Raw genomic sequence first — 49,211 nt, forward strand, 5'->3', positions numbered from 1 at the left:
CAGTGTGCGGCGTCGCCGCACTTTCAGGCCGCCTTCGGGCGGCCTTTTTTGTGGGCGGATGGGCGGGGTTCGCAGGGGAGGGCTGTCGATACTCCTGATTCTGCTGGCCTTGGTGCTCTCGATGTTCAGCAAGGAGTCCGGAGTTTTGTTCGTCCTATTGCTGGCCTGGATCGAATACTGCGTCTTCGAGTTCAAATCAGATGGGCGAGTACTGCGTTTAGGAGCTCTCACTCTCCGGTATTTGGTGACAGCTGTAGGGCTGGCAATGGCGCTCGTTGCCCTTGTCTGGGTGATTCCGCCAATGATCTCGCCGGGCGCATTCGCACAGCGCGACTTCACTCTATCCGAACGACTTCTTACCGAGTCGCGGGTGATCTTCTTTTATCTGGCCATGATTGTTTATCCGGTCTTGTCCAGCCTCAGCCTCTATCACGACGATTTCACCATCTCGACCTCGCTGACTCAGCCGGACAGCACGGTATATGCAGTATTTGGAATCGTCTTGCTTTGGGCCATCTGCCTATTTGGCTGGCGCCGCTATCGGATGTTGTCCTTTGCGATTGGGTGGTTTTTCATCAGTCATTTGCTCGAGTCCACGGTGTTTTCGCTGGAGTTGGTCCACGAACACCGCAATTATTTTGCGAGCATCGGCTTGCTATGTTTCTTGGTCGGAGTTGGCACGCAACTGCGCGGGCGGGTACGTGTCACCTTGATGATACTGGGCGCGGCCTTTTTCCTGCTGTTCTCTTTCGTGACCTACAACCGCTCTTTGGTCTGGTCGAGTCTGGTGGACCATGCCGTGTACGAAGCGGAGATGCATCCCAGGTCCGACCGGGCGAATTATCAGATGGGGCGCATCTACCTCAAGTTGCTGGACAATAGCAAGGACATGGCTTTCGCCGCCAAGGCGAGGGAGTACTTCCAGCGTTCGGCCGACGCCTATCTTCCGGCGAATGGCTCCTATTTCGCATTGATCCATCTGGCCTACTATCTGAATGAAAAGGCAGACCCCTTGGTGGTCCAGCGCCTTCAGGAGCGCTTGCGGACCTTGCCTTTCTACAACAGCAACGTAGCGTTCTTGAGGGTGCTGGTTGATTGTCAGTTGGGCGGCTTCTGTCATTTGCCTCCCGAAGAGCTGGTTGCCCTGTTGGCAGCCTCCCTGGAAAATCCCCGGGCAGCGCCGGAAAGTCGGAGCAGTGTCTATCTGCTGCTGGGCCGCTATTTTATCGAGTCGATAGGAGATCTGAGAAAGGGTGAAGAGTTCTTCCGCGATTCGATAAACGTGTTAGATGCTCCAGGAGCGAGGATCATGCTGGTCCAGGCGCTGCGCATGCAGGGGCGGTTTGCCGAGGCGCTCGATGAGCTGAAGCTCGCCGCTGCTCGGGATCGACTGGGTGCCAATGCCCAGTGGATCGTATCAGAGCACCAGCGAATCCTGCAGGCACAAGATAACAAGGTGGAAAATCATAATGCCGTTCACTGAAGTCGGGGCGCCGAGCCTCAGCATCGTTCTTCCGGCGAAGAACGAAGCCGACGGATTGTCCCTAGTCTTGCCGAGACTTAAGTCTCTGTATCCTCTGGCGGAGATCATCGTGGTTGATGATGGTTCGACCGATTACACCGCCAGTGTCTGTGCGGCGCAAGAGGTTATCCGCGTGCCCCACCCCTACAGCCAGGGTAACGGTGCTGCAATCAAGACCGGACTGAGACGAGCCACGGGTGAAATCGTCGTGTGCATGGATGCCGACGGCCAGCATCGCCCGGAAGAAATCGAGTTGCTGTTGGATAAAATGGCCACCGGTTACGACATGGTGGTGGGTTCGCGGAACAAGTCCGGCCAGGCCAGCGCCCACCGAGGGCTGGCCAATGCGCTCTACAACCGCTTGGCCAGCTGGATGGTCGGCCACAAGGTGGCCGATCTCACCTCCGGTTTCCGCGCCATGCGCCGTTCGCGCGCCCTAGAGTTCATTTCGCTGCTGCCCAATGGTTTTTCCTATCCGACCACGACGACCATGTGCTTCTTCCGTGCAGGGTATCCGGTCGCCTATGTCGATATCGACGTGCAATCGCGCCTGGCCGGCACCACCAGCCATGTTCGGCTGTGGAAGGATGGCATGCGCTTCCTGCTGATCATCTTCAAGATCGGCACGCTCTACTCGCCACTGAAGATTTTCCTGCCCATTGCCGCAAGCCTCTTCGCTACGGGCACGGGCTACTATCTGTATACCTTCCTGACCATGTCCCGGTTCACCAACATGAGTGCATTGCTGTTCACCTCGGCGCTGGTGATTTTCCTCATGGGTCTGATCTCCGAACAGATCACCGCGCTGATGTATCAGGATCGGTCCGGCCATTGATGAAGGTTATTCCGCCATCGCGTCCAGTCCTGCTGGTGCTGGCATCTACCTATCCTCGCTGGCGGGATGACCCGGAGCCCGGTTTCGTCCATGAGTTGAGCCGACGGCTGACGGACCGCTTCGATGTGCATGTGATTACCCCGCATTTCGCCGGTGCACTGCGCAAGGAAGACCTCGACGGCGTGCACGTCCACCGTTTCCGCTATGCACCGGCGGCCTGGGAGACCCTCGTCAGTGGAGGTGGCATGCTGGCCAATGTTAGGCGCGATCCCCTGAAGTGGCTGCTGGTTCCCGGATTCCTGCTCGCCATGTTTTTTTCTCTGCTGAGGTTGGTTCGTTCGCTGAGGCCCGCGCTCGTCCACGGTCACTGGATCATCCCGCAGGGAGTGATCATTGCACTGGCTCGATACTTCTGCCGGTTGCCTCCGGTGGTCCTGACCTCACATGGCGGCGATCTCTTCTCACTCAAGAATGGACTCATGGGTCGGCTCAAGAGCTGGGTCATGAGGCGCATCGATCATCTGAGCGTCGTCAGCGAGGCCATGGTGGAGCCGGCCCAGGTGCTGGGAATGCCTCATGGCCAGATGAGCGTGCTGCCGATGGGGGTGGACCTGGATGAGCGCTTCACGCCATCGGAAGTTGCGCGCAGTGACAAGTTGTTGCTTTTCGTCGGGCGCCTAGTGGAGAAAAAGGGTCTTGCGCACCTGCTTAATGCGCTGCCGATCCTGTGCCAGCGTTACCCTGGGCTGCGTCTGCGCATTGTCGGCTTTGGCCCGCTGCAGGAATCATTGCTGCAGCGGGCCGTCGAACTGGGGCTGAGCGAGTCTGTGGAGTTTGTCGGGGCCGTCGCCCAGGAGGGACTGGCTCCGCACTACCGGGAAGCAACCCTGCTGGTCGCCCCGTTCGTTAGGGCGTCCACTGGCGATGTCGAAGGTCTCGGATTGGTCAGTATCGAAGCGATCGGGTGTCAGTGCCCGGTGATCCTTGGGGATGTGCCGGCGGTGTGGGATGTCCTCGCCGAGCAGCCGGAGTGGATCGTTAATCCGCAGGATTTGCAGGCGCTCATTGCTGCTGTTTCATCCGTTCTTGATGATCCGGAGGCGGTCCGCAACCGAGTGGATACGCTGCGTGGTCGCCTGTACCAGAGGTTCTCCTGGAGTGCTGTCGCCCAGCGCTATATCCACCTGTTCGATAACCTCATCCCGGATTCCGGGGCGCGTCAGCGGTGAGCTCACGCGCCCTAACCATCTGGCTTCCCTCCCTTCGAGCCGGTAGTGGCGCCGATGTCTTTACCCTGCGTCTGGCACAGAGCTTAAAAAAGGCAGGGCATTGCCCGGTGGTGCAATGGTTCGATCGCCGTTTTGAACTCTGTCCATCGCTGCTCAAGGGCATCCAGCCTCCGGCCCGCGCGGATTTGGTCCACGCCGGCAGCTGGCAGGGCTTTGCCTTCAAGCGCCAAGGCCTGCCGTTGGTGGTCACGGAGCATCACTGTTCCCTCCATCCGCTGCTGCGTCGCAGCCACTCGACTACCCAGGCTCTCTATCACCGATTCTGCGTGCAACGCTGGAATCGACTGAGTTATCGCATGGCCGACTCGGTCGTTGCCGTGAGCAACTTTGCCGCCCAGCCGTTACGCCCAATGCTGGGCGAGCGCCTGCAGGTCATCCACAATGGCGTCGATACCGCGCACTTCTGCCCCGGCCAGCGCGGGACGTCGAGGCGCTTCCGGTTGCTTTTCGTCGGCAATCCCTCGCGCTGGAAAGGTGCGGATCTGCTTGCTCCGCTGGCGGCAAGGCTGGGCGGCGACTTCGAGGTTTGTTGCCTGAGCGGCCTGCGCTCGAATTGGCCGAAAGGGCTTGATGCGACGGGGCTGACCTTTCTGCCACGCGTTGCGCCGGCAGATATGCCTACTGTCTATCGTTCTGTCGATGCTGTGCTGGCGTTGACTCGCTTCGAGACATTCGGCTATGTGGCACTGGAGTCGATGGCTTGCGGTACGCCGGTGGTCGGGTTCGATTGTGCCGGGACGGCTGAGGTCTGCGCTGGCGCTGATTCAGCCTTGCTCGGTCCCGTCGATGACCTTGACGCGCTGGCAGGCCGAATTCGTGAATTGTCGGCAGATGCCGAGCTTGCTCGGCGCCTGTCGTTTAACGGGCGTCGACGCGCTGAAGAGCTGTTCTCCATCGATCGGTGTGTCGGGTCTTATCTGAAGTTGTATGAGCAGTTGGTGGAGCGATGATGGCCGAGCGTGCCGATCCCTTCTGGAAAGACGCCGAGTTGGAGTTCGTCGCGGCGTGTCCGGTCTGCGGCTCGGACGCCTCGCGCGTCCAGTACTCCTGTTTGAGCGATGGGCTGGAGGGCGTGCCAGGGCAATGGGAAATGCGTCAGTGCCTCGGATGCGCAAGCAGCTATCTGGGCGAGAGACCAGCGTCTCACGCGATAGGCAAGGCATACGGCAGCTATCACACGCACGCCGACCCACGCACCGAGCACGAGGGGGATAACGGGCACGGCGTGCTCTGGCGTCTGATCAATGGGTACCTCGATCACCGTTTTGGTGCCAGCCGGACGCCGTCTTCTGCCATGGGGCGCTGGTTGGTGCCTCTGTTTCTGCCCTTGCGCCTGCAGCTCGACTTTTTCTTTCGTCATCTTCCTCAGGCTCGCGGTCGATTGCTGGATATCGGCTGCGGCAACGGGCGATTCCTGCTGCGCGCGCGCGAGGCGGGCTGGCAGGTCCAGGGGCTCGAGCCGGACGCCAAGGCCGCACAGGCCGCTGGTCTCGCGGACATTCCCGTGCATGTCATGGGGTTTGAAGGGCTGGCGGGAGCCGGAGAGTACGATGTGGTGACATGCTCCCATGTCATCGAGCATGTGCATTCGCCAGATGCGCTGCTGCAGTCCATCAGGTCGCACCTTCGTCCGGGAGGCATGCTGTGGCTGGCGACGCCCAACGTTCGCAGCCTGGGCCATCGAGTCTTCCGCGAGAATTGGCGTGGGCTGGAGCCGCCTCGCCACCTTCAGGTGTTCTGCATCGCATCCTTGCGACAGTTGCTCAATGACGCCGGATTCGAGGACATCTCGTTCAGACGCCGTGGCCGGGGAGCTGCTTACATCCTACAGTCCTCCCAGGCCGCCGTAACGAAGCCCAACATGATTCAAAGGCTCGTGCCGGTATGGGTCATCGACCTGCTGGCGACATTTTCGCCGCACTTTTCGGAGGAGATCGTTGTAGTGGCTCGGAATCCTGAAGCGTGATGCGCCCCGTGACGGCCGTACTGATCAACTTCCGCGATGCGCAGCGGACCTGCAAATGCGTGAAGAGCATTCTTCGTGAGCAGGTCGATCAGGTGTTGGTATGGGATAACTCCGAAGATGCCGGTCGTTCGGCGGCCGCTGTCAGGGAGGCGCTTCAAGGGGAGCCATTGGTGCAGATCGAGGTCTGCAGCAAAAACCTCGGATTTGCGGCGGGTGCCAATCGGGCCATTGAGAGCGCGCGGCGCGATCGGCCGGATAACTGGATCCTGCTCATCAACAATGACGCGACCCTGCGCGAAGGGGCCCTCGGCAAGATGGCGGAGGTACTGGCGGATCACCAGCAGACGCAGCTGGTCAGCCCGCGTATCAACCACGCCGGCATTGATTCCGGGCCGCTGTTCTATCACCGCTGGACGGGCCTGCAATTCCGTCGACCCAGACCAGGCAGCTTTGCCTTTCCAACCGGCTGTTGCCTGCTGGTGGCGCCCGAGCGAATCGCGCTACCGTTGTTTGATGAAGTCTTCTTCATGTACGGCGAGGATGTCGCTCTTGGCGCCAGGCTGCAGTCGGTTGCGCACTTGCCCGAGGTGCTGGTGGATCATGAAGGCTCCGCAAGCAGTGGCTTGGGGAGTCGCTTCTACGAGGAGCGGCTGGTGGCGGCGCACTGCATGCTGGCGAGGGCGCTGGCGCGCAATGCTATTGAGCATTGGGCGATGCTCCTGGTGCGGCTGCCCTTGCTCCTGGCACGAGCCACGCTACGTTCGTTGCGATTCCGCTCGCTGCTTCCGTTGAGAGCCTTGTATGGCGGGATGCTTATCGCCGCCGGCAAGGATCCTCTGCGTTCGCCTGTTTGCGCAGCGTCCGGAACACCAGCCACCAGCCAACGCCTGCCATGAAGGCTTCGGCGCCAGCCAGCGCTATCGCCGTACCGGACAGCCCGTAGCTCGGCACCAGCCAGATGATCAGGCCGAGCAAGACCGGGATGCCGCTCATTTCGAAAACCAGGCGCCGCTCCGGCTGCCCATTGGCCACGAGGATGGTGCCGCTGCTGATGCGCAGCGCAAGTGGAAGCGCTGCGCAGGCCAGCAGTGGCGCCAAGGTCGCTGTTTCGCTGTAGCTGCTGCCCAGAATCCAGGGCAGCGCCAGGCTGCCGATGGCCAGTGCTCCGGCCGCGCAGGCGCCGCCCAGAGCGCTGAACAAGGCAAGAAGGCGAACGAGTCGAGTCTGGGACTGGTTGGCCGAGTGGCTATTGAGCTGGAACAGTCGAGGCTGTGCGGCCAGCAGCAAGGCGCTGACCGGCGTCATCAGTGCTCCTAGCACACGATTGGTGATGGCATAGATTCCCGCATCGTGGGCGCTGGCTACTTTGGCGATGACGATCTTGTCGATCTCGGATGGGTTCATAGCCACCATATGCATCGCGCAGTACGTCAGCCCTTTTCGCCATTGGGCGAAACTCAGGCGACGGGGAGTGGAGCTCAGGTTCAGGCCGCGCAAGGTCAGCCCCAGGACCATGAACAGTGCAAGTCCCGCGGCCAGCACCTGGCCGACGATAAAGGCTTCCAGGTTGGAAAGACTGTCGATCAGGGCGCAAGGCAGCAGTGCCAGCAAGCGCAGCCCCAGCGGTAACCACTGCAGCAATTGGCCGCGCGCCACCAAGTGATGGGCCTGATGCGCCCAGCTGCAAAGCAGGATCAGCGGCATCATGACCAGCTCGATCAACCCCAGGCCCAGGGTCACCGCAAGACTCAGGTGCAAGTCGAGCCCCAGGGCATGGGCGAGCAGCAGGAATCCTCCCAGCAGCACCGTGGCAACCCCCAGGCTTGCCGGCCATGCGCCGCACCAGATGTCCTCCACCGCTTCACGCCCCTGGGCCGACGCAGCGAGCATCAGGTAGCCGCAACCTAGCGTCGGCACCAGGCCGAGCAGCGTCGCCAATGCGGCCAGGGCTGCATACGGGCCGTAGATCGCCGGAGGCATGAGGTGCGTCAGAAGAATCAGCGAGCCTGCTAGGGTGAGCAGGCGCAATCCCAGTATCAGCGAGGTGTCGAAGGTACTGCGTGCCAGAGCACCGATCATGCCGGGATGATATTCGCTGCCCGGCTCGGCGCGTACCGGCCACGCGTATCGACCAGCAACCGGGAATGTCTGGCAAGTGCTTCGTAGTCGAACAGGTCGTGGTCGGTGGCCAGCACTACGCAGTCGAACTCCTGGATGTTGCCACCGCTCAATTGCACGGAGTCCAGGTCGAACGAATAATCCCGTTTACGCGGGAAGGTTGGGACGTGTGGGTCCGAATAGGCGACCAGGGCGCCGCGCTGTTCGAGCAGGGACATGATCTCGACCGCCGGCGATTCGCGGGTGTCATCAATGTTCTTCTTGTAGGCCAGGCCAAGGATCAACACCCGGCTGCCGTTCACGGCCTTCTTCTGGCTGTTGAGCGCGTCGGCGACCTTCTCCACCACCCAGTGCGGCATGTAGTGGTTGATCTCACCCGCCAGCTCGATGAAGCGAGTGTTGACGCCGTACTCCTTGGCTTTCCAGGTCAGGTAAAACGGGTCGATCGGAATGCAGTGGCCGCCAAGGCCAGGACCGGGCGTATAGGGGACGAAGCCGAAGGGCTTGGTCGCCGCTGCGCGGATCACTTCGTGAATATCGATGCCCATCTTGTCGGAGACGATCTTCATCTCATTGACCAGGCCGATGTTCACCGCGCGGTGGATGTTCTCCAGCAGTTTGGTCATCTCGGCTGCGCGGGGGCTGCTGACCGGCACCAGCGTATTGATGGCGTGGCCGTAGATGGCCTGGCCCAGCTCCAGGCAGCGAGGCGTCATGCCGCCGATGACCTTGGGGATGGTGCGCGTATCGTAGTGAGCGTTGCCCGGGTCCTCGCGTTCCGGCGAAAACACCAGGGCACAGTTGCTGCCCGCCTTGAAGCCGCAACGTTCCAGGCGGGGAGCCAGCTCTTCTTCTGTGGTTCCCGGCCAGGTCGTACTCTCCAGGCTCAGCAACTGGCCCTCGCGGAAGTACGGCAAGATGGCTTCCGTGGTGTCGATAACGAAGCTCAGGTCGGGCTCGTGATGGGTATTGAGTGGCGTGGGCACGCAGATGATAAGGGCGTCGGCTTCCGTGCTGCGGGAGAAGTCACCGGTTGCCTCGAAGCCGGCTTTCCGGGCGCTGGCAATCAGTTCGTCGCCCAGGCGCTCGATATAGCTTCGACCGGCGTTGAGCGCTTGCACCTTGCTGTCGTCTATATCGAAGCCGATGACCCGGATTCCCACTTCGGCGAAGCGCAATGCCAGGGGAAGCCCCACGTATCCAAGACCGTAAATGCCAACTACGGCGCTTCCGTCGGAGATCTTGGTATGCAGCTGGTCCAGTGCGCTCATGGAAATGCCCAGATAGAAGAGAATCCGGCCATTCTGGCGAGTTTTTTTGGTCGTGGGAATTCTCAGAATCGCAGGTGAGACAATATGTGACTGATCTCTCGCCCATTACCGGCAAGGGGGGGGCAATTGCCTAGACCGGAACAGGGTGGTAGCTTACGCCCGCCGCCGGTGTAGCTCAGTCGGTAGAGCAGCTCATTCGTAATGAGAAGGTCGGGGGTTCGATTCCTCTTACCGGCACCAGCTTCAACAAAAAGCCCCGCTTTCGAGCGGGGCTTTTTGTTTTCCGATTGGAAGAAAAATCAGGCGTAGCCGCTGGGGTTCCGGCTTTGCCAGTTCCAGGCATCGCGGCACATGTCTTCGATGTCGCGGGTGGCGCTCCAGCGAAGTTCAGTGCCGGCCAATGCCGGGTCGGCGTGGTAGCTGGCGATGTCGCCGTCGCGGCGGGGCAGGAACTGGAAGGGCAGTTCGTGGCCGCAGGCCTTTTCGTAGGCTTGGATGAGCTCCAGCACGCTGTAGCCGCGACCGGTGCCAATGTTGAAGGTCTTTGCGCCGCTGGCTCCGTCCAGCCAGCGCAGAGCGCTGAGGTGGGCGTTGGCCAGGTCAACGACATGCAGGTAATCGCGCACGCCAGTGCCGTCCGGGGTCGGGTAGTCGTTGCCGAAGACACGGATGAAAGGTTGTTTGCCGGTGGCGACCTGGGAGACATAGGGCATCAGGTTATTGGGGATGCCGTTGGGGTCTTCGCCGATGCGTCCGCTGGCGTGGGCGCCCACAGGGTTGAAGTAGCGCAGGATGGCCATGGTCCACTGCGGGTCGGCGTGGGCGATGTCGCGCAAGGCGATTTCCGCCATCAGCTTGGACTGGCCGTAGGGGCTGGCCGGGCCCGTGGGGGCGTCTTCTCGGATCGGGCTTTCCGCCGCCAGGCCGTACACCGTGGCTGAAGAGCTATAGATGAAGCGCTTCACGCCATGGCGTTGCATGACCTGGCAAAGGGTGACGGTGCCCGTGAAGTTGATCTGGTAGTAAGCGATAGGATCGGCCACCGATTCGGCGACGGACTTTACGCCGGCGAGGTGGATGGCGGCGTCGATCTCGTATTCGTTGAACAGCCGATCGAGGATGGCTTCGTCGCGGACGTCGCCCTTGACGAAGGGAATGCTCCGCCCGGTGAGCTGCTCGATGCGTTGCAGTGGGATGGGGGAGCTGTTGCTCAGGTTATCGAGCACGACGGGCTGATAACCCTGCTCGATCAGTTCCAGACAGATATGGGAGCCGATATAGCCGCAGCCCCCGGTCAGCAGAATCGTGCCCGCCATCGCGCCAGTGCCTCCTTTCGCCAGCTGTAGGAAAGCGCCTGAGGGAATTCAGGCGCTTGGCTGGAAGCGTAGGCGAGGGAGGACAGGCGCGCCTGTCAGAGCGATTACAGGCTCAATCGCATCGACAGGTCCAGCGCCTTGACGTCCTTGGTCAGGGTGCCGATGGAGATGTAGTCCACGCCTGTCTCGGCGATGGTGCGCAGGGTGCTCTCGGTGATGCCGCCCGAGGCTTCCAGCTTGGCGCGGCCGGCGGTAAGGGCGACGGCGGTGCGCATGTCGTCCAGGCTCAGTTCGTCGAGCATGACGATATCGGCGCCGGCATCCAGGGCCTGGCGCAGTTCGTTCAGGTCTTCCACTTCGATCTCCACCGGTTTGCCGGGGGCGATCTGGTGAGCGGCCGCGATGGCCTGGGTGATGCCACCGCAAGCGGCGATGTGGTTTTCCTTGATCAGGAAAGCGTCGTACAGGCCGATACGGTGGTTATGGCAGCCGCCGCAGGTGATCGCGTACTTCTGCGCCAGGCGCAGGCCGGGCAGGGTCTTGCGGGTGTCGAGCAGCTTCACGCCGGTGCCTTCCACCAGGTCGGCATAGTGGCGGGCGCGGCTGGCGGTGCCGGAGAGCAGCTGGAGGAAGTTCAGTGCGCTGCGCTCGCCGGTAAGCAGGGCGCGGGCCGGGCCTTCCAGGGTGAACAGGGTCTGGTCAGCGCTGACTTGTTCGCCGTCTCGGGCCTGCCACTTCACCTGCACACGCGGGTCGACCTGGCGGAAGACCTCGTCGACCCAGGCGGTGCCGGCGAGGGTGGCGTTCTCGCGGGTGATGATGCGGGCGCTGGCGTCGCGCTCGGCGGGGATCAGCTGGGCGGTGATGTCGCCGCTGCCGACGTCTTCGGCCAGTGCGGCGCGGACGTTGGCCTGGATTTCCCTGGAAAGCTCGGCGAGGGTGAGGTTCGGCATGGAGGGCTCCTGTTCGCAGTGGCGCGATTATACGGAGGAGGGCGCCTGGCGGGCAGTGACCGCTTCTTTTTGCGTCACCGCACGATTTGTCGGACGGACGGCGACTTTCCTACTGTGAATTTCTTCAAGAATGCGTGAAATGTCTCTTGGTTGTGTAAGAAGCTTCCCTATAATGACGTTGAACCTTTCCGCTTTTTGACGCCACGATATTGACGTTACGGATGACGCTTCGATGACTGTTGGTGCCGCCAGACAGGTCTGACGGCAGGAGACTTGCGATGCAGAACGACGCGAACGTAGTGCCGCTGAACAAGTCGGCCACGGAACCCTCGCAGACTTCGTTCGCTGGACGCGTTCCGGCGGGGCTCGTCGCTGTCCGCGATAAGGTCGCCGTCCAGCTGCGTCATGCCATGCAGGCCCTGTTCGACAACGCCGACGATACCCTGTTCGAGATGGCTGATCGTGCCGCCAATAACGCCGAACAGAGCGCCTACTTCGAAGCCATGCGCGACCTGCGCCTCAAGCGCAAGGGCATCGAGCGCGGCTTCCTGCAGAAGGTCTTCGAGAATTTCGCCAACCTGAACCAGTATGAAATCGGCCGCGCGCCGGTGCTGGATACGGTTTCCTACGAGAATCTCACCCTGGTGCAGAACGACGAGCTGGAAGAGTCCGTCGCCCTGGATGCCATGGTTGCCAAGGTAGTGAGCCGCGACGGCGTCGCCCTCACGCACCTCACCACTCGTTTCAACACCCTGGTCAGCAAGAAGGTCGAGGACAAGAGCAACCCGCTCGGTCCGCGCCAGCTGTGTGAAGCCTTCCTCGAGGCCTGCCGCGGCCTGGGCGTGGAGATCAAGGTCAAGCTGATCATCCTCAAGCTCTTCGAGAAGTACGTGCTGGCCGATGCCGAGCACCTGTACGCGGAAGCCAACCAGACCCTGATCGCCCTGGGCGTGCTGCCGGAGCTGAAATCCGTTCCGCTGCGCCGCCCGCCGCAACGTACCGTGCCCAGCAGTCAGGGGGCCGCGCCGTCCGCTGCCGCCCCTGAAGCGGGTGAGCAGGGCAGCGCTCAGTACATGGACGCCGACAGCCAGGCCGCCTTCGCTGCCCTGCGCGATCTGCTCTCGCAAGTGCGCGGCAGTGCCGCCCCTGCGCGCTCCATGCCCGCCGATGCGGTGCCGATTTCCAGCAACGACTTGATGCGCCTGCTGTCGCACCTGCAGTCGCACCTGCCGGCGCAGACCATCGACGAAGTCGACGTGCGCCAGCACCTGGACCACCTGCTGACCCGCGTCAGCAGCAAGAGTGGCCGTTCCCGCGTGGTCGGCCAGGTGGACGAGGACGTCATCAACCTCGTCTCCATGCTCTTCGAATTCATCCTCGATGACCGCACGCTGCCGGATTCGCTCAAGGCCCTGATCGGCCGCATGCAGATCCCGATGCTGAAGGTTGCGGTCCTCGACAAGACCTTCTTCAGCCGTGGCAGCCACCCGGCGCGTCGCCTGCTCAACGAGATCGCCTCGGCCGCTCTGGGCTGGGCTGAACACTCCGATGGCCAGCGCGACCACCTGTACCAGAAGATCGAGCAGGTGGTAATGCGCCTGCTGAACGACTTCGTCGACGACCCGGCGATCTTCTCCGAGCTGCTCGACGAGTTCATCTCCTTCACCGGCGACGAGCGCCGCCGCAGCGACCTGCTGGAGCAGCGCACCCGCGATGCCGAGGAGGGCCGCGCCCGTGCCGAGCTGGCCCGTCAGGATGTGGAAGGCGTGCTCAACGAGCGTCTGCTCGGCCGCACTCTGCCTGAAGTGGTGGTGCGCCTGCTGCAGGAAGCCTGGAGCCAGGTTCTGCTGCTGACCTGCCTCAAGCACGGCACTCACTCCTCCGAGTGGGAAGCTGCCCTGGCGACCATGGACGACCTGATCTGGAGCGTGGAGCCCCACGAAGACCCGGATTCGCGTCTATGTCTGCTGGAGATGGTTCCGCAACTGCTCAAATCGCTGCGCGAAGGCCTGGCTTCGGCCGCCTTCGATCCGTTCTCCACGGGCGAATTCTTCAGCCGTCTGGAGGGGCTGCACGTGCAGGCCTTCCAGCGCTACAAGCAGGTCGAGGAAGCTCCGCTGCTCGATCTGGAAGATGACCTGCCGTTGCTGGACGATCCGCTGGACGCCTCGGTAGCCGTCGCGCCTGCCGCTGTTCAGCCGGCCATGGTGGCGGTGGTCGAGGAGATCGTCCTCGCCTCGCCGGAGCCGGCCCGTGCCGTAGAGCCCGAGGAGGCCTTTGCCGACGACGACGAGTCGCTGCGCAAGGTCGATGACCTGCGTGTCGGCAGCTGGGTGGAGATCCAGGAAGACGAAGAACACAAGCTGCGCTGCAAGCTGGCGGCGGTGATTCGTCCGAGTGGCCGCTACATCTTCGTCAACCGCACCGGCATGAAGGTGCTGGAAAAGACCCGCATGAGCCTGGCTGTCGAGTTCCGCCGCAACGCCGTGCGCCTGCTCGACGACGCGCTGCTGTTCGACCGTGCCCTGGAGTCGGTGATCGGCAACCTGCGCCGCCTGAAGAACGCCTGAACCCGCTGGCCGCGCGCCAGCGAGTTCATTTCCCCCGTCGCCTGCTTTAGAGTGGGGCTCTGCCAAGGAGTCTCCATGCAGATCGATCCCGAATCCGGCTGGTGCCTCGAGGCCCAGCGCTGCCCCTCGCCGAACTTCAACGCGCGCCCGGACGGCGAGGAAGTCTCGCTGCTGGTTATCCATAACATCAGCCTGCCGCCCGGCCAGTTCGGCACCTGCAAGGTGCAGGAGTTCTTCCAGAACCGCCTGGACGCCGACGAGCATCCCTATTTCGCCAGCATCTGCAGCCTGACGGTGTCCGCGCATTTCCTCATCGAACGCGACGGCTCGCTGTTCCAGTTCGTCTCCTGCCATTCGCGCGCCTGGCATGCCGGCGTGTCGTGCTTCGACGGGCGAGAGAACTGCAACGACTTCTCCATCGGCATCGAGCTCGAAGGCACCGATACCGAACCCTACAGCGACCGGCAGTACGAGGTGCTGGCGCAGCTGACACGGGAGATACGCAAGGTATTCCCGGCGATCACCCCGCCGCGCATCCAGGGCCATTGCGATATCGCTCCCGAACGCAAGACCGACCCGGGCGAGGCGTTCGACTGGACGCGTTATTTTGCCGATATTGGCGCCGGCCTGAAGAAGGAGCCGACATGAGTTTCCTGGTGCTGTTGCTGGTCCTGCTGGTCGAGAAGTTTTCCGGCTGGCGTGCAAAGGTGCAGCGGGACGGCTGGTGGTTCGGCTGGCTGGATGCTGTGGGCGGCGTGAAGTCTCTGGTGGCGCAACCCTGGCTCGGCCTGCTGCTGGCGATCCTGCCGCCACTGCTGTTGCTGGCGTTGCTGCTGACCCTTCTCGAGCCGGTTGCTTACGGTCTGCTGGCGCTGCCGGTGCAGTTGCTGGTGGTGGTCTGGAGCCTGGGACGTGGCGACGTGCTGCGCGCCATCGGGCCGTTCCGCGATGCCTGGCGCCGCGAGGATGCCCAGGCCGCCTACCACGTCGCCGAGCGCGACCTGGGCGTGCAGGTGCAGGCCGATGGCGACGACGATCTGCTGGCCGTGGTGCAGGGTACGCTGGTGTGGGAGGCCTACCAGGCCTTCTTCGCCGTGATCTTCTGGTACGCGCTGCTGGGTCCGGTGGCCGCGCTGGCCTACCGGCTGCTCGCCATCGCCGCTGAGCAGGCCCGCCAGCCGGAGCTGCGCGAGCGCGCCGCACAACTGCGGCATGCCTTCGACTGGTTGCCCTCGCGTGCGCTGGTGCTGAGTTTCGCCCTGGTGGGCAACTTCGTCGCGGTAACCCGTACCCTGTTGCACGACCTGCTGGCCTGGGATGTACCCGCCGCTCGTCTGCTGGCCCGCGCCGGCTATGTGGCCGAAGACTTCAACGAAGGCGGCCTGGGTGCCAAGGGCGTTGCCAGCCTGGACGCGCTGTGGCAACTGCTGGTGCGCTCGGCGGTGCTCTGGTACGCGGTCTTCGCCATCTGGGCGTTGCTGCTCTGATCCTGCGAATCGGGCCGGCTGCCGCCGGTCCGATGATGGCATTTTAACCTTAAGTTACAGAACTCCCCGCCGATATCAGGTACACATCGAACCCGACGCGTGAGGTGGCGGCTGCTGCATGACAGCGACCGCGCCGATGTGTGCTCGCGGCGACGACCCGTCCAGGGGCGCGCCGCACCATCCCCGACAAGCGACATAACAATAACGGGAACAGGAGACGTCTTTGTGAGGACCGTGCTCTATCCGGCCATCGCGCTGATGAACCGCCTGAGCTTCGGTATGAAGTTCAGCCTGATCAGCGTGCTGTTCTTTCTGCCGATGCTGATCACCAATTTCTACCTGGTGCGCGACTCCTACGAGCAGTTCGTCAGCACCCGCGCCGAGCTGGAAAGCCTCCAGCTGATCGGCAATGGGTTGCAGGTGCGCCGTCACCTCGAGTCCTACAACGATCTGTTGCAGATCAACGGGACGCTCGGCCAATCCGGCAAGACGGCTGGTCTGGACTCGCGCATCAGCCAATTGCACAAGGACCTGCAGGCGCAGATCGGCGCCCTCCAGCCGGTCGCCCAGGACGCCGAGCAGATCGCCGAATTCAATGCCAAGCGCGACGAGTTGCTGGCCAACCTGAAGGCTGTAGATGCCGAAGGCTCGCTGCAGAGCAAGTCGGCCATGGCTGCGCGCCTGCTCAGCGAAGTGCAGGTTTTCAACAAGCTGCTGGTGTCCCAGGCCGGCCTGAGCCAGGACGACGCCCGCGACCTGCGCCAGCTCGCCGAGCTGATCACCTCCGGCACACCGCAAGTGACCGAGACGCTCAGCCAGGGCCGCACCATGGGCGCCGGCGCGCTGGGGCAGGGGTTCCTCAATTCCTCCACCAGCAGCAAGCTGGATGACCTGCTGCAGGAACTGGAGAAGCTCCACGCGGAATACGGCCTCAAGCTGCAGGACGCCCTGGGAGCCAGCCCGGCTGCGCAGAACGCGCTGTCCGCCGACGCGCAGGCCAGCCGCGAAACGATCAAGAGCATGGGCAAGCTGTTCGAGGACAAGGTCGTGATGGCCGACACCCTCGACACGCCCTGGGCGGAGTTCTACGAGCAGGTCAGCAAGGCGATGGAGCAGACCTACCGCCTCGATGACCATGTCCTGCAATATGTCGACGGCGCTCTCCAGGCGCGCCTGGCCAGCAAGCAGCGGCAGATGGTGCTGTTGGTCGTCGCGCTGCTGGTGGTGTTCGTCTCCATCGTCTACCTCTATGGCGGCTTCTACGTCTCCACCCGCACCACCCTGAAGAGCCTGGGCAAGATGATGGAGCGCGTCGCTTCCGGCGATATGACCGTCAACTTCCAGGCCCAGAGCCGCGACGAGTTGGGCGAGCTGGGCGATGCCTTCAACCAGACCGTGTCGAAGATCCATGACCTGATCGAGCAGGTCGGCCGCACCGTCAGCGAAGTGGAGCGGCAGACCGTGCGCGTGGAGTCGGTATCCGCCGAGAGCAACCAGGCGGTGGCTGGCCAGCGCAACCAGATCGAGCAGGTCGCCACGGCGATGAACCAGATGGCCGCGACCGCCCAGGAGGTCGCACGCAGCGCCGCCGTGGCAGTGGGCAGCGCGCATAACGTGAACCAGGAAACCACCAGCGGCCGCGCCCTGGTGGAATCCCAGGTGGGCAGCATCCAGCGTCTGGCCGGCGAGATCGACGAATCGGTGGCGGTGATCAACCAGTTGGCCGCCGACAGCGCTTCGATCAGCCGTGTGCTGGACGTGATCAAGGGCATCGCCGAGCAGACCAACCTGCTGGCGCTCAACGCCGCTATCGAGGCCGCGCGTGCCGGTGAGCAGGGCAGGGGCTTCGCGGTCGTGGCCGACGAAGTCCGTACCCTGGCCAAGCGTACCCAGCAGTCCACCGAAGAGATCGAGCAGATGATCGCGCGCCTGCAGAACGGCGTAGGCGCGGCGGTGAAGGCCATGGGCAGCAGCCACCAGACTGCCGACGGCACAGTCAGCCAGTCGGCCCAGGTACAGCAGGCGCTGGAGAACATCCTCAGCGCAGTGGGCGCCATCGTCGACCAGAACCAGCAGATCGCCGCCGCCGCCGAGCAGCAGACCGCCGTGGCCCATGACATCGACCAAAACATCGTCGAGATCAACCAGGCCGGCGAGCGCACCTCCGAAGGCGCCAGCGAGACCGAGCGCGCCAGCCGCGAACTGGCGGGGCAGGTGGTGGAACTCAAGCGACTGATCGGCGCGTTCCGCGTCTGATCCGATGGATCCGGGGCGGACAGGGCGGTCCGCTTCGCAGCAGGGTTTTCGCCAGCAGACCGATGTCCGTGGGTCGCACGGATGCACCCCATCTCACGGGCATCGGTTTGTCGGTGAACTCGACACGCGACTTTCTGTAGGAGCGAGCTTGCTCGCGAACAGAGTCAGCCGGCAACGCCATCGCTGGGCGCTTCGCGAGCAAGCTCGCTCCTACGAAAAACCGAGGCTCAGCGCCAGCCAAACAGCTCCATCGCATTGCGTGTGCTGGCGCTGGCCAGCTCTTCCGGGCTGATGCCCTTCAGCTCCGCCAGTGCCACGCAGATATCCGGCAGATGCTCCGGGCTGTTGCGCACGCCGGGGTACATCGACGGCGCCATGTCCGGCGAGTCGGTCTCCAGCACGATGGACTCCAGCGGAATCTCCGGCACCACCTTGCGCAGGCGGTTGGCCTGCGGCCAGGTTGGCGCGCCGCCCAGGCCCAGGCGGAAGCCCAGCTTGAGGTATTCGCGGGCTTCCTCGCGGCTGCCGGCGAAGGCATGGACGATACCCTGGCGTTTGGGCTTGAAGCGCTTGAGCGTGGCGATCATCGCCGCATGGGCGCGGCGCACGTGCAGCAGCACCGGCAATTCGAAGTCGATGGCGATGCGCAGCTGCTCCTCGAAGATGGCCTGCTGGCCGTCGCGGTCGAGGTCTTCCAGGTAGTAATCCAGGCCGATCTCGCCCACCGCGCAGAGCTTCGGGTGACCGGCGAGGCGCTGCAGCCAATCGCGCAGCGCCGTCAGATGTTCCGGCCGGTGTCGCGCCAGGTAGATCGGGTGCAGGCCCAGGGCGGCGTACAGGTCCGGCTCGCTTTCCACCAGCGCCCAGACGTCTTCCCAGTTCTCGCGGAACACCCCCAGCAGCACCTGTCGCTCCACGCCCAGCTCGCGGCTGCGTTGCAGCACGGCGGCGCGGTCCTGCTCGAAGTCCGGGCAGTCTAGGTGGTTGTGGGTGTCGATCAGGCGCATCGGCTCACTCCGTACGCAGCTTGAGGTTGCGCGGGATCGGGTGTACGCCGGGGGTGTAGCTGTTCTGCTCGATGGCGGCCAGCGCCAGGTCCAGCGCGCGCTCGGCGATCAGCGCGTGCTGCTGGGAGATGGCATTGACCTTCAGCGGCACGAAGTCCAGCAACTGGGTATCGCCGAAGGTGGCGATGCGCAGATCCGCTGGCCAGCCGCTGGGTAGCGCCTGGAGCACATCGAAGACACCTTCGAGCAGCACGTAGGAGGTGGTGATCAGCGCATCGGGCAACTGCCCCTGGCTGGCCAGCAGCTCTTCCATCAGGCGGCGGCCGCAGGAGCGGCTGAAGGTCTCGCCGTGCTCGATCAGCACCTGGCCCTGATAGTCGCGCAGGGCGCTACGGAACCCCGCGGCGCGTTCCTGGGAAATGATCAGCTCCGGTCGTGCGCCGAGCAGGGCGATGCTGCGCGGTGCCGGCTTCAACAGGCTGGCGGTGAGACGTTGGCTGGCGTCGCGGTCGTCGCTGACCACCGAGCAGAAGCGCTGCGGGTCGAGCTGGCGGTCCACCGCGATGATCGGCACGCCGTCGGCCTGCAGGCGCGCGTGGCTGTCGTCACCGACGGGCAGGCAACTAGCGACGACCAGTGCGTCACAGCGCCGCGCGCGGAACAGGCTGAGCACCTGGCGCTCGGTGTCCGGCTCGTCGTCGGAACAGGCGATCAGCAGTTGGTAGCCGCGCGCCCGTGCGCCCTGTTCGAGCAGCTTCGCGAGCTTGGCGTAGCTGGGGTTCTCCAGGTCCGGCAGGACGAAGCCCAGGGTGCGGGTCTGCCCGCGGCGCAGGCTGGCGGCCTGCTGGTCCGGGTGGTAGCCGTGCTCCTCGATCACCGCGCGCACGCGCTCCACCGTGGCGGCGCTGATGCGGCGCTGGACGGCCTTGCCATTGATCACATAGCTGGCGGTGGTGACCGACACACCGGCCAGGCGGGCGATATCACTGAGTTTCAACGAGGGATGCTGCCGACAATTGGGGGCTTCAAGGATCACGCATTATCGAGTAACGTGCCAGTCTCAATAGGTGAAACGATTCAGCATTGCGCACGCAGTATTGCCTGAACCCTGTTCCTGCGCCGCAACCTCTAAGCTGATCACCGTACAAGCGGATAACCGCCCCAGCGCCGGCGTGCGCGAACGCCGGTGAGGAGAACGCGATGCTCGAATTCAATGCGCAGCAGGTCCGCATGGGCCAGCGCGCTGCCGACAAGCAGGCCGCCCTGGCCATGCTCGGCTCTGCCCTCGAAGACGACGGCCTGGTCGCTCCGGGCTACCTCGCCGGGATACAGGCCCGCGAGGCGCAAGGCTCCACTTACCTCGGGCAGGGCATCGCCATTCCCCACGGCACACCGGAAACCCGACACCTGGTGCAACGCACCGGCGTGCGCCTGATGCATTTCCCCGAAGGCGTGCATTGGGGCGACGGGCAGACCGTTCACCTGGCAATCGCCATCGCCGCCAAATCCGATGAACACCTGCGCCTGCTGCAACTGCTGACCCGTGCGCTGGGCGACGGCGAAGTCGGTGCGGCGCTGCGGGCAGCGCAGAAGCCCGAAGACCTGCTGCAGTTGCTGCAAGGTGGAGCACCGCAACCGTTGCTGTTCGACGAGCATCTGGTTGGGCTCGGCGTCGCTGCCGAGGATTTCGACGAACTGGCGCTGGTCGGCGCCCGCCGCCTGAAGAAGGCGGGATGCGTCGTCCCCGGCTTCGCCGCGGCATTGCATGACCAGGAGGCCCTGCCGCTGGGCGGTGGGCTCTGGTGGCAGGACGGCGAGCAGTGCGTCACGCGTCCCGGCCTTGTCTTTGTCTCCCCTGCGCGCGAACTGAGCCACGCCGGCCAGCCGGTGCGCGGATTGTTCTGCCTGGCGCGCCAGGGCAACGCCCATGAAGCGGTGTTCGCACGTCTCTGCGATCTGTTGGTGGATGGTCGTGCCGGCGAGCTGGCGAGCGCTACTTCCGTTCGCGCAGTGCTGGAAGCCCTGGGCGGCGAATTGCCGGTGGACTGGCCGAGCATCCGTGTGCCGCTGGCCAACCCGCACGGCCTTCACGCGCGCCCGGCGCAAGTACTGATGTTGCTGGCGCGCGACTTCAGTGGGGAAATCCGTGTGCGTATCGCCGAGGGCGAAAGCGCCCCGGTGTCGATCCGCAGCCTGAGCAAGCTGCTCAGCCTCGGCGCGCGGCGCGGGCAGATGCTGGAGTTCTTCGCCGAGCCGGAGATCGCCGAAGCGGCCCTGGCTGCCGTCCGCGCGGCAGTGGAGCAGGGCCTGGGCGAAGAGGTTGAGCCACTACCGGAGGTCCCCGAGCCGATTGTTGAAAGCTCTCACGTGGATGAGCAGGAACTGCAAGCCGTGCGAGCGCCCGAAGCCGGTGCGCAACTCCAGGCCATCCCCGCGTCGCCGGGCATTGCCCACGGCCCGGCCTATGTGCAGGTGGCCAGCGCCTTCGAATTCGCTGCACGCGGTGAGTCGGCGGAGGTCGAGCGCCGGCGTCTGGATGAGGCGCGTACGGCCATCAGCCGGGAAATCGAGATCCTGGTGGAGCGCAGCCAGGTCAAGGCGATCCGTGACATCTTCGTGACCCACCAGGCGCTGCTGGACGACCCCGCACTGCTCGACGAAGTGCAGGCGCGACTGGTTGAAGGCGCCAGCGCCGAATCGGCCTGGAGCCAGGTGATCGAACGCGTGGCCGGCGAGCAGGAGGCGTTGCGCGATGCGCTGCTGGCCGAGCGCGCGGCGGACCTGCGCGACATCGGCCGGCGCGTGCTGGCGCGCCTGTGTGGCGTCGAGGGCGCCGTGGAGCCCGGCGAGCCCTACATCCTGGTGATGGACGAAGTCGGCCCGTCGGACGTGGCACGGCTCGACCCGGAGCGCGTGGCGGGTATTATCACTTCGCGCGGTGGAGCGACTTCGCACAGCGCGATCATTGCCCGCGCATTGGGCATTCCCGCGCTGGTGGGTGCTGGTGCAAGCGTGCTGGCGCTGGAGTCCGGCACCGCCTTGCTGCTGGATGGCGAAAAGGGCGAGCTGACGATCGCGCCGGATGCGCAGACGCTGTACACCGCTGAAACCCAGCGCGACCTGCGCCGGCGCCGCGCCGAGCAAGCCGAAGCACGCCGTCATGAGCCGGCGGTGACCCGCGACGGCCATGCCGTGGAAGTCTGCGCCAACCTCGGCAATACCGCCGGTGCGGCGAAAGCCGTGGAGCTGGGCGCTGAAGGCGTGGGCCTGCTACGTACCGAGTTCGTCTTCATGGACAACCCCCAGGCGCCGGACCAGGCGACCCAGGAGATCGAATACCGGCGTGTCCTTGATGCCCTGGAGGGCCGCCCGCTGGTGGCGCGCACCCTTGACGTGGGCGGCGACAAGCCGCTGCCTTACTGGCCGATTCCCGAGGAAACCAACCCTTACCTGGGCATCCGTGGCGTGCGCCTCACGCTGCAGCGCCCGCAGATTTTTCGCACCCAGCTGCGTGCCTTGCTGAGCGCTGCCGCCGGCCGCCCGCTGCGTATCATGTTCCCCATGGTCGGGCAGGTGGAGGAGTGGCGGCAGGCCCGCGACCTTACCCTCGACCTGTGCGCGGAACTGGGCGGCGAGCATGACCTGCAGCTCGGCATCATGGTCGAGGTGCCGTCCGCGGCGCTCCTGGCCCCCGTGCTGGCGCGCGAGGTGGACTTCTTCAGCATCGGCACCAATGACCTGACCCAGTACGCCCTGGCCATCGACCGTGGCCATCCCAGCCTGTCCGCCCAGGCCGACGGTCTGCACCCGGCGGTGCTGCAACTGATCGACATGACCGTGCGCGCCGCCCATGCCCACGGCAAGTGGGTCGGCGTGTGTGGCGAGCTGGCCGCCGATCCGCTGGCGGTGCCGCTGCTGATTGGGCTGGATGTCGATGAACTGAGTGTCTCGGCGCGCAGCATTCCCCTGGTGAAGGCGCGGGTCCGCGAGCTGGACCTGCTGACGTCCCGCGAGCTGGCGCAAGCGGCTCTCACCCTGTGCTCGGCGGCGGATGTTCGCCAGAGTGTCGCCCTCGCGCTGCCGGAGGTGCACTGATGGCCCGCATCCTGACGCTGACCCTGAACCCTGCGCTGGACCTCACCGTACGCTTGCCGACGCTTGCACCCGGAGAGGTGAACCGCAGCGAGTCCGCGCTCAGCCAGCCGGCCGGCAAGGGGCTGAACGTCGCCCAGGTACTGGCCGATCTGGGGCATTCCCCGACCGTCGCCGGCTTCCTCGGTGCCGACAATGCGCTGCCCTTCGAAGCCCTGTTCCGTCGTCGTGGATTCGTCGATGCCTTCGTCCGTGTGCCGGGCGAAACGCGCCGCAATATCAAGATCGCCGAGGGCACTGGGCGTATCACCGATATCAACGGCCCCGGCCCGGAAGTCAGTGGTGCGCAGCAGGACGCGCTGCTGGATCGTCTCGACCTGATTGCCGCCGATTTCGAGATCGCCGTGGTCGCCGGCAGCCTGCCGCGCGGCGTCGACCCCCACTGGTTGCGCGAGTTGTTGCTGCGCCTGCAGAAGCATGGCCTGAAGGTCGCTTTCGATTGCAGCGGCGCAGCCTTGCGTGCGGGCATCGAAGCGGCGCCCTGGCTGATCAAGCCCAACGACCAGGAACTGGGTGAGGCCTGTGGACAACTTGCCGGCAGCGCCGAGGAACTAGCGGCGCAGGTCGCATCGTTGCGCGCTCGCGGCATCGAGCAGGTGGTGCTGTCCCAGGGGGCCGAGGGCGTGCGCTGGTTCGGCCCACAGGGCGTCTGGCAGGCGGTGCCGCCGAAGGTGGAAGTGGCCAGCACGGTGGGCGCCGGCGACTCCCTTCTGGCCGGCATGGTCCACGGCCTGCTCGCCGGTTGGCCGGCCGAGCGTGTGTTGCGCCAGGCTACGGCGGTGGCCGCGCTGGCAGTCACCCAATTCCAGTTCGGCATCGGCGATGCGCAACGACTCAAGCGCATCGAGGACGCGGTGCAGGTTCAGGCATTGGCCCCGTGCCAGGCCTGAGCGATAGAACAACAAGAGGTATGACGATGAACCTTGCCCTGATCACGGCCTGCCCCAACGGCCAGATTTCCAGCGTGCTCAGCGCTCGCCTGCTGCGTGCGGCGGCCGAGCGCCTGGGCTGGTCGGTCTGTGTCGAACAATGCGACCCGCAGCATCCGGAGCGCCAGCTGAGCGAAGGCCAGATCTCTGCGGCCGATTGGGTGCTGGTGGTCAGCGTGCAACCGCTGGACCTCACCCGCTTTTTCGGCAAGCGGCTGGTACAGGCGCGGCCGGCCGAAGCCCTGGCCGATCCCGCCAGCTTCCTGCAGCGAGCACAGGATGAGGCGACGGTCTGGCAGCCCGGTGAGCTTTCGAGCGCGCCTGCCGCAGCGGAGCGCGTGGCGAAAGTCGTTGCGGTAACGGCCTGCCCGACCGGTGTAGCGCACACCTTCATGGCAGCCGAAGCGTTGCAACAGACGGCGCAGCAGATGGGTGTCGAGCTGCGGGTGGAGACCCAGGGCTCGGTGGGCGCGCGCAACCCACTGACGGCGGAAGAAATCGCTGCCGCCGATGTGGTGCTGCTGGCGGCGGACATCGAGGTCAACCCCGAACGTTTCGCCGGCAAGCGCATCTTCCGTTGCGGCACCGGCGTGGCGCTGAAGCAACCGCAAGCGACCCTCGAGCGCGCGCTGAAGGAAGCGACGGCGGAGTCTGCTTCGGCTGTCGGCAGCCAAGCGGCGCCGACAAAGAACGAGGCGCGTGGCGTCTACAAACACCTGCTGACCGGCGTGTCCTTCATGCTGCCCATGGTGGTGGCGGGCGGCCTGCTGATCGCGCTGTCCTTCGTCTTCGGCATCGAAGCCTTCAAGCAGCAGGGCACCCTGGCGGCGGCCCTGATGCAGATTGGCGGCGACGCGGCGTTCAAGCTGATGGTGCCGATGCTGGCCGGCTATATCGCCTGGTCCATTGCCGACCGACCGGGCCTGGCGCCGGGGATGATCGGCGGGTTGCTGGCCAGCACGCTGGGCGCGGGCTTTCTTGGCGGCATAGTCGCCGGCCTGCTGGCGGGTTATTCGGCGCGCGCGATTGCCCAGTGGATTCCACTGCCGGCCAGCGTCGCGGCGCTCAAGCCGATCCTGATCATCCCCCTGCTGGCCAGCCTGTTCACCGGCCTGGTGATGATCTACGTGGTGGGTTCGCCGGTGGCGGCGATGATGCGCTCGCTCACCGACTTCCTCGCCGGCATGGGCACCACCAATGCCATCCTGCTTGGCCTGCTGTTGGGCGGGATGATGTGCGTGGACCTGGGCGGGCCGATCAACAAGGCGGCCTATGCGTTCTCGGTCGGTTTGCTCGCCTCGCAGAGCTATGCGCCGATGGCGGCGGTAATGGCCGGTGGCATGGTCCCGCCTATCGGCATGGGCATCGCCACGCTACTGGCGCGGCGCAAGTTCGCCCAGAGCGAGCGCGAGGCTGGCAAGGCGGCGCTGGTGCTGGGGCTGTGCTTCATTTCCGAGGGGGCGATTCCCTTTGCCGCCAAGGACCCGCTGCGGGTGATCCCGGCGAGCATTGCCGGTGGCGCGCTAACCGGTGCGCTGTCGATGCTGTTCGGCTGCAAGCTGCTGGCGCCCCATGGTGGGCTGTTCGTGCTGCTGATCCCCAACGCGATGAACCACGCGCTGCTCTACCTGCTGGCGATTGCCGCGGGCAGCGTGGTGACCGGGGTGCTCTATGCGCTGCTCAAGCGCGGCGAGGCGGCGCCGATGATGGTGATGGGCGAGCAGGCGCCGGGGCGGGGGTGAGCGGCTTGGCCTGCTCGGGTTGGGTGGGGCCGCGAGCAAGCTCGCTCCTACGAAAAGCCGTGTCCTTCCTGTAGGAGCGAGCTTGCTCGCGAATGCTCTTCAAGCCGTACGGCGCGGGCGTTGTTCGACGACCTGCGCGGGCACCGGCAGACGGTGCGAGTCGCCACGGCCCATGGGGAAATACTCGAAGCCGTAGCGCGCCACGCGCTCGGGGTCGAAGAGGTTGCGACCGTCGAAGATCACCGGGGACTTCAGGCGGCTGGCTACGACTTCGAAGTCGGGTGCCTTGAACTGTCGCCACTCGGTGCAGATCACCAGGGCATCGGCGCCGCCCAGGGTGGCTTCCGGAGTGCCCATCAGGGTCAGGCGTTCATCGTGGCCGTACAGGCGCTGCGCTTCGGGCATGGCTTCGGGGTCGAAGGCGCGGACCTTGGCGCCGGCCTCCCACAGGGCCTCCATCAGGGTGCGGCTGGGGGCGTCGCGCATGTCGTCGGTGTTGGGCTTGAACGACAGACCCCAGAGCGCGAACGTACGGCCCTTGAGTTTGCCGCTGTAATAGCTGCGGATGCGCTCGAACAGCTTGCTCTTCTGCCGCTGGTTCACTGCTTCCACCGCGCGCAGCAGGTCACTGGAGCAGTGGGCTTCCTCGGCGCTCTGGATCAGGGCCTGGACGTCCTTGGGGAAGCACGAGCCGCCGTAGCCGCAGCCGGGATAGATGAAGTGGTAACCGATGCGCGGGTCGGCGCCCATGCCCTGGCGTACCGCCTCGATGTCGGCGCCCAGGTGCTCGGCCAGCTCGGCGATCTGGTTGATGAAGCTGATCTTGGTGGCGAGCATGCAGTTGGCGGCGTACTTGGTCAGTTCCGCGCTGCGCAGGTTCATGGTCAGGATGCGGTCGTGGTTGCGGTTGAACGGCTCGTAGATCTCGCGCATCACGTCCAGCACTTCGGGGCTTTCGCAGCCGATGACGATGCGGTCGGGTTTGCGGCAGTCGGCCAGCGCCGAACCTTCCTTGAGGAACTCGGGGTTGGAGACGATCTCGAAGTCCAGGCTGCGGCCTGCTTCGGCGAGCACCGCCAGCACCTTGGCCTTGACGCGATCGCCAGTGCCCACCGGTACGGTGGATTTCTCGACGATGATCACCGGTTGCGTGCGATTGCGCGCGATGCCTTCGGCCACCGCCAGCACGGCGCGCAGGTCGGCGGAGCCATCGGGCAGCGGTGGGGTGCCGACGGCGATGAACTGCACGCGACCATGGCCGGCGGCCTCGGCGACGTCGCTGGTGAAACGCAGGCGGCCGGCTTCCAGGTTGTCCTTCACCAGCTCGGCGAGGCCCGGCTCGAAGATGCTGATCTGGCCGCGCTTGAGCTTGGCGATCTTGTCCTCGTCGATGTCCATGCACAGGACGTCGTGGCCCACTTCGGCCATGACCGCGGCCTGCACCAGGCCCACATAACCGATTCCGAATACGCTGATTTTCATGGTCTGCTCTCCCGAAAAGGGACTAGAAGCGGGATTGAGGTCAGTCGAACTGCGCGTGCTCGGAGCGAGCGTCGCTGGGTTTGATGACGGTTGTTCTGTCAGGACGGCGTGGTGCGTTGATCGCGATCACGCCGGCGATTACCAGGGCGACGCCCAGGGTGCGCGGCAGGCTCAGGGGTTCGCCCAGCCCCGGCAGCACGGCGGCGCCGAGGTAGACGAAGGCGTAGCTAAGGCTCAGCAGCGAGTAGGCGCGGCTCAGCGGCAGGTGTTTGAGGGCGAGCAGCCAGCAGAGCATTGACAGCGCGTAGGCCACTATCGCGCCGGCCAGCGCCAGCAGGGCGGCGAGGTCCAGTTGCGGGAAGTTGAACGGCCACTGCGTGGGCAGGCGTGTCATGCTCCAGCGCATGCCCAGCTGCGCGCCGCTCACCAGCAGCACGCTACTAAGGGCGAAAGCGATGCCGCGCTTCACGAGTGCGTTCCCAGCAGGGCGACGCCGCCGACGATCAGCGCCACGCCGAACCAGTGGCGCGCATCGATGCGTTCGCCGAACAGACGGCTCGCCAGGAACGTCACCAGCACGAAGTTCAGGCTCAGCATGGGGTAGGCGATGCCTACCTCCAAGCGTTGCAGGACCAACAGCCAGAGCAGCAGGCCGAAGCCCAGGCAGGCGATGGCCAGCAGCAGCCAGGGGGAGAAAAGCTTCGCCGCGACGCTCGAAGGAGCGTCGCGCCAGCTTTCGACGGCGAACTTCTGCGCCAGCTGGCCCATGCAGGTGAGCAGGCAGACACCGATCAGCAGCAGGGCGGTCATGGTGTGGCCTGCGGAATCAGCAGGACCACCAGGTGGTTCTGCCGGTAGCTGATGACGTCGCTGGGCAGCATGGCCAGTTCGGCTTCGTCGCTGGCGCTGTTGACCCGCATGATCACGCCGATGGAACCCTCGGCGCGGGCACGCTCGAGCCAGGCGTGGATATCTTCGAGTGCAATGCTGCGGCCCTGGCCTTCGGGGTAGCCCAGGCCGAACTTCAGCTCGCCTTCCGTGTTGAACAGCGTGATGTCGCTGCGCTGGGTGCGCCATGCAAGGGCCGTGGCGGCGCCCAGGTCGTTGCTCAGCAGGCTGTGGGCACCCTTGAGCTGTTCCAGGTGCTCGGCGATGAACTGGTCGGGCATCTTGCTGTTGACCATCTTGTTCGGCATCGCATTGGGTACCAGCGCTACCAGCAGCCAGGCCGCGAAGGCCGGCGCCGCCCAGAAGCGATTGGGCCGCAGCAGTTGCAGCAGGCCAGCCAGCAACCAGGCGATGCAGACCAGGGCGATCATCAGCACGCTGGGTAGCTCGTCATGGTACTGCGGCTGGCGGGCCTGCATGAACACAAGGCCGGCCAGGGCGCTGCCGCCCAGCAGCAGGTTGAGTGCGCCGTTGAGTTTCAGTGCGACCAGCTTGCGCTGCTGCAGGGCCCTGCCGATGGCGTCGGCCATCAGCAGGGCCAGCGGGGCGAAGCAAGGCATGATGTAGGTCGGCAACTTGCCCTTGGCCAGGCTGAAGAACAGGAAGGGCATGACGAACCACAGCAGCACGAACAGCAGTTTCGACTCGCGCCAACCGGCCAGCCCATTACGCAGCGCCGGGATGATCAACACCGCCCAGGGCAGTGCGCTGGCGAACAGCAGTGGGACGAAGAACCAGAATGGACGGCCGTGCTGCGCGTCCTCGCCGGCAAAGCGGCGGATGTGTTCGTGCCAGAAGAAGAAGTCCCAGAAGTCCGGCTCGCGGGCATGGATCATCATTACCCAGGGCGCGCAGACCAGGGCCGCGACCAACACCGCCAGCGGCCCGTAACGCAGCAGCTCGCCCAAGCGCTTCTGCAGCACGGCGTAGGGCAGTCCGACGATCACCGGCAGCAGGAAGGCGAGGAATCCCTTGGTCATGAAACCGAAGGCGCAGGCGGCGCCCAGTAGGCTCCAGGCGGCGAGGCGCCCGCGCGTGGTTCTGGCGTCGAAGGCGAACCACAGGGCGCCGAGGCTGAGGTTCACGCAGAGGGTGAACTGCGGGTCGAGGTTGGCGTAGCCGGCCTGTCCGGCAATCAGCCCGAAGCTCAGGTAGAGCAGGCCGGATGCCCAGGTGCGGCGCGGGTCGTTCCACAGCCGGCGGGCAACAAGGATGACCAGCAGGGTGCTCAGCGCGGTGACCAGCGCCGAGCCGAAGCGCACGCCGAACAGGTTCTGCCCGAACACGGCCTGGCTGGCTGCGGTCAGCCAGTAGCCGCCGGTGGGCTTCTCGAAGTAGCGCAGGCCGAGCAGGTGCGGGGAAACCCAGTCGCCACTCTGCAGCATGGACTGGCTGATCTGTGCGTTGCGCGACTCGTCGGGGATCCACAGGCCGTGGAAGGCCATCGGCAGCAGGATGCACAGCACGAAGGCGGCGAGCAGGGTCGGGTAGGCCAGGCGCTTCATGTGTGCTGCACCCCCAGCCAGCCTTCGCGGCCGGCCAGTTCGCCGCGCACTAGGCTGGCGACGGGCAAGGTGGTCGGGGCGTCCGGCAGCAACCGGCCCAGCGGGACGAAGCGGATGCCGCTGGCCCGTGCCTGGGCCAGCAAGCGTCGGAAGTCGTGGGCCATCAGAATGCCCTCGACCTCGGCGTGAATGGTGTACACGTTCAAGGCGTCCATGTCGAAGCGGGAAAGGATGTAGTCGTTGAAGGCGGACGGCGCCACCTGCGGGCCGACGACTTCGTCGAAGGTGGGCATGTCCACGGGGATCTGCGGGGTGCCGGCGCGGCCGTCGGCCAGGCGCGGGCGGAACAGCGAGCGGCCCCGGCAATCGCTGTTGTAGCGAAAGCCGAAGCGCTCCTTGGCTTCCACGGTACGCTCGTCGGCGCGCCAGCCAGCCACCGCCGAGCACTCCACCGGCTTGCCGAGGATGTCGGCGAGGGTGTCCACGCCACGGCGGATCTGCTGTTCCAGTTGCGGTACGCTCCAGCGGCCGGCGTTGGCCTGCCAGCCGTGGTGGTCCCAGGCGTGCAGGCCGACTTCATGGCCGGCGTCCTGGGCGCGCCGCATCAGGTGGCCGAGGTCGCGGCCGATCGGCTTGCCCGGCCAGGCGGTGCCGGCCAGGAGAATGTCCCAGCCATAGAGCCCGGCGGCGTTGGAGCGCAGCATCTTCCACAGGAACTGCGGGCGGATCAGGCGCCACAGGTGCCGGCCCATGTTGTCGGGGCCGACGCTGAAGAAGAAGGTTGCCTTGACCTCGGCTTCCTCAAGCATGTCCAGCAACCGGGGCACGCCGTCACGGGTGCCACGGTAGGTGTCGACGTCGATGCGCAGTCCCGCTCTCATCAGGCGATGCTTTTCTTCAGCGGAAAGGCGTGGGGTTGAGCGCCGGAGCGCTCGGCCAAGGCTTCACGGAGGAAGAAGTCCAGGGTCTTGCCGATGGTGGCGGAGAGCTCCACGCTCGGCTGCCAGTTCAGCAGGCGACGGGCGTTCTCGATGCTCGGCTTGCGGTGCGACACGTCCTGGTAGCCATCGCCATAGAAGCTGCGGCTTTCCACTTCGCGGAAACCGGCAAAGGGCGGGAACTGGTCACGCAATGGGTGGGCTTCGAACTGGCGCAGCAGCTCCTCGCCCAGTTGGCGGATGCTGGCTTCGTTGTCCGGGTTGCCGATGTTGACGATCTGCCCATCGCAGCGGCTGCCCTCGTTGTCGATGATGCGCGCCAGCGCCTCGATGCCGTCGTCCACGTCGGTGAAGCAGCGCTTCTGCTCGCCGCCGTCGACCAGGCGGATCGGCGTGCCTTCCACCAGGTGCAGAATCAGCTGGGTGATGGCGCGGGAGCTGCCGATGCGCGCAGAGTCCAGGCGGTCCAGGCGCGGGCCCATCCAGTTGAACGGGCGGAACAGGGTGAACTTCAGGCCCTTCTGGCCGTAGGCCCAGATGACGCGGTCGAGCAGTTGCTTGGAGACCGAGTAGATCCAGCGCTGCTTGTTGATCGGGCCGACGATGAGGTTGGACTTGTCCTCGTCGAAGTTGGCGTCGGTGCACATGCCGTACACCTCGGAGGTGGACGGGAAGATCACGCGCTTGTTGTACTTCACGCAGTAGCGGACCAGTTTGAGGTTTTCCTCGAAGTCCAGTTCGAACACACGCAGCGGGTTGCGCGTGTATTCGATGGGCGTGGCGATGGCCACCAGCGGCAGGACCACGTCGCACTTCTTGATGTGGTACTCGATCCACTCGGTGTGGATGCTGATGTCGCCTTCGACGAAGTGGAAGTCCGGGTTGCCCTTCAGGCGCTCGATGGCATCGGAGCCGATGTCCAGGCCATAGACCTCGTAGTTGCCGTCGCGCAGCAGGCGCTCGGAGAGGTGGTTGCCGATGAAGCCGTTGACGCCGAGGATCAGCACGCGGGTCTTGCGCTTGGGCTTGCCGACAGCGCCGTGCAGACGCGAGCCCTCCACCAGGCCCATCTCGCGGGCCAGCTGCGGGCCGGCGAGGAACAGGCCGCTGTCATTCTGCTGGCCGGAGAGGATTTCCAGCGAGTCTTCGCCGCAGGCGATGCGCAGGGGATCGACCGAGAGCACCGAGCCGGGTGCCATGCCGTTGTTGCCGGCAGCAACGCGCGAGCTCCAGACGATCAGCTTGCGATCGCCCACCGGGGCGAAGGCGCCGGGGTAGGGCTGGGTGACGGCACGGACCAGGTCGTGCAGTTCGCGGGCCGGGCGTTTCCAGTCGAGCTGGCCGTCCGCCGGGGTGCGGCGACCGAAGTAGCTGGCCCGGGATTCATCCTGGGCGACCTCCTGCAGTTCACCGCGCGCCAGGCGCGGCAGGGAGGCCGCGAGCAGCTCGCGGGTGGCTTCGCGCAGCTTGCCGTGCAGCACCAGGGCGGTGTCGTCGGGGCCGATGGCAACGCTCTGCTGGGCGAGGATGCCGCCGGCATCGGCACGCTTGACCATGCGGTGCAGGGTCACGCCGGTCTCGCTCTCGCCATTGACCAGTACCCAGTTGGCCGGGGCGCGGCCACGGTAGCGCGGCAGCAGCGAGCCATGCAGGTTGTAGGCGCCCTTGGCGGCACAGGCCAGCAGTTCTTCGCTGAGCAGGTGGCGGTAGTAGAAGGAGAAGATGTACTGCGGCTGCAGCTCGCGGATGCGCGCGACCCACAGCGGGTGGTTGACGTCTTCCGGGGCGTGCACCGGGATGCCCAGGCGAGCGCAGAGTTGCGCCACCGAGCCGTAGAAGCGGTTTTCCTTGGGATCGTCGGCGTGGGTGAAGACGGCGTCGATCTGGTAACCGGCGGCGAGCAGGGCCTCGATGCCGGCGCAGCCGAAGTCGTGGTAGGCGAAGACGATGGTCTGCTGGGTCATGGCTGGATGGACTCGAGAGAGGAAGCGGAAGAGGAATAGGGCAGTTGAGCGGGCGCGGCGTCGGCGCGGACGATGCGCTCGATGAAGAAACGGGGGCGGGCGCGCACGTCGTTGTACATGCGGCCCAGGTATTCGCCGAGCAGGCCCATGCCGACCAGCTGAACGCCGGTGAACATGAACAGCACGGCGAACAGCACGAACACGCCGTGGCCGGCCCAGGCGGCGCCGAACAACAGGCGCAGCACCACCAGCAGCAGGGCGAAGGCGAAGCCAGCCACCGCCATGCCGCCGCCAACGAAGGACAGCAGGCGAAGCGGCGAGGTGGTCATGCAGGTGACCAGGTCGAACATCAGGTTGATCAGGCGCAGGAAGTCGTACTTCGACTCGCCATGCTCGCGCTCGGCGTGGGCGACGAGGATCTCGCTGGTGTGGCGGGCGAAGCTGTTGGCCAGGATCGGGATGAAGGTGCTGCGCTCGCGGCAGGCGAGCATGGCCTTGACGATGCTGGCGCGGTAGGCGCGCAGCATGCAGCCGTAGTCGTTCATCGCCACACCGGTGGAACGCTGCACGGCGAGGTTGATCAGCTTCGACGGCCAGCGGCGCAAGGCGGAGTCCTGGCGTTGCTGGCGCACGCTGCCGACCACGTCGTAGCCCTTGGCGGCCTCGTCGACCAGGCGCGGGATTTCTTCTGGCGGATTCTGCAGGTCGGCGTCGAGGGTGATCACCAGGTCGCCCTGGCACTGCTCGAAGCCGGCCATGATTGCCGCGTGCTGGCCATAGTTGCGGTTGAGGATCACCGCTACCACGTGGCTGCCCGGCGCCGCGGCGGCTTCCAGCAGCAACTCGGCGGAGCTGTCGCGGCTGCCGTCGTCGATCAGCACGATCTCGTAGTCACGGCCCAGCTGTTCGCAGGCGGCGGTGGTACGGCGCAGCAGTTCGGGCAGGCTGGCCTCTTCGTTGTACACCGGGATGACGATGGACACGCGATGGATCGGATAGGGTTTCACGGTGGCGTTACCGAAGCAGGGTTTCGATGGCGTCGACCACACGGTCCTGGTCGGCCTGGGTCATGTCGGGGAACAGCGGGATGGAGACGATCCGCGAGGAGTTCCACTCGGTGTTGGGCAGTTGCACGCGCGGGTAGCGCTGGCGGTAGTAGCTGTGCAGGTGGCTGCCGATGAAATGGATGCCGCTGCCGATGCGGCGCTGCTGCAGGCCCTGCATGAAGGCGTCGCGGTCGAGGCCACAGCGTTCCTGGTCGATGCGCAGGACATAAAGGTGCCAGGCGTGATGTTGCGGGTAGTCCGGCACTGCCAGCGGTTGCACGGGCAGGTGCGCCAGGCGCTCGGCGTAGCCGGCGGCCAGTTCGGCGCGGCGGGCGTTGATCGCTTCGAGCTTGGGCAGCTGGACCAGGGCGATGGCGGCGTTGATGTCGGTGAGGTTGTACTTGAAGCCCGGTTCCACCACCTGGGCCTGCGGCTTGCGGCCGTGGGTCAGGCGGTCGTAGGCATCGACGCCCAGGCCGTGGAACTTCAGGGTGCGCACGCGGTTGGCCAGGACTTCGTCATCGGTGACGAACATGGCGCCCTCGGCGCAGGTGAGGTTCTTGATCGCGTGGAAAGAGAAGATCGCGGTGCCGCGCTGGCCCACCGGACGACCGCGGTAGAGAGTGCCGGCGGCGTGGGCGGCGTCCTCTATCACGGGAATGCCATGACGCAGGGCGAGCTCGTCGATCGGGTCCATGTCGCAGGCGGCACCGGCGTAGTGCACCGGGATGATGGCGCGGGTGCGCGCGGTGATCGCGGCCTCGATGCGTGAGGCGTCGGTCATCAGGGTGTCACGGTCGACGTCGACGAACACCGGCGTGGCGCCCAGCAGGCTGATCATGTTGACGGTGGAGACCCAGGTCTGCGACGGGGTGATCACTTCGTCGCCCGGGCCGATACCCAGGGCCAGCAGTGCCAGGTGCATACCGCCGGTGGCGGAGGACAACGCCACGGCGTGGCGGCAACCGATCGATTGGGCAAAGCGTTGTTCCAGTTCGGCGTTCTTCGGCCCGGTGGTGATCCAGCCCGAGCGCAGGACTTCATTGACTGCCTGGATCTCCTCCTCGCCGATGTTGGGGCGGGAGAAGGGGAGGAAGGGGATTTCCATGGGGTGTTCCAAAGGCCGTCGCGGCTCTGTCAGGGGGTGAGAGAACGCTACGGGGGAGATCGTTAAGAAGCCGTTAAGTGGATGTCGTGATTCCGTTCGTCGGTCGAACTTGCGACATACAACACCGGAAGAGCGGAAGGTCGGTGACGGAGCGGTCTGAAAACGACATATCTGATGTCGGAAACTGCTGTTGAACAGTCGTTCATCCTTGGCTATGGTGGCCCCACGCTCCTGCGGACCCTTCCGCAGGACATTCCGTCATTCGGATGAGGCCCTTGCATGCGTTATTCGTCGCTTGTGGACAGGATGGTCGGACCCGGCGTCGCTGCCTGGGACATTCACTACGCCGCCATTGCCGCCCAACGCGCCGGCCGCGATGTGATCGTGCTCAGCGTCGGCGACCCCGATTTCGCCACCCCGGACTTCATCACCGAGGCCGCCGTTTCCGCGTTGCGCGACGGCGACACCCATTACAGCGACGTGGCCGGCAAGCCCGCACTGCGCCAGGCTATCGCGGCATTGTATGAGCGGCGTTTCGGCCAAAAGGCGGGTGCCGAAAACGTCATCGTGGTTGCCGGCGCGCAGAACGGCCTGTTCGCCGCTGCGATGTGCCTGCTGGAGAAGGGCGACGAGGTCATCACCTTCGACCCGGTCTACGTCACTTACGAAGCCACGTTGAAAGCTACCGGCGCCGTGCTGGTCGGGGTTCCTACCCGTCCGGAAAACGGCTTCCGCCCGCTGGCCGCCGATATTGCTGCGGCGATCACTCCGCGCACCAAGGCGATCTTCCTCGCCAACCCGAGCAACCCCACCGGCGTCGTGCTGGACCGCGACGAGCTGCTGGCTATCGCCGCGCTGGCCGAGGCTCACGACCTCTGGGTGGTGGTGGATGAGGTCTACGAGGGCCTGACCTTCGAGCGCGAGCACCAGAGTTTCGCCGCGCTACCCGGCATGGCCGAGCGCACCCTGAGCATCGGCAGCCTGTCGAAGTCCCACGCCATGACCGGCTGGCGCGCCGGCTGGATAGTCGCCAACCCGACGTTGGTCGGGCACCTGGAAAACCTCGCGCTGAACATGTTCTACGGCCTGCCGGGCTTCGTGCAGGAAGCCGCGCTCGCCGCGGTGGAGCGCCACGACGAGGTGGTGTCGGCTATGCGCGAAATCTACCGCCGCCGCCGTGACCTGGTGGTCGCCGCGCTGAGCGACTGCCCGCGCGTGAAAGTGCTGTCGCCTGAAGCCGGCATGTTCGTCATGGTCGACGTGCGCGACACATGTCTCAGTTCCCTGGACTTCTCCTGGCAGCTGTTCCATGCCACTGGCGTTTCGGTGCTCGATGCGGCGGCTTTCGGTCCTCAGGCGCAAGGTTTCGTGCGGCTGTCATTTGGTCTGAGCGACGAGAGCATGGCGGAGGCCTGTGCGCGGATCATCCGCTTCGTCGAGTCGCTTCCGGCGAATCCGGCCCCTGCAGGAGCGGACCTTGTCCGCGAATCCAATTCCAGCGCGGTCGCTGATCGTGGACAAAGTCCGCTCCTACGCGAACTCGTCACCAGCAAACCGGTGATCGAGGTCCGGGATATCCACAAGCGCTTCGGCGACTTCGAAGTGCTCAAGGGCGTGTCGCTGTCGGCCCGTGAAGGAGAGGTGATTTCGCTGATCGGCGCCAGCGGTTCGGGCAAGAGCACGCTGCTGCGTTGCATCAACATGCTGGAAATTCCCAACCAGGGTTCGGTCACCGTCAACGGCGAGACCATCGGCCTGGCCCAGAACCGCCATGGCGAGCCGATGGTGGCCGACCAGAAGCAGCTCACCCGCATCCGCTCGCAGTTGGGCATGGTGTTCCAGAGCTTCAACCTTTGGCCGCACCGCACTGTGCTGGAGAACCTGATCGAGGCACCGACCTTCGTCCTCCACGAGAGCAAGGCCGAGGCCCGCGAACGCGCCGAGGCGCTGTTGGAGCGCGTCGGCCTGGCCGAGAAGCGCCACGAGTACCCGGCCTTCCTTTCCGGCGGCCAGCAGCAGCGCGTGGCCATTGCCCGCGCGCTGGCCGTGCGGCCGAAGGTGATGCTGTTCGACGAGCCGACCTCGGCGCTGGACCCGGAGCTGGTGGGCGAGGTGCTGAAGGTGATCCGCTCGCTGGCGGAGGAGGGGCGCACCATGATCCTGGTTACCCACGAGATGGCTTTTGCCCGCGACGTGTCCAGCCATGTGGCTTTCCTGCACAAGGGCCTGATCGAGGAGGAGGGCACCGCCGAGGAAGTCTTCTCGCGGCCGCGCAGCGAGCGCTGCCGGCAGTTCGTCAACGCGCACCAGAATCGCTGACCGATGCCGCGCAGTCGGCGCATCGATGAGCGTGACCCAACACTAAATAAAACAATGCAGGGGATCACGATGAACAAGAAAGGTCTGTGCAATCTGATGGTGGGCGCGGCGATGCTGATGGCCGGCGTGGCGAGCGCCCAGGCCGAGACGATCCGCTTCGCCCTGGCCGCCGAACCCTATCCGCCGTTCTCGCAGAAGCAGCCCGACGGCAGCTGGGTCGGCTTCGAGCCGGACCTGATCCACAAGGTCTGTGCCGAGATGAAAGCGACCTGCGAGATCGACGAAGTGGCGTGGGACGGCATCATCCCGGCGCTGCTGGCGAAGAAGATCGACGTGATCTTCAACTCCCTGTCGATCACCGATGAGCGTGAGAAGCAGATCGCCTTCAGCCGCCCCTACTACGACACTCCGGTGGCCGTTGCCGCACCTCAGGCGACGGACGTGCAGATCAGCCCCGAGGGCCTGAAGGGCAAGACCATCGGCGTGCAGATCTCCACCGTCAGCGCCAACTACCTGAAGCAGTACTACGAGAAGATCGCCGACGTGCGTTACTACGACACCCAGGACTCGGTGAACGCCGACCTGGTGGCCGGGCGTATCGACCTGATGATGGCCGATGGCATCGCCGTGGCGTCCTTCGTCAAGTCGCCGGATGCGCAGGCCGCCGGCATCGTCAACAAGGGCGAGGTGAAGTACGACCCGCTGTTCGGCCGTGGCGTCGGCGCCGGCCTGCGCAAGGGCGACACCGAGCTGAAGGCAAAGATGGACGAAGCCATCGGCAAGCTGCTCGCCAGCGACGACTACAAGGCGCTGTCGGACAAGTACTTCGGCATGAGCGTTGCGCCCAAGCAGTAATCCCGACGTGAGTTGAACCCGTGCCCACTGCGGGCACGGGGATGACCCGACCCTCCAATCATGGAGATGGCCATGCAAAGCATCTTCGACCTGATCGGCTTCGGCCCCACCGGCTGGGGCCCGGCCCTGCTCAAGGGGCTGCTGGTCACCCTGCAGATTTCCGTCGGCGCCTTCCTCGTCGGCCTGCTGATCGGCCTGGCCGCGGCCAGCGCCAAGATCGGCGGACCGCGCCCGCTGGCGATGCTCGCGCGCGGCTACACCACACTGTGCCGCGCGGTGCCGGAGCTGCTGCTGATCCTGCTGCTGTTCTACGTCGGCTCCATGGGCCTGAACCAGTTCTTCGAGTGGCTGGGCTACGGCCAGGTGAAGCTCAACGGCATGATGGTGGCCATCGTTGTGCTCGGCCTGGTGCAGGGCGCCTACGCCTCGGAAATCTTCCGTGGCGCCATTCAGTCGATTCCCTATGGTCAGATCGAGGCGGCGCGTGCTTACGGCATGCACGGCTTCGGCCTGTTCCGCCGGGTCACCCTGCCGATGATGGCGCCCAACGCGCTGGCCGGCATGGCCAACCTGTGGGTCAACCTGATCAAGGACAGCGCGCTGATCAGCGTGGTGGGCACCAACGAGCTGCTCTATACCGCCAAGCAGGCCGCCGGCTCGACTCGCCATTACCTGACCTTCTACCTCACCGCGGCGGCGCTGTATTACGTGCTCACCGTGCTTTCCAACCTGTTCGCGGGCTACCTGGAGCGGCGCTTCCGCCGCTGGATTCCGGCGGTCTGAACGAGGCGCGGCGATGAACGAACACTGGCTATTCGTCTACGGTGCCCTGCTGCTCAAGGGGCTGGGTACCACGTTGGTGATCCTGTTGATTTCCGCCGCGCTGGGCTTCGTGCTGGCGCTGGGTGTGGCGCTGGCGCGGATGTCGCGCAATTTTCTGGTCTCGCGCCTGGCACTGGCTTACACCAGCGTGATTCGCGGTACGCCGCTACTGGTGCAGATCTACATCTTCTACTACGGCCTGGGCAGCCTGTTCGCGCAGTTCCCGCTGATCCGCGGCAGCTTCCTCTGGCCGTATCTACGCGATGGTTTCTGGTACATCGTGATCGCGCTGATCCTCTCGGTCGGCGCCTACGTTGGCGAGGTGATTCGCGGCGGCCTGAAGGCCGTGCCGCGAGGCGAGCTGGAGGCCGCTTCGGCATTCGGCATGAACCGCACGCTGGTGCTCTACCGGGTGTGGCTGCCGCGTGCGATCCGCCTGCTGCTGCCGACCCTGGCGGGGGAGAGCGTGATGCTGCTCAAGTCCACCGCCCTGGCGTCCACCATCGCCGTGGTCGACCTGCTCGGTGCGGCCAACGTGGTGCGCGCGCAGACCTTCCAGGTCTATGAACCGCTGCTGCTGGTGGCGGCGATCTACATCTGCCTGACCTTCATCATCGAGGCGCTGTTCGCCATGCTGGAGCGCGCCACGCCGGTACGCCGCGAGGCACAGAAGACCACGCAGCGCTCCTGGTTCGGCAAGCGCAGGCCACGCACCGCTGTGTGATCGATTGATCAGGCGTAGGCGCCGCGGCGGAGCCCTTCCACCCAGCAGCGGCTGAGTTCGAGGCCGTCGGCGGCGCTGAAGGTCGAGGGGTTCAGGCACCACTCCAGCCACAATCCGTCGAGCATGGCGGAGAGGCCGATGGCGGCCAGGCGCGGGCGCGCCACGCGGAAACCCTCGGCGCTGGCGAGTTCGCTGATGAGCTTTTCCAGGATGGCGAGGTAGCTGTGGTAGCCGCGCTCGTGCGCTTCGTTCACCGGCGGCGAGTGACGGATCAGGCTCCAGAACACCACCCAGGGGCTGAGCAGGTCGGGGTCCAGCACCTGGGGTGAGAAGGATCCGGTGAGGAAGGCTTCCATGCGCGCGGCAGGGTCGTTGCCGACCGCATCGACCTGCTGGTAGAGCGCCTGGGTGACTTCGCTGGCGAGGGTTTCATAGGCCTGCGCGACCAGCGCGTCGATGCTGCCGAAATGGTGGTTCACCAGGCCCACGGCGACGCCGGCTTCCTTGGCGATGCGGCGCACCGAGATGCCCGCGTGGCCGTCGGCGACCAGGCACTTGAGGCAGGCGCGCACGAGATGGTCGCGGCGTTCCTCGGGTGTGGCGCGCTGGGCTTTCTGGCGGGGCATATCCACGGTGCGGCGTCCTTGTACGGCGTGCCGGAGACCGGCGACTGGTTTCGATACTAGGAGGCGCTGGCAAAGATTTCCACGGGTGATTCGGACAGAGGAGGTGACAGATGATCGAGGACGTATCCTTCAGCGTACCCGGTGATTCCGGTGCTGAGCTGCGCGTACGCGCCTGGCGTATCGACGGCGGCAGGCCGGGGCCGAAAGTGCACCTGCAGGCGGGCATCCACGCTGACGAAATCGCCGGAATGCTGGTGCTTCACGAGCTGCTGCCGCGCCTGCGCGATGCTGCCGAACGGGGCGTGCTCAACGGCAGTGTGACCGTCGTGCCGCAGGCCAACCCTTTCGGCATCGGGCAGTTCCGCCAGGGACGGATTCTCGGCCGAAACCACGAGGCAACCTCGCGCAATTTCAACCGTGGCTTCATCGCCTCGGCGGCCGCCAGCGGCACCCTGGATAACCTCACGCTGTGGCAGAAGCGCTTGGCCGAACTGGCGGCGTCGGCGGACATCGTGCTCGACCTGCACACTGACGACGAGGCGTTGCAGTACGTCTACATCCACGAGTGTTTCTGGCCGGCCGCGCAGGACCTCGCCGCTGCGCTGCAAACAGAGCTGGCGATCATCTGGGAAGGCGATGGCGACGGTGCGTTCGAGGAGGTGGTGATCGCCCCGTGGCTGGCCGAACAGCGCTTCGCCGGGCGCCTGGTGGCGACCGTCGAGTTGCGTGGTCAGGGCGACGTCAGCGACGCGCTGGCGCAGCAGGATGCCGATGGCCTCTACCGCTTCCTCGGCGCCCGTGGCGTGGTCACCGACGCCGGGCCGTTGCCGGAATGGAATGGCGTCGCCACGCCCATGGGCTTCATGGAAACCGTGTTCGCCCCGGCGGCAGGGGTGCTGGTCTTCGAGCGCGAACTGGGCGAGTACCTCGAGGCGGGTGAGCGCTTCGCGCGCATCATTTCGTGCCCCGGCGACGCCAGCAGCGAGCACATCCTGCGGGCGCCGCAGAGTGGACTGTTCGCCACCCGTTACCGTGACCGACTGATTCCCCAGGGCGCCATTGCGGGCAAGTTCACTGGTACGGTGCAATCGAGCACCTGGAGCTCCGGGGCGCTCGATCCGTAACGCCGAACTGCTTTTGCGCTTTTGTAGGAGCGAGCTTGCTCGCGAACAAACCCCGCTGCGGGGCTAGGGTTCGCGAGCAAGCTCGCTCCTACAGGGCTATGCGTCATAGCCAGACGGCGTTCCAGAAGGGATAGTCCCGAAGCGATTTGACTAGCCCGGCACGCAGAGGATTGGCAACCAGATAACGGGCTGCTGCCTTCAGATCTTCTTCATGGCGTAGGGCGTGGTCATGGAAACCGGACTGCCAGACTTTGCCGGTGCGCCCCAGCGTCTTGTTGAATGAGATCGCGGTGAGTGATTTCAGCCGCTGCATGAACGCGCTCAGTGAGTCGTTTTCGAGTTGAACCAGACAGTGCAAATGATCAGGCATCAATACCCAGGCTAGAAGATGTGCCGGTACCGCTTGGTGGATCGCTCGAGCGACGGCGCATGTTGCGTTCCATTGCGTGAACAGGGATTGGCGATGGTGAGTGACGGCGGTTACCAGATAAATCTGTCCTGTGATCGAATGACGTCCGTTACGCAAATTCTTGCCATGAAACCCCATCGCCAATCTCCGGTGAGTATCCATGCCCAAGATTGCAGAGGAGGTTGGGTCTGACTGTAGGAGCGAGCTTGCTCGCGAACCTGTGACGTCCGGTTCGCGAGCAAGCTCGCTCCTACGAAAAACAGGCCGGTGCAAATGAAAACGCCCGCACAAGGCGGGCGTTTTCGAACAGCGACGAACTCAGTGGTGCTCGCGGGTGGCGCGGAAGGTGATGTCCGGCCAGCGCTCTTCCATCAGGCTCAGGTTGACGCGGGTCGGCGCCAGGTAGGTGAGGTGGCCGCCGCCGTCCACGGAGAGGTTCTCGAAGGCCTTGTCCTTGAACTCCTTGAGCTTCTTCTCGTCCTTGCATTCGATCCAGCGCGCGGACCAGACGTTGATCTGCTCATAGGCGCACTCGACCTTGTATTCCTCCTTCAGGCGGCTGGCGACGACGTCGAACTGCAGCACACCGACGGCGCCGAGGATGATGTCGTTGTTGCGCTCGGGGAAGAACACCTGGGTGGCACCTTCCTCGGCCAGTTCCTGCAGGCCCTGGCGCAGCTGCTTGGACTTGAGCGGGTCCTTCAGGCGTACGCGGCGGAACAGTTCCGGGGCGAAATGCGGGATGCCGGTAAAGCCCAGTGCCTCGCCTTCGGTGAAGGTGTCGCCGATCTGGATGGTGCCGTGGTTGTGCAGGCCGATGATGTCGCCGGCGAAGGCCTCTTCCAGCTGCTCACGCTCGCTGGAGAAGAAGGTCAGCGCGTCGGCGATCTTCACGTCCTTGCCCAGGCGCACGTGGCGCATCTTCATGCCCTTCTCGTACTTGCCCGAGCAGATGCGCATGAAGGCGATGCGGTCGCGGTGCTTGGGGTCCATGTTCGCCTGGATCTTGAACACGAAGCCGGAGAACTTCTCCTCGGTCGGCGCCACGGTGCGCTCGTGGGCGCCACGTTCCAGCGGCTGCGGGGCCCAGTCGACGATGCAGTCGAGCACCTGGTCGACACCGAAGTTGCCCAGCGCGGTGCCGAAGAACACCGGGGTCATCTCGCCCTTGAGGAAGGCGTCCTTGTCGAACTCATGGCAGGCGCCCTGCACCAGTTCCAGCTCTTCGAGGAAGTTGTCGTAGAGGTCGCCCAGGTGCGCGCGCGCCTCGTCCGAGTCGAGCTTGTCGATGATCCTGGTCTCGATGCGCTCGTGGCCGTGGCCCGGCACGTAGACGATGATCTTGTCCTGGGCGAGGTGGTACACGCCCTTGAAGTCGCGGTAGCAACCGATCGGCCAGGTGATCGGCGCGGCCTTGATCTTCAGTACCGCTTCGATCTCGTCGAGCAGCTCGATTGGGTCGCGGATGTCGCGGTCGAGTTTGTTGATGAAGCTGACGATGGGAGTGTCGCGCAGGCGGCAGACTTCCATCAGGGCGATGGTGCGCGGCTCGACGCCCTTGCCGCCGTCGAGGACCATCAGCGCCGAGTCCACCGCGGTCAGGGTGCGGTAGGTGTCTTCGGAGAAGTCTTCGTGGCCGGGAGTGTCGAGCAGGTTGATCATGTGCTCGCGGTAGGGGAACTGCATCACCGAGGTGGTGATGGAGATGCCGCGCTGCTTCTCCATCTCCATCCAGTCGGAGGTGGCGTGGCGGTCGGACTTGCGCGACTTCACGGTACCGGCGACGGCAATCGCCTTGCCCATCAGCAGGAGCTTCTCGGTAATGGTGGTCTTACCGGCGTCGGGGTGGGAAATGATCGCGAACGTACGGCGCTTCGCGACTTCGGCGGCTTGGATGCTCATGGATGGGTGCCTGGTCGATTCGGTGAAGACGGGCGGCAAGCGGCCCGAAAAACGCGGGATTATAGCGTAAACAGCAGCGTCGCCGGCAGACCCGGCGACGCAAGGCTCAAGGTCCTTGGAGAGCGCCGTCAGTGATCGCTGTCGGCGACAGGCTCCGCGTCCTTGTAGATGCGCCGCACCAGCGGGCCGATGGACAGGCCCTGGAGCAGGATCGACACCAGCACCACCACGTAGGTAAGGCTGAGGATCAGGTCGCGCTGCTCGCCCAGCGGCAGGGACAGCGCCAGGGCCACCGAGACACCGCCGCGCAGGCCTCCCCAGACCAGGATGCGGATGGTGCCAGCGGGCACTTGACGGCCACCGTTCCGGGTCTGCCGCAGCACTAGGATGGCCGGTGCCACGGTGAGCAGGCGCGAGATCAGCACCGCGCCGCCGAGGGTGAATGCTGCCACCACATGCAGCCAGTTGAACGGCAGCAGGAGCAGTTCCAGGCCGATCAGGGCGAACAGCAGGGCGTTGAGGATCTCGTCGATCAGCTCCCAGAACTTGTCGATGTAGCGCCGTGTCTCGTCGGACATCGCGTACTGGCGCGCCTGGTTGCCGATGATCAGGCCGGCCACGACCATGGCGATCGGCGCCGACACGTGCAGCCGCGCCGCCAGTGCCGCGCCGCCGATCACCAGGGCCAGGGTCAGCATGACTTCCACCTGGTACTGGTCGATGCCGCGCATCATCAGGAACACCCCGTAGCCCAGCGCCGCGCCGAACAGGATGCCGCCGATAGCCTCCTGCACGAACAGCCAGGCGATGCTCGACACAGTGGGCGTCTCGCCGGCCAGCAGGATGCCCAGCAGGATGGTGAAGACCACCACGGCGGTGCCGTCGTTGAACAGCGACTCGCCGACGATGGTGGTGGCCAGCGGCTTGGGCGCGCCGGCGGACTTGAGGATGCCGAGTACCGCGATGGGGTCGGTGGGCGAGATCAGTGCACCGAACAGCAGGCAGTAGATGAAGTCCACGTGCCAGCCGAAGAGGGCGAAGGTGTAGTAGGCCAGGTAGCCGATCACGGTGGTGGCGATCAGCACGCCAAAGGTGGCCAGCAGGCCGATGGGCCACTTGTAGTTGCGCAGGTCGGCGAGGTTCACGTGCAGGGCGCCGGCAAACAGCAGCGCGGGCAGGAACCAGGTCATCAATACATCGGAGAAGTCGATGCGGCTGATGATCTGCTGCATCTCCACTTCGAGGACCGGGTAGCCGATCAGCGACATGCCCTGGGCGATGAAAGAGAAGATCAATGCGGTGGCCATGACGCCGATGGTTGGCGGCAGGCGGATGAAGCGGTAGTTGACGTAGGTGAGCAGGGTGGTCAGCGCGATGAACGCCGCGGCCAGGTCAAGCATGGCGATGGATCTCCGTGGTAGGCAAGAACGCCGGCCCCGAGTGACCTATCCATGGGTCGGGGGCACGCGAAAGAAGCCCGATGATAACCGCTGAGAGAGTCTGCGTGCGTTTTCGCCGGGCGCATCCGCCGTTGGGCAAGCAGCGCAGCGTGATGGTTCAGCCTGATCGCGACTTTTCTCGAAAAAAAGTTTGTCCGCCACAGCCCCCGGACCATGGGGGCTGACGCTGAATGCGCCACCCGGCGATGGCACAAGGATGGCAATTTTATTGAACATAACGGCACGCACGGGGGTCCACCCCTTCGCGACGGCAATCCGCAAATGCATCTGCAAGTGCTTGATTCCTGTCGCGTTTAATGGCGGTCCCAATCAGGTTTCTGGACGGGATCGAGCGTCAAGTGAGTGCGGCGATGCCAGTCGCCGCACACCCGAAGGGAGTCCCCCAACCATGGTGAAGTCCACCACGGGCAAGGCCCTGTTCGGCGTCTGCTTCGCAGCCGTTGTGCTGGCTTTGCTGATCCACTGGATCACCCCCGCCACTTTGTGGCAGTACCGCGAAGACCTGCTGTTCTACCTGCAGGCGCACCTGGTCCTGGTGTTCGCGTCCATGTTCGCCGCCATTGTCGTCGGCATCCCCGCCGGCATGCTGCTCAGCCGGCCCGCCTTGCAAGGGCAGGCTGAGCGCCTGATGCAGGTATTCAACGTCGGCAACACCATCCCGCCATTGGCCGTGCTGGCCATCGCCCTGGCGATTGTCGGGATCGGTAACGGCCCGGCGATCCTCGCACTGTTCCTCGCCTCGCTGCTGCCCATCGTGCGCAACACCTACGAAGGTCTGCGCGCCGTGCCGGCCTCGCTCAAGGAGGCGGCCACCGGCATCGGCATGACACCGCGCCAGGTGCTGTGGCGCGTCGAGCTGCCCAACGCCGTTCCGCTGATCATGGGCGGCGTGCGTATCGCCCTGGCGCTGAACGTCGGTTCCGCGCCGCTGGCCTTCCTGATCGGTGCCAACAGCCTGGGCAGCCTGATCTTCCCCGGCATCGCCCTGGACGACCAGTCCAAGCTGCTCCTTGGCGCGGTGTGCACCGCGCTGCTGGCGCTGGTGCTCGACGGTCTGGTGGTGCTGTTCAGCCGCACCGTGCTGGAACGGGGGCTGACGCAATGAATGTCAAAGGAATGGGTATGAAACCTTTGCTCGGCGCGCTTGGTCTGCTGCTGGCCGCTTTATCCGGCGGCGCCCAAGCGGCAGATACAATCCGCATCGGTGGCAAGCCTTTCACCGAGCAACGCCTGCTCACGGCGATCTCTTCGCAGTTTCTGCAGAGCAAAGGCTATGACGTGAAAGTCACCAACGGCCTAGGCAGCACCCTGGCGCGCAGCGCGCAGGAGAGCGGCCAACTCGATATCGTCTGGGAATACACCGGCTCGTCGCTGATCGTTTACAACAAGGTCACGGAAAAGCTCGACGCCGAGCAGTCCCTGGCCAAGGTCCGCGAGCTGGACGGCAAAAAGGGACTGGTCTGGCCCACGCCCGCGCCGTTCAACAACACCTATGCCCTGGCGATGCCCGAGGAGCAGGCCGAACAGCTCGGGGTGCGCACTCTCAGTGACTTGGCCCGGGTGATGAAGGAGCAGGGCGACAAGAAGCCCCATCTGTTCGCCATGGACCCGGAGTTTGCCGGCCGCCCGGACGGCCTCGCTCCGATGAGCGAGCTATACGGCTTCCACTTCACCCGCGACGACGTCCGGCAGATGGATGCGGGCCTGGTCTACACCGCGCTGAAGAACCGTCAGGTGTTCGTTGGGCTCGTCTACACCACCGATGGCCGCCTGAAGGACTTCAAGCTGCGCGTTCTGGAAGACGACAAGCAGTACTTCCCGTTCTACAACGCCGCACCGGTGATGCGTGCGGACCTGCTGGAGAAGCACCCCGAACTGAAGACGCTGTTCGATCCCATCGCCAGGCTGCTCGACGACAAGACCATGCAGGCGCTCAACGCCCAGGTCGACATCCAGCAGGAGCCGGTACAACGCGTGGCGCAGCAATTCCTGCGCGAGCACCAACTGATCGGCGACAACGCGCAGACCACTCGGAAGCAGCCCGCCAGGGAGGAGAACTGACATGGACTTCATGACCGTGATTTCCCGCCTGGACTGGACCCAGGTCGGCCAGCTGACGCTGCAGCACCTGATGCTGGTGTCCGTGGCGGTGGGCCTGGCCATCGTCGTCGGCGTACCGCTGGGTGTGCTGATGACCCGCTTCAAATGGCTGGCCGGCCCTCTGCAGGGCGCCGCTACCGTGGTGCTGACCATCCCGTCCATCGCGCTGTTCGGCCTGATGCTGCCGCTGTACTCGAAGATCGGCCAGGGCCTCGGCCCGTTGCCGGCGATCACCGCGGTGTTCCTCTATTCGCTGCTGCCGATCCTGCGCAATACCTACCTCGCGCTGACCAACGTCGAACCCGGCATCCGCGAAGCCGGCAAGGGCATCGGCATGACCTTCTGGCAGCGCCTGCGGATGGTCGACATTCCCATTGCCGTGCCGGTGATCCTCGCCGGCGTGCGCACCGCCGTGGTGATGAACATCGGTGTGATGACTATCGCCGCCGTGATCGGCGCCGGTGGCCTGGGCGTGCTCATCCTCAATTCCATCAGCCAATCCAACATGCCCATGCTGGTGGTCGGCGCGGTGCTGGTGAGCCTCTTGGCCATCGCCGCCGACCTGCTGCTGCAATGGCTGCAGCGTGCGCTCACCCCCAAGGGCCTGCGCCCGCAGACAGGAGACTGAACATGATCGAACTCGACCAACTGACCAAGACCTTCACCCTCAAGGACGGCAAGGAATTCCGCGCCGTGGACAAGGTCAGCCTGACCGTGGAGAAGGGCGAGATCTGTGTGTTCCTCGGCCCCTCCGGCTGTGGCAAGACCACCACGCTGAAGATGATCAACCGCATCATCCAGCCCACCTCCGGACGCGTGCTGATCGATGGCCAGGATACCCGCGAACTGGATGAGGTGACCCTGCGCCGGCACATCGGCTACGTCATCCAGCAGATCGGCCTGTTCCCCAACATGACCATCGAGGAGAACATCATGGTCGTGCCGCGCCTGCTCGGCTGGGACAAGCAGAAGTGCAAGGAGAAGGCGCGCGAGCTGATGGCGATGGTCAAGCTCGAGCCCAAGCAGTACCTGTCGCGCTACCCGCGCGAGTTGTCTGGCGGTCAGCAACAGCGCATCGGCGTGATCCGCGCTCTGGCGGCAGATGCGCCGCTGCTGCTGATGGACGAGCCGTTCGGCGCGGTGGACCCGATCAACCGCGAGTCGATCCAGAACGAGTTCTTCGAGCTGCAGCGCAAGCTGGGCATGACCGTGATCATGGTCAGCCACGACATCGACGAGGCGATCAAGCTCGGCGACAAGGTGGCGGTGTTCAAGAGCGGCCGCCTGCTTCAGTTCGACCATCCCGACACCCTGCTGGCACACCCGGCGGACGAGTTCGTCAGCGCCTTCACCGGCCAGGACAGCACCCTCAAGCGCCTGTTGCTGGTGCGTGCCGAGGATGCCGCCGACAGCAGCATCGTCACCGCCAACCCGCAGACCACGGTGGCCGAGGCGCTGGAGAAGATGGAAGAAGACGACCGTCGCTACCTCGTCGTCGTCGATGCCAATGGCAAGGGCCTGGGCTATGTGCGGCGCAAGGACATGCGCCGCCAGGAAGGCGTGTGCAGCGACTTCCTCAACGAGTTCCGCGTCACCGCCAGCCACGACGAGCACCTGCGCATCCTGTTGTCGCGCATGTACGAGTTCAACAGCTCATGGTTGCCGGTGTTGGATGCCGAAGGGCAGTTCCTCGGCGAGGTGACACAGGAGTCGATCGCCGATTACCTGAGTTCGGGGCGCTCCCGCGGGCGCAAGACGAACATCGTGTCGCCGGCGGAGGTGGCGCAGGCTTCCTGAGCTCTTCTGACACCGCTTTGCCCTCTCCCTAACCCTCTCCCTGAAGGGAGAGGGGATATCCGTGCCGGCTTCCACGTTTGTGCCATCCGGCTGACACGGGGCTGTCAGCGCACTCGGACAGCGCCCTCTCCCTTCAGGGAGAGGGCGGGGGAGAGGGGGCGCCCAGCTCCGATTTTCCCCCGTACATCCCTCACGAAATCCCCTCCCGCACCACTCATCTCAATCAGCTGAACTCCCCCCTCTGTCATCGGTCGTTAACTGAAGTAGGACGATGATGCAGAAACCCGTCGAAAGCCCCGTTCTGTGCGGTATTCCGTGCATTTTGTTGAGTATCCAAAACAGTCAACCGGCAGTGCGACAAAGGGATGCGAAAAAGCGGCAAATCAGGGTTGAACTCACGGACCTCAGGTCCTAAAGTTCGCGCCCGAACGTCCATGCTGGAAACGATCCATCCGGCTCAAGTACTGACGACGAGAGATAGCCGGTGCCCTTGACCGGTATCGGTAATGCTCGGCGACATGCCTTGGGAAGTAGGCGAACCAAAGTGGGGAAACGGATTCGACGTTCAGCTTCACCCCTACGAATAACCTGTTCTGCCATTTGGAGTCCCAACCATGTCCATCAAGGTCGAGGATTACTTCGCCCCCGAAACCTTCCAGCATGGACGTT

General features: G+C 64.8%; 41 protein-coding genes, 1 tRNA gene and 1 pseudogene. 24 read left to right on the forward strand and 19 right to left on the reverse strand.

The features are described from left to right. The 6 genes from FAS41_RS08115 to FAS41_RS08140 all read left to right on the forward strand — a co-directional run. The coding region (locus FAS41_RS08115; RefSeq protein ID WP_218939104.1) for a hypothetical protein at window positions 1-1,483 on the forward strand (1,483 nt) is incomplete at its 5' end. Beyond that, window positions 1,470-2,357, forward strand: a complete 888-nt coding sequence (locus tag FAS41_RS08120; protein WP_138521103.1) for a glycosyltransferase family 2 protein — start codon at window positions 1,470-1,472, stop codon at window positions 2,355-2,357. The genes FAS41_RS08115 and FAS41_RS08120, both read left to right, overlap by 14 nt. Beyond that, window positions 2,357-3,586, forward strand: a complete 1,230-nt coding sequence (locus FAS41_RS08125; protein WP_138521104.1) for a glycosyltransferase family 4 protein — start codon at window positions 2,357-2,359, stop codon at window positions 3,584-3,586. Before FAS41_RS08120 ends, FAS41_RS08125 begins: the two co-directional genes overlap by 1 nt. Then, window positions 3,583-4,596 carry a glycosyltransferase family 4 protein gene (locus FAS41_RS08130; protein ID WP_138521105.1) on the forward strand — a complete coding sequence of 338 codons (1,014 nt, stop codon included), beginning with the start codon at window positions 3,583-3,585 and terminating at the stop codon, window positions 4,594-4,596. Before FAS41_RS08125 ends, FAS41_RS08130 begins: the two co-directional genes overlap by 4 nt. After that, entirely contained in the window at window positions 4,596-5,612 is a 1,017-nt protein-coding gene (locus tag FAS41_RS08135; RefSeq protein WP_171049464.1) for a class I SAM-dependent methyltransferase, read from the forward strand. Before FAS41_RS08130 ends, FAS41_RS08135 begins: the two co-directional genes overlap by 1 nt. Beyond that, a complete protein-coding gene (locus FAS41_RS08140; RefSeq protein WP_246084840.1) occupies window positions 5,612-6,508 on the forward strand; it encodes a glycosyltransferase in 897 nt (298 codons plus the stop codon). The genes FAS41_RS08135 and FAS41_RS08140 overlap by 1 nt, the downstream gene beginning before the upstream one ends. Here the strand turns inward: FAS41_RS08140 and FAS41_RS08145 are convergent. Then, window positions 6,426-7,640 carry a lipopolysaccharide biosynthesis protein gene (locus tag FAS41_RS08145; RefSeq protein ID WP_171049465.1) on the reverse strand — a complete coding sequence of 405 codons (1,215 nt, stop codon included), beginning with the start codon at window positions 7,638-7,640 and terminating at the stop codon, window positions 6,426-6,428. The genes FAS41_RS08140 and FAS41_RS08145 overlap by 83 nt on opposite strands. A gap of 47 nt (window positions 7,641-7,687) precedes the next feature. Beyond that, on the reverse strand, window positions 7,688-9,001 hold the full coding sequence (locus FAS41_RS08150; protein ID WP_138521109.1) for a nucleotide sugar dehydrogenase: 1,314 nt from the start codon (window positions 8,999-9,001) through the stop codon (window positions 7,688-7,690). A 164-nt stretch (window positions 9,002-9,165) separates the two neighbouring features. Here FAS41_RS08150 and FAS41_RS08155 point away from each other — a divergent pair. Beyond that, window positions 9,166-9,241: transfer RNA gene (locus FAS41_RS08155), tRNA-Thr, on the forward strand. A 59-nt stretch (window positions 9,242-9,300) separates the two neighbouring features. Here FAS41_RS08155 and galE read toward each other — a convergent pair. Both galE and nadC read right to left on the reverse strand, forming a co-directional pair. Next, the gene (galE, locus tag FAS41_RS08160) at window positions 9,301-10,317 is read right to left on the reverse strand and encodes a UDP-glucose 4-epimerase GalE (protein WP_138521110.1); all 1,017 of its coding nucleotides are present in this window, start codon (window positions 10,315-10,317) and stop codon (window positions 9,301-9,303) included. A 104-nt stretch (window positions 10,318-10,421) separates the two neighbouring features. Then, a complete protein-coding gene (gene nadC, locus FAS41_RS08165; RefSeq protein ID WP_138521111.1) occupies window positions 10,422-11,270 on the reverse strand; it encodes a carboxylating nicotinate-nucleotide diphosphorylase in 849 nt (282 codons plus the stop codon). A gap of 278 nt (window positions 11,271-11,548) precedes the next feature. On the opposite strand from nadC, the gene FAS41_RS08170 reads away from it, so the two are divergent. The 5 genes and pseudogenes from FAS41_RS08170 (at window position 11,549) to FAS41_RS31430 (ending at window position 17,583) form a co-directional block, all read left to right on the forward strand. After that, window positions 11,549-13,840, forward strand: coding sequence for a DUF1631 domain-containing protein (locus FAS41_RS08170; RefSeq protein ID WP_138521112.1), 2,292 nt, complete (start codon window positions 11,549-11,551; stop codon window positions 13,838-13,840). 75 nt (window positions 13,841-13,915) lie between these two features. After that, window positions 13,916-14,488, forward strand: a complete 573-nt coding sequence (ampD, locus tag FAS41_RS08175) for a 1,6-anhydro-N-acetylmuramyl-L-alanine amidase AmpD (protein ID WP_138521113.1) — start codon at window positions 13,916-13,918, stop codon at window positions 14,486-14,488. Beyond that, a complete protein-coding gene (gene ampE, locus FAS41_RS08180) occupies window positions 14,485-15,327 on the forward strand; it encodes a regulatory signaling modulator protein AmpE (protein WP_138521114.1) in 843 nt (280 codons plus the stop codon). Before ampD ends, ampE begins: the two co-directional genes overlap by 4 nt. Before the next feature lie 1,194 nt (window positions 15,328-16,521). Beyond that, window positions 16,522-16,725, forward strand: a pseudogene (locus FAS41_RS31425) (HAMP domain-containing protein); the annotation flags it as partial. A 153-nt stretch (window positions 16,726-16,878) separates the two neighbouring features. Next, window positions 16,879-17,583, forward strand: a complete 705-nt coding sequence (locus FAS41_RS31430) for a methyl-accepting chemotaxis protein (protein ID WP_371318962.1) — start codon at window positions 16,879-16,881, stop codon at window positions 17,581-17,583. Window positions 17,584-17,810: 227 nt separating this feature from the next. Here the strand turns inward: FAS41_RS31430 and FAS41_RS08190 are convergent, their stop codons facing one another. Beyond that, window positions 17,811-18,590: a TatD family hydrolase gene (locus FAS41_RS08190; RefSeq protein WP_138521116.1), complete on the reverse strand. Its 780-nt coding sequence runs from the start codon at window positions 18,588-18,590 to the stop codon at window positions 17,811-17,813. Between the two features lie 4 nt (window positions 18,591-18,594). Beyond that, a complete protein-coding gene (gene cra, locus FAS41_RS08195; protein WP_138521117.1) occupies window positions 18,595-19,587 on the reverse strand; it encodes a catabolite repressor/activator in 993 nt (330 codons plus the stop codon). Window positions 19,588-19,790: 203 nt separating this feature from the next. Here cra and ptsP point away from each other — a divergent pair, with 203 nt between their 5' ends. The 3 genes from ptsP to FAS41_RS08210 are packed head-to-tail and all read left to right on the forward strand — an operon-like array spanning window position 19,791 to window position 25,413. Next, a complete protein-coding gene (ptsP, locus tag FAS41_RS08200; protein WP_138521118.1) occupies window positions 19,791-22,685 on the forward strand; it encodes a phosphoenolpyruvate--protein phosphotransferase in 2,895 nt (964 codons plus the stop codon). After that, complete coding sequence (gene pfkB, locus FAS41_RS08205; RefSeq protein ID WP_138521119.1) at window positions 22,685-23,632, forward strand: 1-phosphofructokinase; 948 nt, start codon at window positions 22,685-22,687, stop codon at window positions 23,630-23,632. Before ptsP ends, pfkB begins: the two co-directional genes overlap by 1 nt. Before the next feature lie 26 nt (window positions 23,633-23,658). Beyond that, complete coding sequence (locus tag FAS41_RS08210) at window positions 23,659-25,413, forward strand: PTS fructose-like transporter subunit IIB (protein ID WP_138521120.1); 1,755 nt, start codon at window positions 23,659-23,661, stop codon at window positions 25,411-25,413. A 99-nt stretch (window positions 25,414-25,512) separates the two neighbouring features. On the opposite strand, the gene FAS41_RS08215 is transcribed toward FAS41_RS08210, so the two are convergent. The 8 genes from FAS41_RS08215 to arnB are packed head-to-tail and all read right to left on the reverse strand — an operon-like array spanning window position 25,513 to window position 34,404. Further along, complete coding sequence (locus tag FAS41_RS08215) at window positions 25,513-26,895, reverse strand: UDP-glucose dehydrogenase family protein (protein ID WP_138521121.1); 1,383 nt, start codon at window positions 26,893-26,895, stop codon at window positions 25,513-25,515. Window positions 26,896-26,935: 40 nt separating this feature from the next. Next, window positions 26,936-27,364, reverse strand: a complete 429-nt coding sequence (gene arnF, locus FAS41_RS08220) for a 4-amino-4-deoxy-L-arabinose-phosphoundecaprenol flippase subunit ArnF (RefSeq protein ID WP_138521123.1) — start codon at window positions 27,362-27,364, stop codon at window positions 26,936-26,938. Continuing rightward, a complete protein-coding gene (arnE, locus tag FAS41_RS08225) occupies window positions 27,361-27,705 on the reverse strand; it encodes a 4-amino-4-deoxy-L-arabinose-phosphoundecaprenol flippase subunit ArnE (RefSeq protein ID WP_138521125.1) in 345 nt (114 codons plus the stop codon). Before arnE ends, arnF begins: the two co-directional genes overlap by 4 nt. Further along, window positions 27,702-29,348 carry a lipid IV(A) 4-amino-4-deoxy-L-arabinosyltransferase gene (arnT, locus tag FAS41_RS08230; protein WP_138521127.1) on the reverse strand — a complete coding sequence of 549 codons (1,647 nt, stop codon included), beginning with the start codon at window positions 29,346-29,348 and terminating at the stop codon, window positions 27,702-27,704. Before arnT ends, arnE begins: the two co-directional genes overlap by 4 nt. Next, complete coding sequence (arnD, locus tag FAS41_RS08235) at window positions 29,345-30,232, reverse strand: 4-deoxy-4-formamido-L-arabinose-phosphoundecaprenol deformylase (RefSeq protein ID WP_425048990.1); 888 nt, start codon at window positions 30,230-30,232, stop codon at window positions 29,345-29,347. Before arnD ends, arnT begins: the two co-directional genes overlap by 4 nt. Then, entirely contained in the window at window positions 30,229-32,250 is a 2,022-nt protein-coding gene (arnA, locus tag FAS41_RS08240) for a bifunctional UDP-4-amino-4-deoxy-L-arabinose formyltransferase/UDP-glucuronic acid oxidase ArnA (protein WP_138521131.1), read from the reverse strand. Before arnA ends, arnD begins: the two co-directional genes overlap by 4 nt. Beyond that, the gene (gene arnC, locus FAS41_RS08245) at window positions 32,247-33,257 is read right to left on the reverse strand and encodes an undecaprenyl-phosphate 4-deoxy-4-formamido-L-arabinose transferase (protein WP_138521133.1); all 1,011 of its coding nucleotides are present in this window, start codon (window positions 33,255-33,257) and stop codon (window positions 32,247-32,249) included. The genes arnA and arnC overlap by 4 nt, the downstream gene beginning before the upstream one ends. Window positions 33,258-33,264: 7 nt before the next feature. Beyond that, a complete protein-coding gene (gene arnB, locus FAS41_RS08250) occupies window positions 33,265-34,404 on the reverse strand; it encodes a UDP-4-amino-4-deoxy-L-arabinose aminotransferase (RefSeq protein WP_138521135.1) in 1,140 nt (379 codons plus the stop codon). 279 nt (window positions 34,405-34,683) lie between these two features. Between arnB and FAS41_RS31310 the strand changes: the two genes are divergently transcribed. The 4 genes from FAS41_RS31310 to FAS41_RS08270 all read left to right on the forward strand — a co-directional run bounded on the left by FAS41_RS31310 (window position 34,684) and on the right by FAS41_RS08270 (window position 39,124). Next, complete coding sequence (locus tag FAS41_RS31310; RefSeq protein WP_138521137.1) at window positions 34,684-36,723, forward strand: aminotransferase class I/II-fold pyridoxal phosphate-dependent enzyme; 2,040 nt, start codon at window positions 34,684-34,686, stop codon at window positions 36,721-36,723. A 69-nt stretch (window positions 36,724-36,792) separates the two neighbouring features. Beyond that, the gene (locus FAS41_RS08260) at window positions 36,793-37,578 is read left to right on the forward strand and encodes a transporter substrate-binding domain-containing protein (protein ID WP_138521139.1); all 786 of its coding nucleotides are present in this window, start codon (window positions 36,793-36,795) and stop codon (window positions 37,576-37,578) included. A gap of 72 nt (window positions 37,579-37,650) precedes the next feature. Beyond that, the gene (locus FAS41_RS08265) at window positions 37,651-38,361 is read left to right on the forward strand and encodes an ABC transporter permease (RefSeq protein WP_015475765.1); all 711 of its coding nucleotides are present in this window, start codon (window positions 37,651-37,653) and stop codon (window positions 38,359-38,361) included. Window positions 38,362-38,374: 13 nt separating this feature from the next. Continuing rightward, window positions 38,375-39,124 carry an ABC transporter permease gene (locus tag FAS41_RS08270; RefSeq protein ID WP_138521141.1) on the forward strand — a complete coding sequence of 250 codons (750 nt, stop codon included), beginning with the start codon at window positions 38,375-38,377 and terminating at the stop codon, window positions 39,122-39,124. 8 nt (window positions 39,125-39,132) lie between these two features. Here the strand turns inward: FAS41_RS08270 and FAS41_RS08275 are convergent, their stop codons facing one another. Next, window positions 39,133-39,756 carry a TetR/AcrR family transcriptional regulator gene (locus FAS41_RS08275; protein WP_138521143.1) on the reverse strand — a complete coding sequence of 208 codons (624 nt, stop codon included), beginning with the start codon at window positions 39,754-39,756 and terminating at the stop codon, window positions 39,133-39,135. Between the two features lie 104 nt (window positions 39,757-39,860). Here FAS41_RS08275 and FAS41_RS08280 point away from each other — a divergent pair, with 104 nt between their 5' ends. Continuing rightward, window positions 39,861-40,874: a M14 family metallopeptidase gene (locus tag FAS41_RS08280; protein WP_138521145.1), complete on the forward strand. Its 1,014-nt coding sequence runs from the start codon at window positions 39,861-39,863 to the stop codon at window positions 40,872-40,874. A gap of 103 nt (window positions 40,875-40,977) precedes the next feature. Here FAS41_RS08280 and FAS41_RS08285 read toward each other — a convergent pair whose 3' ends face one another. The 3 genes from FAS41_RS08285 to FAS41_RS08295 form a co-directional block, all read right to left on the reverse strand. Next, window positions 40,978-41,421 (reverse strand): REP-associated tyrosine transposase, encoded by a 444-nt coding sequence (locus FAS41_RS08285; RefSeq protein WP_138521147.1) that lies wholly within the window; start codon window positions 41,419-41,421, stop codon window positions 40,978-40,980. Between the two features lie 180 nt (window positions 41,422-41,601). Continuing rightward, window positions 41,602-43,185, reverse strand: coding sequence for a peptide chain release factor 3 (locus FAS41_RS08290; RefSeq protein WP_088421170.1), 1,584 nt, complete (start codon window positions 43,183-43,185; stop codon window positions 41,602-41,604). Window positions 43,186-43,313: 128 nt separating this feature from the next. Then, window positions 43,314-44,585, reverse strand: coding sequence for a cation:proton antiporter (locus tag FAS41_RS08295; protein WP_138521149.1), 1,272 nt, complete (start codon window positions 44,583-44,585; stop codon window positions 43,314-43,316). Between the two features lie 448 nt (window positions 44,586-45,033). On the opposite strand from FAS41_RS08295, the gene FAS41_RS08300 reads away from it, so the two are divergent. Genes FAS41_RS08300 through FAS41_RS08315 form a run of 4 tightly spaced genes read left to right on the forward strand, consistent with a single transcriptional unit; the run spans window position 45,034 to window position 48,542 of the window. Next, window positions 45,034-45,750: an ABC transporter permease gene (locus tag FAS41_RS08300; protein ID WP_138521151.1), complete on the forward strand. Its 717-nt coding sequence runs from the start codon at window positions 45,034-45,036 to the stop codon at window positions 45,748-45,750. A gap of 17 nt (window positions 45,751-45,767) precedes the next feature. Further along, on the forward strand, window positions 45,768-46,706 hold the full coding sequence (locus FAS41_RS08305; protein ID WP_138521153.1) for a glycine betaine ABC transporter substrate-binding protein: 939 nt from the start codon (window positions 45,768-45,770) through the stop codon (window positions 46,704-46,706). A gap of 1 nt (window position 46,707) precedes the next feature. Beyond that, window positions 46,708-47,373: an ABC transporter permease gene (locus tag FAS41_RS08310; protein WP_045209529.1), complete on the forward strand. Its 666-nt coding sequence runs from the start codon at window positions 46,708-46,710 to the stop codon at window positions 47,371-47,373. 2 nt (window positions 47,374-47,375) lie between these two features. Further along, window positions 47,376-48,542: an osmoprotectant ABC transporter ATP-binding protein OsmV gene (locus FAS41_RS08315; RefSeq protein ID WP_138521155.1), complete on the forward strand. Its 1,167-nt coding sequence runs from the start codon at window positions 47,376-47,378 to the stop codon at window positions 48,540-48,542. 404 nt (window positions 48,543-48,946) lie between these two features. On the opposite strand, the gene FAS41_RS31040 is transcribed toward FAS41_RS08315, so the two are convergent. Then, window positions 48,947-49,211, reverse strand: a 265-nt coding sequence (locus tag FAS41_RS31040) for a hypothetical protein (protein WP_218939105.1), incomplete at its 5' end; no start/stop codon positions are given.

Origin of the sequence: Pseudomonas nicosulfuronedens, assembly GCF_005877905.1 — a bacterium.
GTDB lineage: Bacteria > Pseudomonadota > Gammaproteobacteria > Pseudomonadales > Pseudomonadaceae > Pseudomonas > Pseudomonas nicosulfuronedens.

Coding starts and splice junctions, on each gene's coding strand:
- pfkB (WP_138521119.1), top strand. CDS start 22,685: ATGGCCCGCATCCTGACGCTGACCCTGAACCCTGCGCTGGACCTCACC.
- arnA (WP_138521131.1), bottom strand. CDS start 32,250: ATGACCCAGCAGACCATCGTCTTCGCCTACCACGACTTCGGCTGCGCC.
- FAS41_RS08295 (WP_138521149.1), bottom strand. CDS start 44,585: ATGCTTGACCTGGCCGCGGCGTTCATCGCGCTGACCACCCTGCTCACC.
- ptsP (WP_138521118.1), top strand. CDS start 19,791: ATGCTCGAATTCAATGCGCAGCAGGTCCGCATGGGCCAGCGCGCTGCC.
- ampE (WP_138521114.1), top strand. CDS start 14,485: ATGAGTTTCCTGGTGCTGTTGCTGGTCCTGCTGGTCGAGAAGTTTTCC.
- FAS41_RS08135 (WP_171049464.1), top strand. CDS start 4,596: ATGGCCGAGCGTGCCGATCCCTTCTGGAAAGACGCCGAGTTGGAGTTC.
- FAS41_RS08300 (WP_138521151.1), top strand. CDS start 45,034: ATGGTGAAGTCCACCACGGGCAAGGCCCTGTTCGGCGTCTGCTTCGCA.
- FAS41_RS08260 (WP_138521139.1), top strand. CDS start 36,793: ATGAACAAGAAAGGTCTGTGCAATCTGATGGTGGGCGCGGCGATGCTG.
- FAS41_RS08265 (WP_015475765.1), top strand. CDS start 37,651: ATGCAAAGCATCTTCGACCTGATCGGCTTCGGCCCCACCGGCTGGGGC.
- FAS41_RS08210 (WP_138521120.1), top strand. CDS start 23,659: ATGAACCTTGCCCTGATCACGGCCTGCCCCAACGGCCAGATTTCCAGC.
- FAS41_RS08280 (WP_138521145.1), top strand. CDS start 39,861: ATGATCGAGGACGTATCCTTCAGCGTACCCGGTGATTCCGGTGCTGAG.
- FAS41_RS08305 (WP_138521153.1), top strand. CDS start 45,768: ATGAAACCTTTGCTCGGCGCGCTTGGTCTGCTGCTGGCCGCTTTATCC.
- galE (WP_138521110.1), bottom strand. CDS start 10,317: ATGGCGGGCACGATTCTGCTGACCGGGGGCTGCGGCTATATCGGCTCC.
- FAS41_RS08170 (WP_138521112.1), top strand. CDS start 11,549: ATGCAGAACGACGCGAACGTAGTGCCGCTGAACAAGTCGGCCACGGAA.
- FAS41_RS08215 (WP_138521121.1), bottom strand. CDS start 26,895: ATGAAAATCAGCGTATTCGGAATCGGTTATGTGGGCCTGGTGCAGGCC.
- FAS41_RS08285 (WP_138521147.1), bottom strand. CDS start 41,421: ATGGGGTTTCATGGCAAGAATTTGCGTAACGGACGTCATTCGATCACA.
- arnE (WP_138521125.1), bottom strand. CDS start 27,705: ATGACCGCCCTGCTGCTGATCGGTGTCTGCCTGCTCACCTGCATGGGC.
- arnB (WP_138521135.1), bottom strand. CDS start 34,404: ATGGAAATCCCCTTCCTCCCCTTCTCCCGCCCCAACATCGGCGAGGAG.
- FAS41_RS31430 (WP_371318962.1), top strand. CDS start 16,879: ATGGCCGCGACCGCCCAGGAGGTCGCACGCAGCGCCGCCGTGGCAGTG.
- FAS41_RS08120 (WP_138521103.1), top strand. CDS start 1,470: ATGCCGTTCACTGAAGTCGGGGCGCCGAGCCTCAGCATCGTTCTTCCG.
- ampD (WP_138521113.1), top strand. CDS start 13,916: ATGCAGATCGATCCCGAATCCGGCTGGTGCCTCGAGGCCCAGCGCTGC.
- FAS41_RS08270 (WP_138521141.1), top strand. CDS start 38,375: ATGAACGAACACTGGCTATTCGTCTACGGTGCCCTGCTGCTCAAGGGG.
- FAS41_RS08290 (WP_088421170.1), bottom strand. CDS start 43,185: ATGAGCATCCAAGCCGCCGAAGTCGCGAAGCGCCGTACGTTCGCGATC.
- FAS41_RS31310 (WP_138521137.1), top strand. CDS start 34,684: ATGCGTTATTCGTCGCTTGTGGACAGGATGGTCGGACCCGGCGTCGCT.
- FAS41_RS08125 (WP_138521104.1), top strand. CDS start 2,357: ATGAAGGTTATTCCGCCATCGCGTCCAGTCCTGCTGGTGCTGGCATCT.
- FAS41_RS08190 (WP_138521116.1), bottom strand. CDS start 18,590: ATGCGCCTGATCGACACCCACAACCACCTAGACTGCCCGGACTTCGAG.
- FAS41_RS08150 (WP_138521109.1), bottom strand. CDS start 9,001: ATGAGCGCACTGGACCAGCTGCATACCAAGATCTCCGACGGAAGCGCC.
- nadC (WP_138521111.1), bottom strand. CDS start 11,270: ATGCCGAACCTCACCCTCGCCGAGCTTTCCAGGGAAATCCAGGCCAAC.
- FAS41_RS08140 (WP_246084840.1), top strand. CDS start 5,612: ATGCGCCCCGTGACGGCCGTACTGATCAACTTCCGCGATGCGCAGCGG.
- arnT (WP_138521127.1), bottom strand. CDS start 29,348: ATGAAGCGCCTGGCCTACCCGACCCTGCTCGCCGCCTTCGTGCTGTGC.
- FAS41_RS08315 (WP_138521155.1), top strand. CDS start 47,376: ATGATCGAACTCGACCAACTGACCAAGACCTTCACCCTCAAGGACGGC.
- FAS41_RS08310 (WP_045209529.1), top strand. CDS start 46,708: ATGGACTTCATGACCGTGATTTCCCGCCTGGACTGGACCCAGGTCGGC.